The 57,671-nt window shown below is 73.3% G+C and carries 45 protein-coding genes and 1 pseudogene (1 of these 46 running past the window's edge); 39 read left to right on the forward strand and 7 right to left on the reverse strand.

Annotated elements, in window-relative coordinates; all coding sequences use genetic code 11:
- The 21 genes from ACFVQG_RS22275 to ACFVQG_RS22375 all read left to right on the forward strand — a co-directional run.
- Positions 1-2,674: SDR family NAD(P)-dependent oxidoreductase (locus tag ACFVQG_RS22275; protein ID WP_383386027.1), on the forward strand; the 2,674-nt coding region annotated here is incomplete at its 5' end.
- Between the two features lie 19 nt (positions 2,675-2,693).
- Entirely contained in the window at positions 2,694-9,875 is a 7,182-nt protein-coding gene (locus tag ACFVQG_RS22280; RefSeq protein WP_383386030.1) for a beta-ketoacyl synthase N-terminal-like domain-containing protein, read from the forward strand.
- A 38-nt stretch (positions 9,876-9,913) separates the two neighbouring features.
- Positions 9,914-11,536: a PfaD family polyunsaturated fatty acid/polyketide biosynthesis protein gene (locus ACFVQG_RS22285; RefSeq protein WP_383386033.1), complete on the forward strand. Its 1,623-nt coding sequence runs from the start codon at positions 9,914-9,916 to the stop codon at positions 11,534-11,536.
- A complete protein-coding gene (locus ACFVQG_RS22290; protein WP_383386036.1) occupies positions 11,533-13,347 on the forward strand; it encodes an acyl-CoA dehydrogenase family protein in 1,815 nt (604 codons plus the stop codon). Before ACFVQG_RS22285 ends, ACFVQG_RS22290 begins: the two co-directional genes overlap by 4 nt.
- Positions 13,344-15,104 (forward strand): acyl-CoA dehydrogenase family protein, encoded by a 1,761-nt coding sequence (locus tag ACFVQG_RS22295; protein WP_383386039.1) that lies wholly within the window; start codon positions 13,344-13,346, stop codon positions 15,102-15,104. Before ACFVQG_RS22290 ends, ACFVQG_RS22295 begins: the two co-directional genes overlap by 4 nt.
- Positions 15,105-15,110: 6 nt before the next feature.
- Entirely contained in the window at positions 15,111-15,911 is an 801-nt protein-coding gene (locus ACFVQG_RS22300) for a 4'-phosphopantetheinyl transferase family protein (RefSeq protein WP_383386041.1), read from the forward strand.
- A gap of 149 nt (positions 15,912-16,060) precedes the next feature.
- On the forward strand, positions 16,061-16,681 hold the full coding sequence (locus tag ACFVQG_RS22305; protein WP_383386044.1) for an RNA polymerase sigma factor: 621 nt from the start codon (positions 16,061-16,063) through the stop codon (positions 16,679-16,681).
- A complete protein-coding gene (locus ACFVQG_RS22310) occupies positions 16,678-18,093 on the forward strand; it encodes an aldehyde dehydrogenase family protein (RefSeq protein ID WP_383386047.1) in 1,416 nt (471 codons plus the stop codon). Before ACFVQG_RS22305 ends, ACFVQG_RS22310 begins: the two co-directional genes overlap by 4 nt.
- Positions 18,094-18,155: 62 nt before the next feature.
- Positions 18,156-18,638, forward strand: coding sequence for a DUF4188 domain-containing protein (locus ACFVQG_RS22315; RefSeq protein ID WP_383386050.1), 483 nt, complete (start codon positions 18,156-18,158; stop codon positions 18,636-18,638).
- Positions 18,635-20,347, forward strand: coding sequence for an acetyl-CoA carboxylase carboxyltransferase subunit alpha (locus tag ACFVQG_RS22320; RefSeq protein WP_383386053.1), 1,713 nt, complete (start codon positions 18,635-18,637; stop codon positions 20,345-20,347). Before ACFVQG_RS22315 ends, ACFVQG_RS22320 begins: the two co-directional genes overlap by 4 nt.
- Positions 20,337-20,819, forward strand: coding sequence for an acetyl-CoA carboxylase biotin carboxyl carrier protein (locus tag ACFVQG_RS22325; RefSeq protein WP_383386056.1), 483 nt, complete (start codon positions 20,337-20,339; stop codon positions 20,817-20,819). Before ACFVQG_RS22320 ends, ACFVQG_RS22325 begins: the two co-directional genes overlap by 11 nt.
- A gap of 10 nt (positions 20,820-20,829) precedes the next feature.
- Positions 20,830-22,185 carry an acetyl-CoA carboxylase biotin carboxylase subunit gene (gene accC / locus ACFVQG_RS22330; RefSeq protein ID WP_383386059.1) on the forward strand — a complete coding sequence of 452 codons (1,356 nt, stop codon included), beginning with the start codon at positions 20,830-20,832 and terminating at the stop codon, positions 22,183-22,185.
- A 136-nt stretch (positions 22,186-22,321) separates the two neighbouring features.
- Positions 22,322-22,819: a cobalamin B12-binding domain-containing protein gene (locus ACFVQG_RS22335; protein WP_383386062.1), complete on the forward strand. Its 498-nt coding sequence runs from the start codon at positions 22,322-22,324 to the stop codon at positions 22,817-22,819.
- Positions 22,819-24,096 carry a methylaspartate mutase gene (locus ACFVQG_RS22340; protein WP_383386069.1) on the forward strand — a complete coding sequence of 426 codons (1,278 nt, stop codon included), beginning with the start codon at positions 22,819-22,821 and terminating at the stop codon, positions 24,094-24,096. The genes ACFVQG_RS22335 and ACFVQG_RS22340 overlap by 1 nt, the downstream gene beginning before the upstream one ends.
- Positions 24,093-25,037 (forward strand): transporter substrate-binding domain-containing protein, encoded by a 945-nt coding sequence (locus tag ACFVQG_RS22345; protein WP_383386076.1) that lies wholly within the window; start codon positions 24,093-24,095, stop codon positions 25,035-25,037. The genes ACFVQG_RS22340 and ACFVQG_RS22345 overlap by 4 nt, the downstream gene beginning before the upstream one ends.
- A gap of 29 nt (positions 25,038-25,066) precedes the next feature.
- The gene (locus ACFVQG_RS22350; RefSeq protein ID WP_383386078.1) at positions 25,067-26,020 is read left to right on the forward strand and encodes a DMT family transporter; all 954 of its coding nucleotides are present in this window, start codon (positions 25,067-25,069) and stop codon (positions 26,018-26,020) included.
- Positions 26,017-27,060, forward strand: coding sequence for an aspartate-semialdehyde dehydrogenase (locus tag ACFVQG_RS22355; RefSeq protein WP_383386081.1), 1,044 nt, complete (start codon positions 26,017-26,019; stop codon positions 27,058-27,060). The genes ACFVQG_RS22350 and ACFVQG_RS22355 overlap by 4 nt, the downstream gene beginning before the upstream one ends.
- Entirely contained in the window at positions 27,057-28,199 is a 1,143-nt protein-coding gene (locus ACFVQG_RS22360; protein ID WP_383386084.1) for an aspartate kinase, read from the forward strand. The genes ACFVQG_RS22355 and ACFVQG_RS22360 overlap by 4 nt, the downstream gene beginning before the upstream one ends.
- 2 nt (positions 28,200-28,201) lie before the next feature.
- The gene (locus ACFVQG_RS22365) at positions 28,202-29,185 is read left to right on the forward strand and encodes a TauD/TfdA family dioxygenase (protein ID WP_383386087.1); all 984 of its coding nucleotides are present in this window, start codon (positions 28,202-28,204) and stop codon (positions 29,183-29,185) included.
- Between the two features lie 123 nt (positions 29,186-29,308).
- Positions 29,309-30,346 carry a LuxR C-terminal-related transcriptional regulator gene (locus tag ACFVQG_RS22370; RefSeq protein ID WP_383386090.1) on the forward strand — a complete coding sequence of 346 codons (1,038 nt, stop codon included), beginning with the start codon at positions 29,309-29,311 and terminating at the stop codon, positions 30,344-30,346.
- A 131-nt stretch (positions 30,347-30,477) separates the two neighbouring features.
- Positions 30,478-31,374, forward strand: a complete 897-nt coding sequence (locus ACFVQG_RS22375) for a LysR family transcriptional regulator (RefSeq protein ID WP_383386093.1) — start codon at positions 30,478-30,480, stop codon at positions 31,372-31,374.
- A gap of 161 nt (positions 31,375-31,535) precedes the next feature.
- On the opposite strand, the gene ACFVQG_RS22380 is transcribed toward ACFVQG_RS22375, so the two are convergent.
- Entirely contained in the window at positions 31,536-32,429 is an 894-nt protein-coding gene (locus ACFVQG_RS22380) for an LLM class F420-dependent oxidoreductase (RefSeq protein WP_383386096.1), read from the reverse strand.
- Between the two features lie 354 nt (positions 32,430-32,783).
- Here ACFVQG_RS22380 and ACFVQG_RS22385 point away from each other — a divergent pair, with 354 nt between their 5' ends.
- The 17 genes and pseudogenes from ACFVQG_RS22385 to ACFVQG_RS22465 all read left to right on the forward strand — a co-directional run bounded on the left by ACFVQG_RS22385 (position 32,784) and on the right by ACFVQG_RS22465 (position 48,713).
- Positions 32,784-33,563 (forward strand): SDR family NAD(P)-dependent oxidoreductase, encoded by a 780-nt coding sequence (locus tag ACFVQG_RS22385; protein ID WP_383386099.1) that lies wholly within the window; start codon positions 32,784-32,786, stop codon positions 33,561-33,563.
- Positions 33,564-33,708: 145 nt separating this feature from the next.
- A complete protein-coding gene (locus ACFVQG_RS22390; RefSeq protein ID WP_383386101.1) occupies positions 33,709-34,176 on the forward strand; it encodes a nuclear transport factor 2 family protein in 468 nt (155 codons plus the stop codon).
- On the forward strand, positions 34,173-34,616 hold the full coding sequence (locus tag ACFVQG_RS22395; RefSeq protein WP_383386104.1) for a nuclear transport factor 2 family protein: 444 nt from the start codon (positions 34,173-34,175) through the stop codon (positions 34,614-34,616). The genes ACFVQG_RS22390 and ACFVQG_RS22395 overlap by 4 nt, the downstream gene beginning before the upstream one ends.
- Positions 34,613-35,647 (forward strand): ankyrin repeat domain-containing protein, encoded by a 1,035-nt coding sequence (locus tag ACFVQG_RS22400; protein WP_383386107.1) that lies wholly within the window; start codon positions 34,613-34,615, stop codon positions 35,645-35,647. The genes ACFVQG_RS22395 and ACFVQG_RS22400 overlap by 4 nt, the downstream gene beginning before the upstream one ends.
- A 42-nt stretch (positions 35,648-35,689) precedes the next feature.
- Positions 35,690-35,998, forward strand: coding sequence for a muconolactone Delta-isomerase family protein (locus ACFVQG_RS22405; RefSeq protein ID WP_360218153.1), 309 nt, complete (start codon positions 35,690-35,692; stop codon positions 35,996-35,998).
- 26 nt (positions 35,999-36,024) lie between these two features.
- Positions 36,025-36,717 carry an EthD domain-containing protein gene (locus ACFVQG_RS22410; RefSeq protein WP_383386109.1) on the forward strand — a complete coding sequence of 231 codons (693 nt, stop codon included), beginning with the start codon at positions 36,025-36,027 and terminating at the stop codon, positions 36,715-36,717.
- Between the two features lie 9 nt (positions 36,718-36,726).
- Positions 36,727-37,986, forward strand: a complete 1,260-nt coding sequence (locus ACFVQG_RS22415; protein ID WP_383386112.1) for an MFS transporter — start codon at positions 36,727-36,729, stop codon at positions 37,984-37,986.
- A 20-nt stretch (positions 37,987-38,006) separates the two neighbouring features.
- Positions 38,007-38,414: a cupin domain-containing protein gene (locus tag ACFVQG_RS22420; RefSeq protein ID WP_383386115.1), complete on the forward strand. Its 408-nt coding sequence runs from the start codon at positions 38,007-38,009 to the stop codon at positions 38,412-38,414.
- Positions 38,415-38,432: 18 nt separating this feature from the next.
- Positions 38,433-39,059, forward strand: a complete 627-nt coding sequence (locus tag ACFVQG_RS22425) for an NADPH-dependent F420 reductase (RefSeq protein WP_383387044.1) — start codon at positions 38,433-38,435, stop codon at positions 39,057-39,059.
- A 37-nt stretch (positions 39,060-39,096) separates the two neighbouring features.
- The gene (locus ACFVQG_RS22430) at positions 39,097-39,393 is read left to right on the forward strand and encodes an antibiotic biosynthesis monooxygenase family protein (protein WP_383386118.1); all 297 of its coding nucleotides are present in this window, start codon (positions 39,097-39,099) and stop codon (positions 39,391-39,393) included.
- Between the two features lie 43 nt (positions 39,394-39,436).
- A complete protein-coding gene (locus tag ACFVQG_RS22435) occupies positions 39,437-40,822 on the forward strand; it encodes an FAD-binding protein (RefSeq protein ID WP_383386121.1) in 1,386 nt (461 codons plus the stop codon).
- Between the two features lie 5 nt (positions 40,823-40,827).
- Positions 40,828-42,477 carry a benzoylformate decarboxylase gene (gene mdlC / locus ACFVQG_RS22440; protein WP_383386123.1) on the forward strand — a complete coding sequence of 550 codons (1,650 nt, stop codon included), beginning with the start codon at positions 40,828-40,830 and terminating at the stop codon, positions 42,475-42,477.
- Positions 42,478-42,594: 117 nt separating this feature from the next.
- A pseudogene (locus ACFVQG_RS22445) lies at positions 42,595-43,776 on the forward strand (MFS transporter); the annotation flags it as partial.
- A 288-nt stretch (positions 43,777-44,064) separates the two neighbouring features.
- Positions 44,065-44,910, forward strand: coding sequence for a type 1 glutamine amidotransferase domain-containing protein (locus tag ACFVQG_RS22450; protein ID WP_383387047.1), 846 nt, complete (start codon positions 44,065-44,067; stop codon positions 44,908-44,910).
- Positions 44,911-44,941: 31 nt separating this feature from the next.
- Complete coding sequence (locus ACFVQG_RS22455) at positions 44,942-46,621, forward strand: thiamine pyrophosphate-binding protein (protein WP_383386125.1); 1,680 nt, start codon at positions 44,942-44,944, stop codon at positions 46,619-46,621.
- A 5-nt stretch (positions 46,622-46,626) separates the two neighbouring features.
- Entirely contained in the window at positions 46,627-47,223 is a 597-nt protein-coding gene (locus ACFVQG_RS22460) for a DJ-1/PfpI family protein (protein WP_383386127.1), read from the forward strand.
- The gene (locus ACFVQG_RS22465) at positions 47,220-48,713 is read left to right on the forward strand and encodes a hypothetical protein (protein ID WP_383386130.1); all 1,494 of its coding nucleotides are present in this window, start codon (positions 47,220-47,222) and stop codon (positions 48,711-48,713) included. Before ACFVQG_RS22460 ends, ACFVQG_RS22465 begins: the two co-directional genes overlap by 4 nt.
- Positions 48,714-48,754: 41 nt before the next feature.
- Here the strand turns inward: ACFVQG_RS22465 and ACFVQG_RS22470 are convergent, their stop codons facing one another.
- From ACFVQG_RS22470 to ACFVQG_RS22485, 4 genes are all read right to left on the reverse strand, one after another.
- Positions 48,755-50,110 carry a helix-turn-helix domain-containing protein gene (locus ACFVQG_RS22470; RefSeq protein ID WP_383386133.1) on the reverse strand — a complete coding sequence of 452 codons (1,356 nt, stop codon included), beginning with the start codon at positions 50,108-50,110 and terminating at the stop codon, positions 48,755-48,757.
- Positions 50,111-50,541: 431 nt separating this feature from the next.
- Entirely contained in the window at positions 50,542-52,398 is a 1,857-nt protein-coding gene (locus tag ACFVQG_RS22475) for a dipeptide ABC transporter ATP-binding protein (RefSeq protein ID WP_383386136.1), read from the reverse strand.
- Positions 52,395-53,258, reverse strand: a complete 864-nt coding sequence (locus tag ACFVQG_RS22480) for an ABC transporter permease (RefSeq protein WP_383386138.1) — start codon at positions 53,256-53,258, stop codon at positions 52,395-52,397. Before ACFVQG_RS22480 ends, ACFVQG_RS22475 begins: the two co-directional genes overlap by 4 nt.
- Complete coding sequence (locus ACFVQG_RS22485) at positions 53,255-54,238, reverse strand: ABC transporter permease (RefSeq protein ID WP_383387049.1); 984 nt, start codon at positions 54,236-54,238, stop codon at positions 53,255-53,257. Before ACFVQG_RS22485 ends, ACFVQG_RS22480 begins: the two co-directional genes overlap by 4 nt.
- 188 nt (positions 54,239-54,426) lie before the next feature.
- On the opposite strand from ACFVQG_RS22485, the gene ACFVQG_RS22490 reads away from it, so the two are divergent.
- The gene (locus ACFVQG_RS22490; RefSeq protein ID WP_383386141.1) at positions 54,427-56,097 is read left to right on the forward strand and encodes an ABC transporter family substrate-binding protein; all 1,671 of its coding nucleotides are present in this window, start codon (positions 54,427-54,429) and stop codon (positions 56,095-56,097) included.
- On the opposite strand, the gene ACFVQG_RS22495 is transcribed toward ACFVQG_RS22490, so the two are convergent.
- Both ACFVQG_RS22495 and ACFVQG_RS22500 read right to left on the reverse strand, forming a co-directional pair.
- The gene (locus ACFVQG_RS22495) at positions 56,072-57,319 is read right to left on the reverse strand and encodes an IS701 family transposase (protein ID WP_383386144.1); all 1,248 of its coding nucleotides are present in this window, start codon (positions 57,317-57,319) and stop codon (positions 56,072-56,074) included. The two genes, ACFVQG_RS22490 and ACFVQG_RS22495, sit on opposite strands and share 26 nt — an antisense overlap.
- Before the next feature lie 3 nt (positions 57,320-57,322).
- Positions 57,323-57,671: the final stretch of an AGE family epimerase/isomerase gene (locus ACFVQG_RS22500; protein WP_383387052.1), read on the reverse strand. It continues 1,799 nt past the right edge of the window; only the last 349 of its 2,148 coding nucleotides appear in the window; its start codon lies off the right edge, out of view — the gene reads right to left on this strand; its stop codon occupies positions 57,323-57,325.

The raw sequence follows: 57,671 nt of genomic DNA on the forward strand, positions 1-57,671 counted from the left end.
ACTGGAGGCGGACCTCGGGATCGACTCGATCAAGCGGGTGCAGATCCTTGGAGCCTTGCAGGAGTCGTATCCGGTGTCCGAGGACGTGGACCCGGAGCGGCTGGCGGAGTTGCGGACGTTGGAGGACATCGCGGGCTTCCTCGCCTCCACCGTGTCCACCAGCACCGGAACCGTCACACCTCCACCCCCACCCCCGACGACCCCCCTCACCATCACCTACCCCACCACCCCCGGCATCGGACGCACCCACGCCACCCTCACCGAACTCCCCGCCCCGCACACGCTCGTCGGTGCCTACGCGGAGCCGCGTACCGCGGTGGTCGTGGACGACGGGTCGGTGCTGACGCGGGCGCTGGCGGGGGCGTTGCGGGGGGACGGCTGGCGGGTGGAGGTCGTGGCGTTGCCCGGGAACGACGCGGTCGTGCCGGAGGCGGACGCCGTGCGGCGGCTGGGGAGCTGGGAGGAGGGGGAGCTGGCCGCGGCGCTGCCGGGCGGGCGGGTCGATCTGGTCGTGCAGATGGTGGCCGCCGCCGGGCCGGAGTGGCGGGAGGGCGTCCAGCGCCTTGCGCACGGTCTGCTGGTCGCCAAGCACACGCTGCCCGCGCTCAGGTCCGCCGCCGCTCAGGGCGACCGGGCCGCCTTCGTCGCCGTGACCCGGCTGGACGGGGCCCTGGGACACCGGGGCGCCGGGGACGCCGCGCCGCTGCTCGGCGGGGTCGCGGGGCTGGTGAAGACGCTGGCGATCGAGGCGCCCGAGGTGTTCGCCCGTACCGTCGACTTCGCCCCGGACATGGCGCCCACGACCGTAGGAGCGCGGTTCCTGGAGGAGATCGGCGATCTGGCGGCGACGCTCACCGAGGTGGCGCACGATGCCTCGGGACGTCGTACCGTCGGGTTGGCGGAGCAGCCCGCCGTGGCGCACGCGGCGGCCGTACCCGAGCTGGCCGCCGACGAGTTGTTCGTGGTGACCGGCGGGGCGCGCGGGATCACCGCCGACTGTCTGCACGCCCTGGTCTCCGCGCGGCCGGTGGGGCTGTTGCTGCTCGGCCGCAGTCGGCTGGTGCCCGAGCCCGAATGGGCCGTGGGGTACGAGGGGCCCGCGTTGCGCGGCCTGATCGCGCGGCGGTCCGCGCAGGGCGGGGGGAAGCCCAGCCCGCGTGCGGTGGAGGCGCGGTTCCGTGAGGTGACCGCCGCGCGGGAGATCGCCGCGAACCTCGAACGGCTCGCCGCGACCGGGGCGCGCGTGGAGTACCTGACCGTCGACATCACCGACCCCGCCGAGGTGCGCCGGGTGCTGACGCCGTACGCCGGTCGGGTCACCGGTGTGGTGCACGGCGCCGGGGTGCTCGCGGACCGGCTGATCGCGCAGAAGGCGCCGGAGGAGATCCGCCGGGTGCTGGGCACCAAGCTGCTCGGTCTCGGGAACGTGCTGGACGTGCTGCGCGGGGTCGCCGAGCTGCGGCATCTGGTGCTGTTCTCGTCCGTCGCCGGGTTCTTCGGCAACCGGGGCCAGTCCGACTACGCCATGGCCAACGAGGCGCTGAACCGGATCGCGGTCCGGCTGAAGCGGGAACTGCCCTCCGCGCGGGTCACCGCGATGAACTGGGGTGCCTGGGACGGCGGGATGGTCTCCGACGACCTGCGGGCGATGTTCGCCGAGCGCGGGGTGGCGCTGGTGCCGCTCGCCACCGGTGCCGGGCTGTTCGCCGAGCAGTTCACGGCGGCGCACGGCCATGACACGGTCGTCGTCACCGGACCGCTCACCCCGCTGTCCGCGCCCGCGGGCTCCCCGGCCCCCGGTGCCTTCGTCGTCGACCGCACCCTGGCCGACCTGGCGGCCGAGCCGCTGCTGACGGACCACACCATCGGCGACCGTCCGGTGCTGCCCGCCACCGCCGCGCTCGGCGCGCTGGTGAACGCGGTGGAGACGGCGACCGGCCGGGCGGTCACCGGCGCCAGCGGCTTCAAGGTCTTCAAGGGCGTCTCCTGGGACGGCGACGAGCCGGGCGGACAGCAGCCGCGGAAGCTACGGCTGTCCGCGGAGCCCGCCCCGGCCTCCCCCGCCGAGGCCGACGTCCTCGCCTCGTCGGTCGACGCCACCGGCCGCAGCCGCCCCGCCTACAGCGCGCGGATCTCCACCGCCGAGGGCACACCCGCCGCCGCCCGCACCGACCTCGTCGCCCTCGCCCGCTCCGCCACCACCGGCCGGGACGCCGCGCCGCTCTACCGCGACGGCACCCTCTTCCACGGCCCCGCGCTGCGCGGGCTGCGCTCGGTCCTGGTCAGCGACGACCAGCGGCTCCTCGTACGGGCCCGGCTGGCCGACGACCGGCCCGCGCACGGCGGTTACCACGGACGGCTGCACAGCCCCGTCCTCGCCGACCTGCTGCTCCAGGCGGTCCTGGTGTGGGTGCGGGAGCGGCGCGGCCGGGCCAGTCTGCCGATGGAGATCGGGCGGACGCGGCTGCTGGCGCCGCTGCCGTCGGACGCCGAGTTCCTGATCGCCGTGGAGGACATCAGGACCGGCCGGACCGGCGTCACCTGCACGGTGACCGCCGTCGACCCCCAGGGGCGGGTGCTGGCGGTGTTCGAGGACGTGGCGGCCGTGGAGGACGCGGAGCTGGAGGGCCGGTTCCGGCAGTCCGGCGGCCGGTTCGCCCCGGTGACGGTCTGACCCCCGGAGGCTGATCCCCATGGGCGCGTACGCGATCGTCGGCCTGTCCTGCCTCTTCCCGGGCGCCGCGACCCCCGACGGCTACTGGCGCAACCTGATCGACGCGGTGGACTCCCGCACCGAGGGCGGTGAGCGCATCTTCGGACACGATCCGCTGGCCGCGGAGCCCGGCCCCGAGGCGCACCGGGACCGGCACCGCATCTACTGCACCCGCGGCGGCTTCCTGGACCCGGAGACCGAGGCCACGGCCGCCGCCCTCGACGGCTACCTGCTGTCCGCCGACCGACTGGCGGGCCTGGACCGCTCGTTCCACTGGGCGCTCAAGGCCGCCGCGAACGCCCTGGCCGACGCGGGTGTATCCCCCGCTGCCGCGTCCGGCGGGGCCGTCGGCCGGAGGACCGGCGTGGTGTTCGGGAACTACCCGTTCCCCACCCCGGCCTCCGGCCGGACAGCGGGGAAACTGTGGGACGCCGCCGTGACCGAGGGGCTCACGGCGGCAGGTTTCCCCGTGGCTGGGCCGCCGTCCCGTGCGGAGGACGGCGGCCCGGCCAGCGAGACGGCGCGGGCCCACGACCTCTGGCCCGGTGGCCTGCCCGCCCACGTCGTCGCCGCCGCGCTCGGCCTCGGCGGACCCCGCCACACCCTGGACGCCGCCTGCTCCTCGGCGCTCTACGCCCTCCAGCTCGCCTGCGCCCACCTGGCCACGGGCCGCGTCGACCTGATGCTCGCGGGCGGGGTCTGCGCGCCCGACCCGACCGTCATCCACCTCTCCTTCTCCGACCTGCGCGCCTATCCGCCGGACGGCGTCAGCCAGCCCTTCGACGCCCGGTCCCGGGGCATCCTCACCGGCCAGGGCGCCGCCATGGTCGCCGTGAAGCGGCTCGCCGACGCCCGCCGTGACGGCGACCGCGTGTACGCCGTCATCGACGCGGTCGCCCTCGGCAACGACGGCCCCGGCAAGCACCTGCTGGTGCCGAACGTCGAGGGCCAGCTCGCGTCGTACGAACTCGCCTACCGGGAGGCGGGCGTCGACCCGCGCGAGGTGCGGTACGTCGAGTGCCACGCCACCGGCACCCCGCTCGGCGACCGCACCGAACTGGACGGCCTGGCCCGCTACTTCGGGCCCGGCGGCCCGCTGCTCGGCTCGGTCAAGGGCAACATCGGGCACCTGCTGACCGCGGCCGGGATCAGCAGCCTCGTCAAGGTCGTCCTCGCCCTGGCGCACGACACCATCCCGCCGACCACCGGAGTGACCGCGCCGCTGCCCGGCACGGTCGCCGACCGGGTGGTACGCGAGCCGGTGCCGTGGCCCGTACCGGCGGACGGCGTGCGCCGGGCCGCCGTCTCGGCGTTCGGCTTCGGCGGCACCAACGCGCACGTCGTCCTCTCCGGGCCGGAGGCCGCCACCGACGGCCCGGACGACCCGCCAGGACGCCAGATCCCGCCGCAGCTCGCCGTCATCGGCATGGGCGCCCACTTCGGCTCCTTCACCACCCTCGACGCGTTCGAACGCGCCGGGTACGACGGCACCAGCGCCGTACGGGACCTGCCGCCGAAGCGCTGGCGCGGCTTCGAGGCCGTCACCGGCGGACCGCTGGACCGCGCCGGGCTCGCCCACGACCGGGTGCCACGCGCCGCCTACGTCGAGGACTTCGACGTCGACGCCACCTCGTACCGCATCCCGCCGAACGACCTCGACCACTTCAACCAGCAGCACCTGCTGATGATGCGGGTCGCCGAGGAGGCCCTGAAGGACGCCGGGTACGAGCGCGCCGGACCCGGCGGGGGCGGACGCCGGGTCGCCGTCGTCCTAGGCATGGAGACGGAGCCCAGCGCCCACGGGCACGCCGCCCGGTACGCGCTCGGGCGCAAGCTCGCCGCCTGGTGCGCGCGGGCCGGACTCGACCCCACGGACGACCAGCTCGCGGCGCTGACCCGGGCCGCCCGCGACGGCATCCACGACTCCATCGAGGCCAACGAGGTCCTCAGCTACATCGGCAACATCATGGCCGCCCGGATCTCCTCCCTGTGGAACCTCACCGGCCCCTCCTTCACCGTCTCCTCGGACAGCGCCGTGGGCGTCGACGCGCTCGACACCGCGCGGCTGCTGCTGCTCGACCCGAGCGTGGAGGCGGTGCTCGTCGGCGCGGTCGACCTGGCCGCCGGGCCCGAGTCGGCGCTGGCCCGCGCACTCCTGCAGCCGGGCGGCGTACGGGTGCTGGGGGAGGGGGCGGGCGCGGTGGTCGTCACCCGGCCCGGCTCGGTCCCGCCTGACCGCACCGTGTACGCCACCGTGGACGCCCTCGCCGTGCGCCACGCGCCGACGCTCTCCCCGGAGCCGGACGCCGACCTGGTCGCCGCCGCGGCGGAGGAGGCGCTGACGGCGGCCGGACTCGTCCCGGCGGACGTCGAGCTGGTCGAGGCCGGGGCGGCGGACGGCGCCGTCCTGACCGGGCTCGGCCGGGTGTGGTCCGCCGAGCGGGCCGGGGGTGCCCTGCGCACCGCGCTGTCGGGCGTCGACTCGGCGGTGGGCGACACCGGCTGCGCCTCCGCCATGGCCCAGCTGATCCGGGCCGCGCTCTGCCTGCACCACGCCTACCAGCCGGTCGCGCCGGGCGGTGTGGCCGCCGACTCCCTCACCGGCTCCGCGTTCTTCCTCGCCACCGACTCGCGGCCCTGGCTGCGGCAGCGCCGGGACGGCCGCCGGGCCGCCTGTGTCGCCGTCACCGGCACCGCGGGCAGCCACGCCCACCTGGTGCTCGGCGGCGCGCAGACCCGCGGCGAGGTGGCCGCCACCGACTGGGTGCGCTCCGGCGGCAGCCTCGTCGTACCCGTCGGCGCCGACGACATCGGCAGCCTGCTGCGGCGGCTCGCGGAACTCCGTGACGCCGTCGAGGGCGGCGGCGACTGGGCGCGGCTGGTGGAGGACCGGCCCGCCGCGCTGAAGGCCGTACTCGTCGCCGACGACGCGGTCGGGCTCGTCCGCCAGCTCGACCGGGCCGTCAAGGACCTGCCGGAGGTCCATCGCGCGGGCGGCGAGTGGACCTCGCCCTCCGGCAGTTGCTTCGCCGCCCGCCCGGCGGGCGGATCGGGCGCGAAGACGGCGCTGGTCTACCCGGGCGCCTTCAACTCCTATCTGGGCCTGGGCAGGGCGATGTTCCGGGCCTTCCCCGGTCTGCTGCCCCGCTTCGAGACCCAGGCCGAGCGTCCCGCCGACATGCTGCGCTCCGCGCTGCTCTACCCGCGCGGGCACGCCCCGCTCGACCGGCGCGAGCTGATGCGCCGGGAGGCCGACCTCATCGAGGACATCCCGCTGATGCTGGCCGTCGGCACGAGCTACGCGCTGCTGTCCACCGACCTGGTCCGCGAGGTCCTCGGCGTGCCGGTGCACGGCGCGTTCGGCTACAGCCTCGGCGAGTCCAGCATGCTGTTCGCGACCGGCGGCTGGCTCAAGGAGGCCCGCGCCACCACCAAGATCGACACCTCGCCCCTCTTCGTCGACCGGCTGCGCGGCCCCAAGCGGACCGTGCGCGAGCTGTGGGGCCTCGGCGACGAGGTGCCCGACCAGGACGTCTGGGCCACCCACGTCCTGCTCGCCCCCTCGGACGAGGTACGGGCGGCCGTCGCGGGCTACGACCGGGTCTTCATCACCCACGTCAACACCCCCGCCGAGGTGGTCGTCGCGGGCGACCCCGCCCAGTGCCGGGCCCTGATCGACGCCCTCGGCTGCCGGAGCGCCCGTTCACCCGCCAACCACGTCATGCACAGCCCCGTCGTCGACGGCGTCCTGCCGGAACTCGCCGACCTCAACCGCTATCCCACCGGCGACACCGGCGACTTGGTCCTCTACAGCAGCCGCCACTACGCCCCCGTCGACGACCTCGACCAGGACACGGTGGCAGCCAACATCGCCGTCACGCTCCGCGAGACCGTCGACTTCCCGCGCCTGGTGCGGCGCGCCTACGAGGACGGCTTCCGGTGCTTCATCGAGGTCGGGCCGTCCAGCACCTGCTCCCGCTGGATCCACGAGACCCTCACCGAGGCCCCGCACCTGTCCGTCCCCGTCGACCGCCGGGGCGCCCGCGGCGCCACCGACATCGCCCGCCTGGTCGCCCGCCTCGCCACGCACGGCATCCCGGTCGACCTGACCCCCTTCCGCCCCCGCACCGCACCCGGCCCGCGTCCCGTGGGGCTGCGCACCTTCACGGTGGGCGGGGAGCCGGTGGCACCGCTGGTGGCGGAGGCGGCGGCACCGGTCGTACGGGCGGTGCGGACGCTACCGGTGAGGACCGAGACGCCGGTGCCGGTGCTCGTCGGGTCCGCCAGCCCCGTACCGGAACCGCCCGCCCCGCGACCTCCGGTACCGGAACCGCCCGCCCCGCAACCCCCCGCCACGGAAGGGGACCCCGCGATGCCGACCCGCCCCGCCGCCGGACCGCCCGTACCCGCGCTGACGCTGGAGCGGGAACCGGTCACGATGCTCCCCGCGACCGACGCGACCGACGCGACAGCCGTACCGGCACCGGAGCCCACCCCCGAGGTGCCCGACGTACCACCCCGCCCCGCCGTCTTCGGCGAACCCCTCCCCGTACCCCCCGAACCCGCCCCCGCCCCCGAGCCCGAACCCGCCCCCACCCCCGTCCGGCGCTCCGACGACAACGCCGCCACCCTGGCCCTCGTCCGCAGCCTGCGCGCCGAGATCCTGGAGGCGCACCGCGAGGTGCTGGACGCCCAGCAGGCGTTGCGGGAGGAGCTGACGGCCGTACTGTCGGCGGCCCCGAAGACGCCCCCGGCCCCCGTCCGCCCGCCCAAACCCGAAGGCGTCGTCTGGGACGAACACGACCTCCTCCAGTTCGCCATCGGCAAGGTCGGCGACGTCTTCGGCCCGCGCTTCGCCCGCATCGACGGCTACCCGCGCCGCGTCCGGCTCCCCGCCCCGCCGTATCTCTTCGCCACCCGCGTCACCCGGCTGGACGCGGAGCCCGGCGAGTTCAAGCCGTCGTTCATCCGCACCGAGTACGACGTCCCACGGGACGCCTGGTACGCCGTCGACGGTCAGGTCCCGCCCGCCGTCACCATCGAGGCCGGGCAGTGCGACCTGCTCCTGATCAGCTATCTCGGCGCCGACTTCACCAACCGGGGCCAGCGGGTCTACCGCCTGCTCGACAGCAGCCTCAGCTTCGTCGGCGACCTGCCCCGCACCGGGCAGACCCTGCGCTACGACATCTGGATCGACCAGTTCGTCCGCCAGGGCGACACCCTGCTGTTCTTCTTCCACTACGACTGCTACGCCGACGGCGAGCTGATCCTCAAGCTCAACAACGCCTGCGCGGGGTTCTTCACGGACGAGGAACTGGAGGCGTCCCCCGGGCTGGTGCAGGGAAGTCGCGCCGCCGTCGCCAAGTCCGCCCCCGACCCGGCGCGTTCGGCGTTCAAGCCGCTCGCCGCCACCCACCGCACCACCCTCACCGGCGCCGATCTCGACGCGCTCGCCGAGGGCCGTGTCACCGACGTCTTCGGCCCCGGGCACGGTCAGCCGCCCGGCTGCAACACCTCCCTCAGGCTGCCCGACGGGATGCTGCGGATGGCCGACGAGGTCACCCTCCTGGACCGCACCGGCGGCAGCCACGGCCTCGGCCGGATCGAGGCCGTCAAACGGCTCCAGCCCGACGCCTGGTACTTCACCAGCCACTTCCCCGACGACCCGGTGCTGGCCGGATCCCTCGTCGCGGAAGGCGCGGTCCAACTCCTCGAGGTGTACGCCCTCTCCCTCGGCCTCCACCTCACCCTCCCCGACGCCCGCTTCCAGCCGGTGCCCGACCTGCGCACCGAGGTCAAGGTGCGCGGCCAGATCACCCCGCGCAACGAGCGCGTCGAGTACCGCGTCGACATCACCGAACTGACCCTGCTGCCCCGCCCCGCCGTCGTCGCCGACGTGGTCGTGCTGCGCGACGGCACCCCGTCGATCGGCGTCACCGGCCTCGGCATCCGGCTGTGCGAGAAGCCCGGCACGCCCTACCGCCCGGAGACCGGCGGCACCGTGCCGCACTTCCTCGGCCGTCTCTCCCCGGCCACCGGCGAGCCCGCGCTGCTCAACGAGTTCCACATGGCGCACGCCGCGAAGGGCGACCTGGCGGTGGCCATGGGCCCCGAGTTCGACATCTACGCCAACAGCCGGGCCCCCTACATCCCCAACGGCGACTTCCTCTTCGTCGACCGGGTGATGCGCCTCGACGGCACCCGCGGCACGCTGAAGCGCGGCGCGGTCATGGTCACCGAGTACGACTCACCGCCCGACGCCTGGTACTACGCCGACAACGGCGACCCGCACATGCCGAACTGCGTCTTCATGGAGTCCAGCCTCCAGGCGGCGATCCTCCTCGGCTACTACCTGGGTGCCACGCTGCCCTTCCCGGAGGAGCGGTTCAGCATCCGCAACCTGGACGGCCGCGCCACCCTCCTCAAGGACGTCGACCTGCGCGGCAAGACCATCCAGCACCGCTCGACGCTGCTCTCCAGCGACCGAATGCCGGGCTCCATCCTGCAGAACTTCTCCTACGAACTCTCCGCCGACGGCGAGGTCTTCTACACCGGCGAGTCCCTCTTCGGCTACTTCAACGAGAAGGCGCTCGCCCGGCAGGTCGGCCTCGACAAGGGCGAGCACGTACTGCCCTGGCTGGACCAGCGGCCGTCGCGCCCCCCGGGCGTCCGCCGCGTCGACCTCGGCGCCTTCCGGGCCAACGGGGCGGGCCCGCGCCTCGCGGGCGGCCATCTCGACCTCGTCGAATGGGTGGACGTGCTGCCGGGCGGCGGCGAGCACGGGCAGGGCTATCTGCGCGGCCACCGCACCATCCGGCCCGACGAGTGGTACTTCTCCCGCCACTTCCACCGCGACCCCGTGATGCCCGGCTCCCTCGGCGTGGAGGCGCTGCTGCAGGGGATGCAGGTGTACGCCGTCGAGACCGGGCTCACCGAGGGGCTGCGCAATCCGCGGTTCGCGCTGCTCAGGGGCAGCGAGACGAGCTGGTCGTACCGCGGTCAGATCCTGCGCGACGACCCCGACATGGAGTTCGACGTGCACCTGAGGGAGGTCCGGCGCGAACCGGGGCGGATCGTCCTCACCGGCGACGGACACGTGTGGAAGTCGACCCTGCGGATCTACCGGCTCGACGGCATCGGCGTCGAGATCCACCACGACTAGCGCCCACCAGCCGTAACTCCACCGACAGGAGCAGCCAGATGACCACCGAGCAGCCGTGGCCGCGGTGGAGCGGGCCCGTGGCACCCGCGGTCGGCGAGACCGGGATCCAGCAGGCGCTGGCCCGGCTGGACGAACCCGTGTACATCGTGCGTGGCCCGCGCGGCCTGGGCGCCGCGACGGGCGGCGGGGTGCGGGCCGACGGGGAGTACGAGGTCGTCGCCGCCGTGCCGCCGCTGGGGCCCGAACGCCTCGGCAGTGCCGCCTTCCTGGCGGCGTACGGAGTGCGGCAGGCGTACATGAGCGGCGCCATGGCGGGCGGCATCGCCTCCCCGGACCTGGTGATCGCCATGGCGCGGGCCGGGTACCTCGCCTCGTACGGCGCGGCGGGCGTGCTGCCGGAGACGGTGGAGAAGGCGCTGGCGCGCTTCACCGCCGAGATCCCGGGCCTGCCGTACGCCTGCAACCTGATCCACGCTCCCAGCGAGGAGCGGCTGGAGCGGACCGCCGTCGAGCTGTACCTGAAGCACCGGGTGCCGTGTGTGGAGGCGTCCGCGTTCCTCGGGCTCACCCCGCACGTCGTGCGCTACCGGCTGGCCGGGCTGCGGGCGGGCGGACCGCACGGGGTGGTCGCGGAGAACAAGGTCGTCGCCAAGGTGTCCCGGACCGAGATCGCGGAGCTGTTCATCCGGCCCGCGCCGGAGGCGATGGTGCGGGCGCTGCGCGAGGAGGGCGCGATCAGCGCGGAGCAGGCGGAGCTGGCCGCGCGGATGCCGCTCGCCGACGACATCACCGTGGAGGCCGACTCCGGCGGCCACACCGACCGCCGCCCGCTGCCCGCGCAACTGCCGGTCGTCATGCGGCAGCGGGACGCGCTGATGCGGGAACTGGGCTATCCGGTACGGGTCCGGGTCGGCGCGGCGGGCGGCATCGGCACCCCCGAGGCCGCCTGGGCGGCGTTCGCGATGGGCGCCGACTACGTCGTCACCGGCTCGGTCAACCAGTCCTGTGTGGAGGCCGGGACGTCCGACCTGGTCAAGGAGATGCTGGCGCGCGCCGACCTCGCCGACTGCGAGATGGCGCCCGCGGCGGACATGTTCGAGATGGGCGTGGAGCTACAGGTCCTCAAGCGCGGCACACTCTTCCCGATGCGGGCCCGCCAGCTGTACGAGCTGTACCGCGACCACGACGGCATCGACGCCATCCCGGCCCCGGTCCGCGCCCGCCTCGAACAGCAGGTGTTCCGCCGCCCGCTGACCGACGTCTGGGACGAGACGGTCACCTACTTCCAGCGCCGCGACCCCGCCCAGCTCGCCCGCGCCGCCGACCACCCCAAGCGCCGGGCGGCGCTGATCTTCCGCTGGTACCTGGGCATGGCCTCCCGCTGGGCGACGACCGGTGAGCCGGACCGCGCGGTGGACTACCAGATCTGGTGCGGCCCCGCGATGGGCAGCTTCAACTCCTGGGTGCGCGGCACCTATCTGGCCGCCCCCCGCAACCGCCGGGTCGCCGACATCGCCCGCCACCTGATGTCCGGGGCCGCCTTCCACCAACGCCTCTCCCTGCTCCGCGCCGCGGGCCTCGCCCTGTCCCCGGCGATCGCCGCCTACCCGGTCCCGGAACAGAGCCCGGCGGACGCGGACGCGCCGGGGGTACGGCCATGACGGCGCCGTCAGCCCCCACGGCACCGCTGGTCGCGCCGCCGCCCACCGGCGCCGCGCCCTTCGCCGCCGCCGCGCGCCTGGACGCGCTGCTCGGGGACCCCTGGCGGCCGGACAACCCCTACGGGTTCACGGCCGGAGTGGTCCGGGACCGCGCGGGGGAGTACCCGGCCGCCTTCGCCGGGCGGCTCGCCTCCGTCGACTTCCCGCTGCTGGGTCTGCCCACGGCGCTCGGGGGCGCGCTGGACGCGCTCGACGACGTGCTGGTGCGGATCCGGGTGGCGGCGCGGCGTGACGCCTCCGTCATGCCCGCCACCCTGCTGTCCTGCTCGGCCGTCATGACCGTGCTCGCGGCGGGCACCGGCGAGCAGGCCGCGCAGGTCGCCCAGTGGGTGCGGGAGGGCCGTACGATCGCGTTCGCGCTGTCCGAGGAGGACTCCGGCAGCGACGTCCTCGCGGGACGGTGCCGCCTCGACGAGGCCGACGGCGGGTACGCGCTCAGCGGGCGCAAGTGGCTCGTGGGCCGGGGCGCCACCGCGGACGCCGTGGTCGTGGTGGCGCGCACCGCGCCGCGCGGTCCCGCCGCCTTCACCGCCGTACTGCTCGGCCCCGCCCACCTGCACGGCGTCTGGCGGCAGGACGCGCAGCCGGTCACCGGGCTGCGCGGCATCGACTTCGCCGACCTGGTCTTCGAGGGCACCGAGGTGCCGCGCGCCGCCGTCGTCGGCACCGTCGGCGGCGGGCTCGCCGCGGCGATGCGGGCCCAGCAGCTCGTACGGCTGCTCAGCACCGCCGCCTGCCTCGCCACCGCCGACACCGCCCTGCGGACCGCCCTGCGCTTCACCCGTGGCAGGCGCGTCGGCGGCGTCCGGGTCGCCGACACCCCGCACGGGGCCCGCGAACTCGCGCTCGCGGCGGCCGAGTTGATCGCCGCCGACGTCGTCACCCTGACCGCCGGGCGCTACGCCCACCTCTCCCCGCGCACCTTCGGGCTCTGCTCCAACGTCGTCAAGCGCACCGCCACCCGCCTCACCGCCTCCGCGATCGCCCGCTCCGGCGCCCTGCTCGGCGCCCGGGGCGTGCTGGCCCGGGGACCCGGCGCCGTCGTCGACAAGGCGCGGCGGGACAACGCGGTCGTGGAGTCCATCGACACCAGCCCCTTCGGAGTCCTGCGCGCCGTCGCACCCCAACTGCCGGGCTACGCCGCCCCCTTCACCCACCCCGGGACCTCGGACGTCGGCCTCCCCGCGCTGTGCGCGTTCGGCGCGCCGCTGCCCGCCCTCGACCCCGCCGCCCTCGACCTGTCCGCCCGCCCCCGGGACCTGGTGCTGCTCGGCTTCGCCGCCCACGCCGAGGACATCGCGGGTCGGCTCACCGAGCGCGGGGAGCGGCGGACCGCGGGCCTGGTGCGGGACGTACGCACCGCGCTGGCCGCCACCTTCGTCGCCGCGTCGGCCGCCCAGCGCGACCGGGGCCGGGGCGCCGCCTCGCCCGAGTCGCTGGACCTGGCCGACCGCGGCTGCCTGCTCTACACGGCCGCCGCGGCGGCCCTGGCCTGGTGGACGCACCCCGAGCACGGGCTCTACGGCGAGGAACCCGGCGGCTCCGGCTGGCTCACCGCCGTACTGGCCGTGCTGCTCGCCCGCGCCGAGGGCCGCGACCCGCGCCAAGCCGCGCCCGACCTCCCGCCCGCCCACCGCGCGCTGACCCGCCTGGACGCGGCACGGCTGCTGTTCACCGCGCACCCGGTCCCGCTGTCCGACGCGCCGCCGGGCCCCGCCGAAGAGGACGTGGACGAGGAGACGACGACATGACCGACCTGATCGCGCTCATGGCCGGTCTGGAGGACCACCTGGGCGACCCGTGGGACGCCTCTGCCCCCATGCCGTACGCCCGGATCCTCGCCCAGGACGAGGAGCAGCGGTATCCGCACGAGTTCGTGGACCTGCTCGCCGGATGGGGCCTGTACGACTGGATCGTGCCCGCGGCCAACGGCGGCCGGGCCGTCAACGTCGAGGACGGCTTCAACCTCTACCGCCTCGTCGGCCGCCGCGACCCGACCTCCGCCACCGCGATGGTGCTGACCAGCCTCAGCTACATGCCGGTGTGGATCGCGGGCAGCCCCGCGCAGCGCCAGCACTTCGCCGACGCCATCCGGGCGGGGCGGAAACTCGCCTGGGGCCTGTCGGAGCGGCGGCACGGCAGCGACGTCCTGGCCAACGAGACCCACGCCCGCCGCACCGACGGCGGCTGGCTGCTCAACGGCGAGAAGTGGACCATCGGCAACGCCACCGTCGCCTCCACGGTGATGGTCTTCGCCCGTACCTCCGACAAGGGCGGCCCCGGCGGCTACTCGGTCTTCGCCGTGGAGAAGGCCGGGATCCCGGACGGACAGCTCCGCCACCTCCCCGACCAGCCCCTGCACGGGCTGCGCGGCCTCGACATGAGCGGCGTACGGCTCACCGACTGCCGGGTGCCGGACGGCGCGCTGGTCGGCCGGGTCGGGCAGGGCCTGGAGATCGCCCTGAAAAGCAGCCAGCTGGCGCGCATCGCCATCGCGAGCATCGCCATGGCCTGTGTGGACACCGCCCTGCGCACCACCCTCGACTTCGCCCTCCACCGGGTCATCTTCGGCGCCACGGTCGCCGAGGTGCCGTACTCGCGGCGGCAGCTCGCCGAGAGCTTCGCGGATCTGCTGGTCGCCGACGCGCTGACCACGGGCGCCGTGCGCTCCCTCCAGGTCGCGCCCGCGCAGGCCAGTGTCTGGTCGTCGGTCGTGAAGTACTTCGTGCCGACGTTCCTGGAGGAGACGCTGGCCCGGCTGACGACCGTCCTGGGCGCCCGCTACTACTTGCGCGCCCACCCCCGGCACGGCGTCTTCCAGAAGGTGCTGCGGGACTTCGCCATCTCCAACTTCGCCGACGGCAACACGGTGGTGAACCTCAAGAACATCGCCCTGCAACTGCCGGGCCTGCTGGGGAACGCGGTCGGGCAGGACCCGGCGGCGGTGGCGCGAGCCGAGCAGACCGTCGCCCGACTCTTCGACCCCGCGGCACCCATGACACCGTACGAGCCCGCCGCACAGCAGCTGTTCAGCCGGGGCGGCGACGACTCGGTGCTGGCGCTGCGGTCGGCGGTCGCGGCACTGCGCCGGGCGGCGGACGCGGAGGAGGGGCGGGAGGCGGCCTGGCTGTCCGCGTGCGCGGACACCGCCGGACGACTGGCCGACGAGGTGCACCGCCTCGCCGACGAGCACGCCAAGCTGCACGCCGAGCAGGGCGGGCGGGCCGCGTCGCAGTCGGCGGAACTGTACGACCTGGCCAAGCAGTACACGGCGGTGGCGGCCGGAGCGGCCTGCGTCCACCTCTTCCTGCACGGCCGCGACAGCTTCGCACCCGCGCTGCGCTCACCGGCCGTGCTGCTGCTCTGCCTGGAGCGGCTGCTGCGCCGCTTCCACCCCACGCGGACGGTGACCGGCCCCGACGACATCGCCGAGGTCGCCCGGATCATGACCGACGCGCACGGTGAGGGACGGCTGTTCGCACACCGGCCGTTCCGGGTGAGGTGGTGAGGGCGGATGACCACGACGACCATGGCCCCGCCGGGCCCGACGACCGAGGACCCGCTCGCCGGGGGCGCGGACGTATGGCTTCTCGCGGAGGAGGACGTCCCCCGCTTCGCCGAGGCGACCGGTGGCCTTGACCTCCTCACCGAGGAGGAACGCGCCCGGCACGACCGGCTGCTGTTCCCCGCCGCCCGCACCCGCTTCCTCGGCGCGCGGCTGCTGTCGAGGCAGGTGCTGTCGCAGTACGCCGACGTGCCCCCGGCGGAGTGGCGCTTCGACAAGGGCCGCTTCGGCCGCCCCTCGATCCACTCGACCCACCAGTCCGACTGGGGCCTGGACTTCAACATCACCCACACCAACGGCCTGATCGCCGCGATCGTGGTACGCGGCCGAACCGCGGGGGTCGACGCGGAGAACACCCCCGCCCGCCCCGAGGCCCTGAAGTTCGCGCCCAAGGTCTTCACCCCGCTGGAGCAGGAGGTCCTGCGCCGCGACCGCGAACAGGGGCACGCCTTCGCCGACTCCTGGGTGGCCAAGGAGGCCTACACCAAGGCCACCGGCATGGGCATGGCCCGCGGCTTCGACGCCTTCTCCGTCCACCGTCTGCGCGGCGGCGGTCTCGCCGTCGTCGACGACGAGATCCCCGAACCCGAACGCCCCCTGTGGCAGATCCAGGTCCTCCAGGTCTGGGACCGCTTCGCCCTCGGCATCGCCATCCGCACGACGGAACACGACGAGGGCCCGGTCCCGGTCCGGCTGCGCTCGGCGATGGCGGAGCTGCTGCCCACCGCGCCCCGGGACCCGGCCCGATGACGCGCGCGTGCCCTCCCCGTCCCTCCGCTGTCCACTCCTGGTATGACCGCTACCTGACATCGCCGCAGGCCCCCGGCCCGTCCCCCCGGTGTGTTGCATGGACCGAGGAACGTGCCGGAGCGCCAGGGGTGTGGTCACGCGGAGGGGCGATGTCGCCGAAGGCGAAGGGGAACGCGGAACTGCTCGCGGGGTGTGCCCGTGGGGAGGCGGAGGCGTGGGACGAGACCGTCGACCGGTTCGGGAGGCTGGTGTGGTCGGTCGCCCGCAGCCATCGGGTCAGTCGCTGTGACGCGGAGGACGTGCGTCAGCTGACCTGGTTCCGGCTGATGCAGAACGTGCACCGGATACGGGATCCGGAGCGGCTCGGGGACTGGCTCGCCACCGTCGCCCGGCGCGAGGCCATCAGGGCCGCCTCCCGGGACCGCCGTCTGGTGATGGTCGGGGACAGCGAGGCCTTGGAGTCCCTCGTCGGTCACCGCGAGGACGGACACCACGAGAGCCCCGAGCAGATCACCCTGCGCGCCGACCGGCGGCGCGAGGTGGCCCGGGCCCTGGAGAGCCTCTCCGAGCAGTGCCGGGGCGTCCTGCTGCACGCCCTCCAGGACCCCCCGCCCTCCTACCAGGAGATCGCCGCCGCGCTGGCCATGCCGGTCGGCTCCGTCGGCCCCATCCGCACCCGCTGCCTACGGCGCCTGCGCCGCGCCCTGGACGCCCAGACCGACGACTGCGCACGCTGCCCCGCCCGCGACGGAACCGAGGTACGCCCGTGACCACCCAGACCCGGACCCCGACCCGGCTGACCAGCCGCGAGATCACCACCGGCGAGGAACTCGGCACCGTCGAGCTGGCCACCCCCGACCTCGTCGCCTCCGCCGCGCGGCGCGCCGCTGCCGCCGCCCCCGGCTGGTCCGCCACCCCCGCCGACCAGCGCGCCGCCCTCGTCGAACGCGCCGCCGACCTGCTGGTGGAACGCACGGGCGCGGCCCAGGACCTGCTGGTCCGCGAGGGCGGCGCGATCCCCGGCAAGGCGTTCTACGAAGTCCTTCTCGCCGCCGAGGAGTTACGGCACGGAGCCCGCCTCGCCCGCGAGTACGCCGACCCGTCCGTGACCGCGAGCGAACCCGACCGCACCGCCTCCGTCAGCCGTGTCCCGCTGGGCGTCGTAGGCGTGATCGTGCCGTGGAACTTCCCGCTGCTGCTCGCCGCCCGCTCGCTCGGCCCCGCGCTCGCCCTCGGCAACACCGTGGTCCTGAAACCCGACCCGCACACCCCGCTCAGCGGCGGCACCCTCTTCGCCGAGGCCTTCGACCGTGCCGGACTGCCGCCCGGGGTGCTGGAGATCGTGCACGGCGACGCCGAGACCGGTTCCGCCCTCGTGCAGGCGCCGGACGTCGCGATGGTGTCCTTCACCGGATCCACGGCCGTGGGACGGGAGATCGGCGCCCAGTGCGGACGCCTCCTCAAGCGGGCCGTCCTCGAACTCGGCGGGCAGAACGCCTTCGTCGTCCTCGACGACGTCGACGTGGAGCGGGCCGCCTCCGCCGGGGCGTGGGGGTCCTTCCTGCACCAGGGGCAGATCTGCATGTCCGCGCGCCGGCATCTCGTCCAGCGCGCCGTCGCCGACGACTACACCCGCGCCCTCGCCCGGCACGCCGCCGCACTGCGGATCGGTGACCCGCACCGCGAGGACGCCCAGATCGGGCCGATCATCGACCGCCGCCAGCTCACCACCATCGCGAACGCCGTCGAGCAGGCCGTCGCCCAGGGCGCCCGGCTGGTCACCGGCGGACGGCCCCTCGGCGCGTACTATCCGCCGACCGTCCTCGCCGACGTCACCGAGCAGATGGACATCTTCCACACCGAGGTCTTCGGCCCCGTCGCCACCGTCACCGCCGTCGCCGACGACACCGACGCCGTACGCCTCGCCAACACCTCCGACCACGGCCTCACCGCCGCCGTCTACACCGCCGACCCCGCCCGCGGCGCGGCCATCGCCCGTCAACTGCGCTGCGGCGTCGCCCACATCGGGGACCAGACCGTCGTCCAGGACGCCGTGCTGCCCTTCGGCGGCATCGGCGCCTCCGGCAACGGCCACGGCTTCGGCGGTCCCGCCGCCCTGGAGGCGTTCACCCGCTGGCGCACCCTCACCACCAGCTCACCCCCGCGCGGCTACCCCTTCTGACCCCCTGACGGCACGGCTCGACCCCCACCCGATCGCCCAGCCGACACCGAAAGAGGAACCCCATGGACCTCAAGGTCATCACCGAGCCGCGGATCGCGGCCCCGCCCGAGGGCACGGTGGTGCTGCTGATCGGCCTGCGCATCAACAAGTTCCGGATGGTGCACCGCTGGATGCCGGTGATCGGCTCGATGATCCCGATGCTCATCGAGCTGCGGAAGAACAAGGACCACGGCTTCCTGTACTCCCGGGCCTGGTTCAACCGCACCGTGATCATGGTCCAGTACTGGCGCAGCATGGACGACCTGATGCGCTACTCGCACCGCGTCGACGGCCGCCACCGCACCATGTGGGCGTGGTTCAACCGGGCCGTGCGCGACGACGGCGCCGTCGGCATCTTCCACGAGGCCTACATCATCTCGCCCGACCGGATGCACTCCGTCTACCGCAACATGCCCCGCTTCGGGATGGCGGCCGCCACCGACTCCGCACCCCAGCGGCAGACCCCTCCGGTGCCGGGCGAGCGACACGGGAAGCGAGCGGCATGACCACCACACCAGGACCCGTACGGGCCGCACAGCACGACGTCCAGTGGCGCCGGTGCGCCTCCTGCGGCAACTTCGTCTACGGCAAACGCCTCGACCGCAACCGCAAGGTGTGCCCGGAGTGCCAGTTCCACTTCCGGATCCCGCCGGACGTACGCGTCGCCCAGCTCGCCGACCCTGGCAGCTTCGAGGCGTTCGCCGACGACTACCCGCCCCGCGACCTGCTCGGCTTCACCGACAGCAAGCCCTACCCGGAGCGGCTGCGGGACGCCCAGGCGCGCACCGGACGCCAGGACGCCGTCCTCACGGGCCGGATGACCATCCGTGGCCGCCCGGTCGTCGTGGCCGTCCTCGACTTCACCTTCATGGGCGGCAGCATGGGCACCGTCGTCGGCGAGAGGGTCACGGCCGCCGCCCGCACCGCCCTCGACGAGCGGCTGCCGCTACTGCTGGTCGCCGCCTCCGGCGGGGCGCGGATGCAGGAGGGGGCGCTGTCGCTGATGCAGATGGCCAAGACCGCGCAGTGGATCGCCCGGCTCCGGGAGGCCCGGGTACCGGTGATCAACCTCAACACCGACCCGACCTTCGGCGGCGTCAGCGCCTCCTTCGCGATGCTCGGCGACGTCATCCTCGCCGAGCCGGGCGCCCTCATCGGCTTCGCCGGGCCCCAGGTCATCCGCAACACCATCCGGCAGGAGCTGCCGCCCGGCTTCCAGAGCGCCGAGTTCCTGCTGGAGCACGGCATGCTCGACGCCGTCGTCCCGCGCGAGAACCAGCGCGAGCACCTCGCCCGGCTGCTGACCCTGCTCGGGCCCTCGGTGCCCGAACTGCCCGCCGCGCCCGACCCGGCCGTGCTCCTGGACCGCCCGATCGTCGCCACCCGCTCCACCCGTGAACTCGTCGCCCTGGCCCGCATGATCGAGCGGCCCACCACCCTCGACTACCTCGGCCAGGTCTTCGACGACTTCGTGGAACTGCGCGGCGACCGCTGCCACGGCGACGACGCGGCGCTGGTCGGCGGGCTGGCCCGGCTCGGCGGGCAGAGCGTGCTGGTGCTCGGCCACCAGAAGGGCCACGACACCGCCGCGCTCGTCCACAGCAACTTCGGGATGCCCGGCCCCGAGGGCTACCGCAAGGCCCTCAGGCTGATGCGGTTCGCCGACCGGTTCGGGCTGCCGGTGATCGCGTTCATCGACACCCCGGGCGCGTTCCCCGGCATCGGCGCCGAGGAGCGCGGCCAGAGCGTCGCCATCGCCGACTGCATCCTCGAACTGTCCCGGCTGCGCGTCCCCGTGGTCTCCGTCGTCACCGGCGAGGGCGGCAGCGGCGGCGCCCTCGCCCTCGGCGTCGCCGACCGGGTGCTGATCCTGCAGCACGCCTACTACTCGGTCATCAGCCCCGAGGGCTGCTCCACCATCCTCTTCGGCACCGCCGAACACGCCGACCGCGCCGCCGAAGCACTCCGGCTCACCCCCTCCGACCTGCTCCGCCTCGGTGTCGTCGACGGCATCGTGCCCGAGCCCCCGGACGGGGCGCACACCGCGCCGCACACCACCGCGCTGACCGTGCGCGGCGCCCTGGTGCGGACCCTGGCCCCGCTGCTCGAACGGTCCGCGGAGCAGCTCGTCGCCGCCCGGCGGCGGCGGTTCGACCGCTTCGGGGATCCCCGACTTCAGCCCGTAGTGGACTGGGAGATGCACGATGAGCACTGAGACCGAGACACAGACGGATTCCGGCGCCGCCGCGATGACGGTGGCGGAGCTACGGACGCAGACGCGCCTGCTGGCCCGTGAACTCCCCGGCACCCTGCGCCGGATCACCCTGCGGGCGGGCGCCCTCAGCGTGGACGTGGAGTGGGAGACGACCCCGGCCGCCCCGGCCGCCGCCCCCGCGCCCGCTGAGCACACCCCGCAGCCCGCCGACCCCCCGCCCTCCACCGACCTCGTCCGCGTCACCGCGCCCCTCGTCGGCACCTACTACCAGGCCGCCTCCCCGGGCGCCGAGCCCTTCGTCAAGGTCGGCGACACCGTGGAGGCCGGGCAGCAACTGGCCGTCATCGAGGCGATGAAGCTGCTCAACTCCATCACCGCCGAGGTCAGGGGCACCGTCCAGGCCATCCATGTGAGCGACGGCGAGGTGGTCGAGTACGCGCAGCCCCTCATCGACCTCGTCCCGGCCGGTTGAGGCGGGTGCCATGTTCGACAAGGTGCTCATCGCCAACCGCGGCGAGATCGCGCTGCGCATCATCCGCACCTGCCGCGACCTCGGCATCCGTACCGTCGCCGTGTACTCCACGCCGGACGCCGACGCCCGCTTCGTGCGCGCCGCCGACGAGGCCGTGCACATCGGGCCGGGCGCGCCCACCCGCAGCTACCTCAACATCCCCAACATCATCGGCGCCGCCGTCAAGACCGGCGCCGAGGCCGTCCACCCCGGCTACGGCTTCCTCTCCGAGGACCCCTACTTCGCCGAGATCTGCGCCGACGACGGCATCACCTTCATCGGCCCGCCGCCGGAGGTGATGGAGAACGTCGGCGACAAGGCGGTGGCGCGCAGGCTGATGACCGCCGCCGGGCTGCCGCTGCTGCCCGGCACCACCGAACCCGTCGACTCGGTGGAGTCCGCGGAGGAGATCGCCCGCGAGATCGGCTACCCGGTCATCATCAAGGCCGCGGCGGGCGGCGGCGGACGGGGCATCACCGTCGTCGAGCGTCCGGAGGACCTCCGGGACGCCTACGCCACCACCCGGGCCGGTGCCCAGGCCGTGTTCAAGAACAGCGCGGTCTACCTGGAGCGCTACCTCCCGCGCACCCGGCACATCGAGATCCAGGTGCTCTGCGACGACTTCGACGGCGCCGTCCACCTCGGCGAACGCGACTGCTCCGTGCAGCGCCGCCACCAGAAGCTCGTGGAGGAGTCACCCGGCCCGGACCTCAGCCCCGCCCTGCGCGAGCGGCTCGGCGCGGCGGCCGTCGCCGGGGCCCGCGCGGTCGGCTACCGAAGCGCCGGGACGGTCGAGTTCCTCCTGGAAGCGGGTGATGAAGAGGCTTTCTGGTTCATGGAGATGAACGCCCGCATCCAGGTCGAGCACCCCGTCACCGAACTCGTCACCGGCGTCGACCTGGTCGCCGAGCAACTGCGGGTCGCCGCCGGGATGCCGCTCACCGTCAAGCAGGACGACATCGAGGTGCGCGGGCACGCCATCGAGTGCCGGATCAACGCCGAGGACCCCGAGCGCGGCTTCGCCCCCACCCCCGGACTGCTGGAGAACTACCGCACCCCGGGCGGCCCCTGGGTCCGCGTCGACACCGACTACGTCCCCGGCTCCCGGGTGAGCCCCTACTACGACTCGATGATCGGCAAACTGATCGTCTGGGGCCCGGACCGCGCCACCGCCCTGGACCGCACCCGGCGCGCCCTCGCCGAATTCGAGGTGTCAGGACCCGGTGTGCACACCACCATCGGGCTGCACCAGGAAATTATCGGCCATCCCGAATTCCGTCGGGGCGGTGTCACCACGGATTTCCTCACCCGGCACTTCTCCCTCTGATGCCCTCACCCAGCCCCACCTGGGCATATGCCCCTCCCCGTCCCTAGAGAACCCTATAGAAAAACTTGATCGCGGCTTTCGGAATTCCGTTCGGTGGGCGCTGTACATTCCCTCCGGCAATTCGAAGAGTGAGGGTATGTCTGCTTACCCGACCCGCACCAGGAAGCTGCGCATCGTGGTTTCCAGCGTCTCCTCCGATGCGCACATGTGGAATCTCGTGTACGTGCAGCTGCTGCTGGAGGAGGCCGGGCACGAGGTCACCAATGTCGGCGTCTGCCCGCCGGACGCCACCGTCATGGCCGCCTGCCGCGGCGCCGACCGCCCCGACCTGCTGGTGCTCAGCACCGTCAACGGCCACGGCCGCCTGGACGGGCTGCGGCTGATCCGCGCCCTGCGCGCCGACCCCGAACTCGCCGCCCTGCCCGTCGTCATCGGCGGCAAGCTCGGCGTGCGCGGCACCGGCGACGCGGCGTCCCTGCGGCAGTTGCTGGACGCCGGTTTCGACGCGGTCTTCGACGAGTCACCGCGCACCACGCCCGAGCGGATGGTCGCCGACTTCCGGGCGTTCCTGGACACGCTGGCCGCCCGACCGCGCCGCGCGGACCCGGAGCGCATACCGGCCGGAGCGAGCTGATGACCCGGTTCGCGGAGTTCGTCCGCGGTGCCGCCACGGCCGGACGGCTCGTCGTCCAGCCGCGGATGGGCTTCGGCGAGCTGGACCGGATGCGGGCCGGTCTGACCGCCGTACGCGACTGCGGGGCCACCACCGTCGGCACCGTCACCCTCGACAGCTACACCCGCGTGGGCGACTACCCCTCCGCCCGGCGCGCCCTCGCCGACGGCGCCGAACTCAACGGCTTCCCGCTGGAGGCGCACGGCACCCGGGCCGTCCGCGCGCTCCTCGCCGAGGTGGCCTGCGACGACTTCCCCGTCCAGGTGCGGCACGGCTCGCCGCTCCCGCTGGAGCTGTTCCGGATCATGGTCGACGCCGGGGTGGACGCCACCGAGGGCGGCCCGGTGTCGTACTGCCTGCCGTACGGGCGGGTCCCGCTGGCGGAGGCCGCCGACAACTGGGCGCGCTGCTGCGAACTCGCCGCGGGCGCCGAACGGCCCATGCACCTGGAGACCTTCGGCGGCTGCATGCTCGGCCAGCTCTGCCCGCCCTCGCTGCTGGTCGCGCTGAGCGTGCTGGAAGGCATGTTCTTCCGCGAGCACGGACTGCGCTCGCTCTCCCTCAGCTACGCCCAGCAGATCCACCTCGGCCAGGACCTCGAAGCCCTGGCCGCGCTGCGCACGCTCGCCGCCGAACACCTCACCGGCGTCGACTGGCACATCACCCTCTACACCTACATGGGCGTCTTCCCGCGCACCCCCATCGGCTCGTTCCGGCTGCTGGAGGACAGCGCGCGGCTCGCCGTGCACAGCGGCACCGAACGCCTGATCGTCAAGACCCCCGCCGAGGCCCGCCGCATCCCCGCCATCGAGGAGAACGTCGAGGCGCTGGAGTTCGCCGACTCCATCGCCGGGCAGGCCGCCGCCGACTGCGCCACCGCGCACTGCCCGCCCACCGCCGACACCGGCCTGCTCGCCGAGGCGCGGACCCTGCTGGGCGCCACCCTCGCACTCGGGCGCTCCACGGGCGCCGCCCTGGTCGCCGCCTTCGCCCGGGGCGTCCTCGACGTGCCGTACTGCCTGCACCGCGACAACGCGGGCGCCGCCCGCGCCGTCATCGACGAACGCGGCATGCTCGCCTGGTCCGCCGCGGGCGCCATGCCCGTCACCGTCCGCCACTCCGACCTGCTGTGCACGGCCCCCGTCACCGCCGCCCGGCTCACCGGCATGCTGGCCTTCAACGAACGCCGCTACGACCGTGAGCACACCGTCGGCGCCCTGCTGCGGAGCCCGGCGTGAACGCCCGGCTGCTCCTCGCCGACACGCTCACCGGGGTGCGGGAGCGCGGCGCCGTACGCGCCCTGGTCTCGCAGGGGCAGCCCGGTCTCTCCGTGCGCACCGAGGACGGCCGGTGGACCGGCCTGGACGCCGATGTCGCACGGGCCGTCGCCGCCGCCGTGCTCGCCGACCCGGAGGCCGTCGACTGGCGGCCCACCGGACCCACCGCCCGGCTCACCCAACTCGCCGCCCGCGAGGCCGACCTGACGGTGTGCAACGTCAGCTGGACCATGGGCCGGGAGGCCGCGCACGGCCTGCTGTTCGCCGGGGTCACCTGCTACGACGGCGAGGGCTTCCTCGTCCCCCAGGCGGCCGGGATCGACGACCCCGCCCAGCTCGCCGGGCAGCGGGTCGCCGTCCACGCGGGCTCCACCAGCCCGAACAACCTGGCCGCCTGGTACCGGCCCCGGGGACTGGCCGTCCAGCCGGTCGCCTTCGACGACCCGCGCGAGGCGCTGGCCGCGTACACCTCGGGGGAGTGCGCCGCCTACGTCCTCGACAAGGTCGCCCTCGCGGGCGCCCGGCGCAGCCTGCCCGACCCGGCCGCGCACCGCATCCTGCCCACCGAGATCTCCCGCGAGCCGATGGCCGCCGTGGTCCGCGACGACGACCCGCGCTGGTTCCGCATCTGCCGCTGGGTGCTCCAACTGCTGTTCGCCGCCGAGTACGAGAGCCACCGGCTCGGCGTCTGGGGCCGCGCCGCCGTCGCCCGGCAGGCCGGAGCGCACGGCCCCGCCGCCGGACTCGACCCGCACTGGGCCGCCCGCGTCCTGGACGCCGTCGGCACCTACGCGGAGCTGTACGAGCGCAACCTCGGCCGCGCCTCCGGCCTCGGGGTGCCCCGCGGCCCCAACGAGCTGTGGACCAGAGGCGGACTGCACTACGCCGTGCCCCTGCACTGACCCCCGAGCGCGAAGGCGAGGTACCCCCCTTGACCACCCCCACCCCGCGGCGGCAGACCAGAGGCGCCGTCGAACTCACCGCCGCCATGGTCCTGTCGGGCACCCTGGGCGTCTTCGTCGTCGAGTCCGGGCAGTCCAGCTTCAACGTGGTCTTCTTCCGCTGTGTCTTCGGCGCCCTCGCGCTCGCCGCGTACTGCCTGCTGCGCGGCTTCTTCACCCCGCACCGCTTCACCCGCCGCACCTTCGCGCTGGCCGCCCTCGGCGGGGTGTGCATCGTCTTCAACTGGGTGCTGCTGTTCAGCTCGTACACCAAGACGTCGATCTCGGTGGCCACGGTCGTCTACCACACCCAGCCGTTCTACGTCGTCCTGCTCGGCCTGCTGCTGTTCAAGGAACGCCTCACCCGCCACCAGGCCGGGTGGATCCTGCTGGCCTTCGCCGGGGTGGTGCTGGTCGCCGACCTGTCCTCCGCCGACGGCGCGGGCGGCGGCTCCTATCTGCTCGGCGTCGGCCAGGCCCTGCTCGCCGCGCTGCTGTACGCCTTCGCCACCGTCATCGCCAAGCACCTGACGTCGGTCCGGCCCGAACTGACCGCCCTCATCCAGGTCTGCGTCGGCATCCCGCTGCTGCTGCCGTTCACCGCGCTCGGCGCCACCGCCTCACTCGGCGCCGACTGGGGCTGGCTGGTCGGCCTCGGCGTGATCCACACCTGTCTGCTCTACATCCTGCTGTACGCCTCGTACCAGAAACTGCCCACCGCGAGGATCGCGGTGCTGTCCTTCGTCTACCCGGCCGTCGCCCTCCTCGTCGACCTGCTCGTCTACGGACACCGCATCACGCCGCTCCAGGCCCTCGGCATCCCGCTGATCGTGGTGGCCGGGCTCGGCGTGAACCTCGGCTGGCGGCTGCTGCCCGGCGCCCGGCGCCGCGCCTCCCGGGACGACGTGCCGCCCACGCTCACCCGGATCGGAGAGAACCGATGACCCACGTCAGCGACCCCAAGGCCCCACGCGTCGCCCTCGTCGGCGCGACCGGGGCGGTCGGCCACACCCTGATCGAGCTGATCGAGACCCGCGGACTGCGCCACCGGGACATCCGGCTGGCCGCATCCGCGCGCTCGGCGGGCCGCACCCTGAAGGTCGACGGCCTCACCCGCACCGTGGAGGACCTCACCGGGTTCGACTTCACGGACGTCGACCTCGCGTTCTTCTCCGCCGGGACCTCCGTCAGCCAGGAGTGGGCGCCGAAGGCCGCCGCGCAGGGCGCGCTGGTCATCGACAACACCAACGCCTTCCGGATGGACCCCGACACCCCGCTGATCGTGCCGCAGGTCAACGCGCACACGGTGACCGGACGGCCGGTCAGCGGCATCATCGCCAACCCCAACTGCTCCACCATCCCGCTGGTGCGCCTCCTCGGCACCGTCGAGGAACGCTGGGGCATCCGCCAGGTCGTCGTCAGCACCTACCAGGCCGCCTCCGGACAGGGCCAGCACGGCATCGAGGAACTCCAGGAGGGCAGCGAGGTCGCGCTGCACGACCCCGACGCCGAACTGCCCTCCGAGCGCTTCCGGCCCGCGCTCGCCTTCAACGTCGTACCGTTCATCGACCGGCTGCTGGAGTCCGGGTTCACCCTGGAGGAGCAGAAGATGCTCCAGGAGTCCCGCAAGATCCTCGGCCTGCCGCACCTGGACGTCACCACCACCTGTGTGCGGGTGCCGGTCGTCAACTGCCACTCCGAGGCGGTGTGGGTGGAGGCCGCCGCCCCCGTCGACCGCGCCGAACTCGTCGAGCGGCTCGCCGCCCTGCCCGAGGTCACGGTGCACGACCGGCACACCCCGGGCGCCTTCCCCACCCCGCTGACCGCGGGCGACCCCGACCACGTCCACGTCGGCCGGATCCGCGTCGCCCCGCACAACCCGCGCGGGTTCTGGCTCTGGCTGGTCGCCGACAACCTGCGCATCGGGGCCGCCCTGAACGCCGTCCAGATCGCCGAGAACATCCTCGAACGGGAGTTGCTGTGACCGACGCGGCCCTCACCGCCCGCCAGGGCGCGACCGACACCGCCGCCGTCCTGAAGTTCGGCGGCTCCACCTTCCGCTCGCACGCCGCCTACGAGCAGCTCGCGGCCGGACTGGAGGAACGGCTGGAGAAGGAGGGGCGGCGCCTCACCGTGGTGGTCAGCGCCATGCAGGGCGAGACCGAGACGATGCGCGGACGCCTGCACGAGGTCAACGCGCACCCCGAGGACGCCACCTCCGCGGGCATGCTCGCCACCGCCGACCTGATCAGCGCCCATCTGCTGGCCACCGCCCTGCACCGCAGGGGCCGCACCGCGACCGTGCTGGCCGGACACCAGATCGGCCTGATCACCAACTCGTCCTTCCTGTGGGCGCGGGTCATCGAGACCGACCCGGGACCGCTCAGCAAGACCCTCGGCGAGTACGAGGTCGTGGTCGTCCCCGGCGGACAGGCCGTGGACGCCCAGGGACGGCCGACCTGGCTCGGCAAGAACAGCTCCGACCTGTCCGCGATCGCCGTCGCCCGCGCGGTCGGCGCGGGCGCCTGCGAGATCCACTCCGACGTCGACGGCATCTACACCTCCGACCCGCACCTGGTGCGCGGCGCCCGGCTGCTGCCGGACGTCTCCTTCAACATGGCCGCCCTGATGTCCCTGTACGGCGCCAAGGTGCTGCACCGCAGGGCCGTCCAGCTCGCCCTGCGGCACGGCATCGAGATCGTCTGCCGCTACAACCGGGCCCCGTTCTCCCGGGGTACGACCATCAGCCGCGAGGGCGCCCAGGTGGCCGCGGTCGTTTTTAACCAGCGCTCGGTGGTCCTCGCCTACGACTCCGACGACAGCGCCGACTGCGCGCACGGCGTCTTCCACGCGGCGGGCATCGACACCGTGCGGCTCACCGAGAAGCCGTGGGTGGCCGTCGTGGGCGGCTTCGTCGACCTGGAGGCCGTCCAGCGCCGCCAGAACCTCAAGCCCGGCTCCTACGTCGGCGTGCCCGTGGCCGAGATCCGCGGCTCCAAGGTCACCACCCATATCGCCGAGAGCGGCGAAGACGCCCTGCACCTGGCCCAGAACCTGCACGACAAGCTCGATCAGCGGGACGCGGACCGCGCCCGCCGCCAGCCCGCCTACGCCGGAGCGTGACCGTGACGTTCGCCGACCTCACCCTGCCCGACGCCGTCCGCGACACCATCGGCGCCGCACTGCGCGGGCTGCCCGACCCGAGCGACGACATCGACCGGGCGCTGGCCCGCTACCACCAGGTCTTCGCCGCGCTGCCCACCGAACTCCTCCAGGACGTCCTGGACTTCGGACGGCACAACGACGCCCCCGGCCTGATGCGGGTGCGCAACCTGCCCCTCGACGACGACCTGCCGCCGACCCCCGCCGACGGCGGCCCGGCCACCGCCAAACCCGGCTTCGTCGCCGAAGGCGTACTGCTCGGGCTCACCGGACTGCTCGGCGAACCCATCGGGGTGCTCACCGAGAAGGACGGCCGCCTCGTCCACGACGTCGTCCCGGTCCAACGGGGCGCCCGCGCCCAGACCAACCAGGGCTCGGCCGTCTTCCTCAACTTCCACAGCGACATCACCTACGACACCATCGGCCGCTACGACCTCGCCAACCCCGACTTCCTGGTCCTCAACTGTCTGCGCGGCGCCCCCGACGACGACGCCGTCACCTACTACGCCGACGCCCGCGACATCTGCCGCCACCTGCCCGAGCCGGTCGTCGACACCCTGCGCAGCCCGCTGTTCCGGCTCAACGCGCCCGGCAGCTACACCCAGGCGCACGGCACCGAGGTGCTCAGCGAACCGGTTCCGGTCGTCAGCGGCGCGGCCCGCTTCCCGGAGATCGCCGTCTCCGCCAACGGGACCCGCCCCCTGACCCGCGGCGCCGAAGCCGCCCTCACCGCGCTCCAGGACGCCTGCCGGGACACCGCCGACGCGGTACGGCTGCGACCCGGCGAGGCCCTGCTGATCAACAACCGCAAGGGCGTGCACGCCCGGTCCACCTTCCGGGCCCGCTACGACGGCACCGACCGCTGGCTCCAGCGCACCTACATCCGCCGCACCCTGTGGCCGGTGCGCTACCGGGCCACTCCGGGGGACCGCCGGGTCCTCTACTGAACGAATTCAAGAGCACGTAAGCGCACGACGAGTTGGTTCCGGCACCGATGGCCTAAACTGGAGCGGCCGCAAAAGGACGGAACAGTTCGCAGCGAAGTGAATTGACGGGGTTGGGGTGAGGAATTGACACACGAGATTCCTCTGCTGGACGAGATCGCGGTGTCCGCGTATGAAATAGCCCTGCGCGACGGACATTTCACCGACGCCGACATCGCCGCCGCCCTCGGCGCCGACCTCGCCCGTGTCGAGGAGGCCCGCAAGGCCCTCCAGGAACTACGGCTGCTCAGCCCCGGCACGGCCGGACGGCCCGTGGTCCCCCTCGACCCGGAGGTGGCGGAGGCGGAGCTGGTCAGCCCGCTGGAAGTGGCGATCGCCCAGCGCCGCCGGGAGATCGCCCGCATCCACCAGGAACTGCGCTCCCTCGCCGCCGACTACCGGGCCCGGCACCGCGGCCCCGCCCTCGACGCGCCCATCACCGTCCTCGACGACGTCGACGAGGTGCGCCGCCAGATAGATCGCGCCCGCTACGACTGCACCGAGGAACGCCTCAGCCTCCAGTCCGGCGGCGGCCGACCGCCCGAACTGCTGGAGGCCGACCGGGAGCACACCCTGGAACTGCTGCGCCGCGGCGTCCGGGTGCGCACCCTCTACCAGCACACCGCCCGCACCAGCCTCGCCACCCGCACCTACGTCCAGGAGATCACCCGCCGCGGCGCCGAGGTCCGCACGGTCGACGAACTCTCCGAACGCCTGATCATCTACGACCGCACGGTGGCCTTCATCCCCAAGGAGCGCCCCGACAGCGGCCCGCCCGGCGCGGCGGTCGTCACCGAGCCCACGGTGGTGGGGTACCTGTGCCGCACCTTCGAGTCGGTCTGGCAGATCGGCCGCCCCTTCGAGACGGACCACCAGCCCGCCGAGTACCAGCACCTCGCGGAGGAGACCCGGCTGTCCGTCATCCGGCTGATGGCGCTCGGCCTCAAGGACGAGGTCATCGCCCGCCGCCTCGGCATGGCGACCCGCACCTGCCGCCGCCACATTTCCGCGATCATGGAGGAAATGGGCGCCGTCAGCCGTTTCCAGGCAGGCCTGATAATCGGCCGTCAAGGGCTGCTTTCCGACGCCGATATTCACCCGGATTCAGAGACGACTGGCCGCTAACTGACGCCTCCTGTCCGTAAGGGGACATCGCGAGAACATGGCGGACACACGGGCCCCGGTGCTTCCCTGAACGAACAAGCCTGAACGAACGAGAAGGCAAATCCAGTGCTCGCCGATACAGGGAGAAGTCCATGGACATCAGGCAGCTGGCGGCGTTCCACAAGGTGGCCACGCTGCTCAGCTTCTCGAAGGCGGCCACGGAGCTGAAGTACGCGCAGTCCAGCGTCACCAGCCAGATCAAGGGCCTGGAGATGTCGCTCGGCGTGGACCTGTTCGACCGCCTCGGCGGCCGTATCCAGCTCACCGAGGCGGGCCAGCGGCTGCTGCCCTACGCCGAGCAGATGCTGACCCTCGCGGGGGAGGCCCGCGGCGCCACCGTCGGCTCCGCGGAGCCCTCCGGCGTCCTCACCATCGGCTCGATGGAGTCGATCACGTCCTACCGCATGCCGCCGCTGCTGGAGTTCTTCCACCACCGCTACCCCGCCCTGCACATCGTGCTGCGGCCCAGCCTGTGCGCCGAGACCTGCCACGCGCTGCGCCAGGGCATGTTCGACATGGGGTTCCTGATGGAGGCGGAGACCCAGCACCCCGGCGTGCAGACGGAAGTCCTCGGCTCCGAGCCGCTGACCGTCGTCGCCGCCCCCGACCACCCCCTCACCCGGCTGCCGAAGGTGACCACCGAGGAACTGCGCCGCACCCAGGTCATCTCGGCCGAGGCGGGCTGCGCCTACCGCGAACTCTTCGAGGCCGAACTGAACGACGGCACCGGCGAGGCGCTGCCGTTCCTGGAGTTCGGCACCATCGAGTCCATCAAACGCGGCGTCGCCGCCGGACTCGGCATCTCGCTGCTGCCGACGGCCTGCATCCAGGACACCCTCGACGCCGGGATCCTCGTCAGGCTCGACTGGGAGATCCCCTTCGAGGTGTTCACCCAGCTCGCCTGGCGCCGCGGCAAGAACCTCACCCGCGAGATGCGGGTCTTCACCGACCAGGCGATGCGGTTCCTGGCCGAGGAGTACGGCCGCTGAACGCTCCGCGAGGTGCTCCGCGCAGAGTGCCGGGCCCTGCCGTCGGTCGTCCGCGACGCCGTCGTGGCCGGTCGCGCAGTTCCCCGCGCCCCTTGCGGGCGCGTGCCGAAGGCCCTCCTCGAAAGCGAGGGGGGCCGGGGTGGGGCGGGTCGGGCGGGAGGTCATTCGCGGGCCACGGACCTCAGTTCGCGCAGCGTGCTGCGGAGCATGCGGGCGTGTTCGTCGGCCGTGGCGAGGCCCATGCCCATGGTGCTCAGGCACAGGTGGGTGGCGCCCAGGTCGCGCCAACCGGCGACGAAGTCCGGCCACTTGGACTCGGGGACGTGGGCGAGGACGAGACGGGCCTCGAAGCCCAGGTCGGCGGGGTCGCGGCCGGACTGCAGGGCGTAGGAGCGCACCCGGGCGACCATCGCGCGGGCCGTCTCGTCGGGCGCCCGCTGCGGGAGCCAGCCGTCGCCGAGTTCACCGGCCCGGCGCAGCACCGGCTCGGCGTTGCCGCCGAACCAGACCGGGATACGGCCGCGGACCGGCCGGGGCAGGATGCCCGCGTCGTCCACCCGGTGCCAGCGTCCGTCGAAGGTCACCGTGGGCTTGGCCCACAACTCCCGGAGCAGTCGCACCTGTTCGGCGCTGCGGGCGCCCCGGTCATGGAAGTCGGTGCCCAGGGCGTCGTACTCGACCTTGTTCCAGCCGACGCCCACCCCCAGCCGCAACCGCCCCCCGCTGAGCACGTCCACCTCGGCCGCCTGCTTGGCGACCAGGGCGGTCTGCCGCTGCGGCAGCACCAGCACCCCGGTCGCCAGCTCCAGCGTGCGGGTGATCCCGGCCAGGTACCCGAACAGCACGAACACCTCGTGGAAGAGGTGCTCGCTCGTGTAGCCGTACCAGCCGGGGCGTGAGGCCGTACCGGCGCCCAGGACATGGTCGAAGGCGACCACATGGTCGAAGCCCGCCTCCTCCACGGCCTGCGCCCAGGCCCGCACGGCGCCGGGGTCCGCGCCGATCTCCAGGTGCGGGAAGACCGCACCGACCTTCAGACTGCTGCGCTGATCCATCGCTCGGCCGCTACTCGTCGCCGACCAGACCCCAGCCGTCGTCGTCCTCATCGGATGTCGTCGGGCCGCCGAAACCGCCGGTGACACTCACCATGGCTACCTCCTTGTGGGTCGCTCGCAGAAGTGGATCCCACCTTTCCCACCAGTCGCGCCGCCCCAGCCGGGACCCACGGACCGCCCCGGCACTCCGTCAGAGGGTGGATGACACTGCGTCAAGTGATCGGTCATGCACAGGCCCGTGGCGGCAGGTGACGCAGTACGGGCCGTGACCTCACGACCGCGCGGCGACCCCGCCCCCGGTCGTTACGGTCCCCCGGAATCGCGCCTTGGGCGCGCACGAGAGGGGAGCACCTCATGAAACTGGACCTCGCGGGCAAGACCGCGCTGATCACCGGCGCCAGCCGGGGCATAGGCCTGGAGATCGCCAGGACCCTCGTCGACGAGGGCGCACAGGTCGTCGGCGGCGCCCGCACCATCAGCGACGAACTGCGGACGACCACGGCGTACACGCTCTCCGTGGACCTCGCCACCGAGACCGGCCCGGCCGAACTGGTCGACTACGCGCTGGCCGAACTGGGCGGCATCGACATCCTGGTCAACAACCTCGGCTTCCCGTACACCCGTCCCGGCGGCTTCCTGTCCGTCGACGACAAGGGCTGGCTGGAGTCGCTGAACATGAACCTCCTCACCACGGTCCGCACCACCCGGGCCGCGCTGCCCAGCATCATCGAGCGGCAGGGCTCCATCGTGAACCTGGGCTCCACCAACGCCCACGCCCCCACCTCCGTGGTCGTCGACTACTCGGCGGCCAAGGCCGCCCTGCGCAACCTCGGCAAGGCGCTCGCGGAGGAGTTCGGCCCGCAGGGCGTCCGCGTCAACACGGTCGCCGCCGGACCGGTGATGACCGACGCCTGGACCGGCCCCGGCGGCATCGCCGACACCCTCGCCGCACAGTCCGGACTCGACAAGGACGCCGTCCTCGGACAGGTGCCGCAGATGCTCGGCAGCTCGACCGGACAGAACACCACCGCCCAGGAACTCGCCGCGCTCGTCGCGTTCCTCGTCGCCCGCAAGGCACCCAACGCCAACGGCGCCGAGTACGTCGTCGACGGCGGGTTCCTGAAGACGTGCTGAGCCTCCCGGGGCCCCTGAACTGACGTAGTACCCGGGCCGACCTCGCACAGTTGGGGGAGGGCGCCCCGCGGTGCCGGGGACCCCGCTGAGGTGCGTCGTTAGCGTCGTGGCGGACACGACCCCGCACCACTCGACGGAGTTGCCCATGAGTTCCGCGGAAGACCGACTCGACGTCATCGAGACCTGCACCAGGATGCTCTGGTACGTCGACCTGCGGCAGTGGGACGCCCTCCCCGCCGTCCTCGCCGAGAAGGTGACCCTGGACTACACCAGCCTCTTCGGCGGTACGCCGGTCACCCGCACGGCGGACCGCGTCATCGCCGACTGGGCCGCCGGACTGGGCCACCTCAAGGCCACCCAGCACCTGATCGGCAACCAGATCGCCGAGGTGAACGGGGACACCGCGGTGCTCACCGCCCACTTCCAGGCCACCCATCTGCTGCCCAGCCCGTACGGCTCCGAGACCTGGACGCTCGGTGGCCGCTACCGCTTCGACCTGGCCCGCACCGCCTCCGGCTGGCGTATCGCCGGGGTGCTGATGACGGCCCTGTGGGCGGACGGCAACCAGCAGATCATGACCGCCCCGGAAGGCCAGAAGGAGACCGAGCAATGAGTGAAGCCACCGAGCAGACCCGGGACGTTGCCAGGCGTTGGTTCGCCGCCCTGACCGGCGGCGACTTCGGCACCGCCCTCGGGCTCCTCGCCGACGACGTGGAATGGATCAACTACCGCCCGGTACCGGGCTACAACGACGACATGAAGTGGATCGGCACCATGCACACCAGCGAGGAGGTCGCCGAGAGCGTCCAGGTCTTCGCCGGGCAGTGCGAGGTGGTCTCCGAGGAACTGCTCGACCTCGTCGTGGAGGGCGAGCGGGCCGCCGGGATCATCCACGAGATCTCGCGGGTCAAGGAGACCGGCGTCGACTTCGAGATCATCTTCACCCACTGGCTGACCGTCCGCGACGGCCGGATCGTCCGCTGGGAGTCGCACACCGACCCCTCCGAGATCATCCGTGCCCTGCGCGGCGACGCCCCGAAGGCCACCGCATGAGCGCCGAACTGATCGCCGCCGTCCGTGCCCGCAAGACCGACGAGACCGAGCGGCTGCTCGCCGCCGGCGCCGACCCCAGCACCCGCGAGACCGCCTCCGGGCTCACCGTGCTGATGATCGCCGCCGGTCAGGCCGACCCCGCCACCGTCGCCGCGCTGATCGCCGCGGGCGCCGACGTGCACACCGCCGACAGCCGCGCCGGAGCGACCGCGCTGCACAAGGCCTGCCAGGGCGGCGACCTGGACGTCACCCGCCAGCTCGTGCGGGCCGGGGCGTTCGTGGACGCCGTGGCACCCACCACCGGGCACACCCCGCTGATGGACGCCCTCTGGTACAAGTACCCGGACCTGGTGGAGTACCTGCTCGCCCAGGGCGCCGGACTCAAGCTGCACACGCACTACGGCTTCTCCCTGGAGGAGCACTTCGCCTACGAGCTGAACGTCAACACCTTCGGCAAGGACAAGCTGCTGCGCGCCGAGCAGCTGCTGAAGGAGCGCCGCGAGAGCGACAGCGAGACCGTCGCCGCGCAGCCCCTGATGGCCGCCGTCTCCGCCGGGGACACCGACCAGGTGCGCCGCCTGCTGGCCGACGGTGCCGAGGTGGACGCCCGCTACCCGATGCTCAACGGCTTCAACGACGCCCACACCCCGCTGCTGGTCGCCGCCCGCGACGGCCACGGCGAGATCGTCCGGCTGCTGCTGGCCGCGGGCGCCGACATCAACGCCGTGGAGCCCTGCTTCGGCGCCGTGCCGCTGCACAAGGCGGTCTACAACGGCCACGCCGACATCACCGCCGACCTGGTCGCCCACGACGGCATCGACCTGGACTTCCAGGGCGCCACCAACGGCTACACACCGCTGCACGACGCGCTGTGGCACGGCTACGCCGACTGCGTGGTGGCCCTGCTCAACGCCGGTGCCGGGCTCGACCTGGTCGGCCACGACGGCAAGACGCCGCTGGACCTGGCCATCGAGGTGTTCGGCGCCGACGACCCGATCACCGAACGGATCGCGTCGCTGGCCGCGGTCTGATCCGAACCGCTCCGCGAGGAGCCCCTTAAGGAGTGAGTCCCGATGCTGTTCTACGTACAGATGCGCTGGAACCACGAGGGCCGGATCACCCTGGACGAGCTGTGGGAGCTGGAGCGCGAGGAAGCCGAACACGCGCAGGAGACCCTCGACTCCGGGTTCGCCGTCGGCCTGTGGAAGGTCGCCGCGCAGAAGCGGGTGATCGGAATCATCGAGTCCCCGAGCGCCGAGGAACTCGACCGCACCGCGCTCGGCCGACTGCCGATGCGCGAGTACCTGGAGTTCGAGGAGGTCTGGCCGCTGCGCGACTACCTCGGCTTCGCGGAAGACGTCAAGAAGGCCTACAAGGTCTGATCGCCTGTGCCCCTCGGGAGGCAGCCATGATCCATCAGTTGATCTTCGCCCACCCCAAGCCCGGAATGACCGAGAAGGAGTTCCAGGACTACTGGGTGGACGTCCACGCGGTCCAGTACGCCAGCAAGATCCCGCAGATCAGGAAGTACCTCATCGACACCCGCATCCCCTTCGGCCCGGAGCCCGACGACCCGCTGTGGAGCGGGATCGCGGAGATCTGGCTGGAGAACGACGAGGAGCAGCTCGCCTCCCTCCAGACCCCGGAGTTCCTCGAGGGCGCCCGGCTCGACGAGCCGAAGTGGGCCGCCTTCTGGCGGACCGTCGTCCTGGACACCGACGCCCAGGTGCTGCGCGCGGGCGACCACCCGGCCCCGCCCGACGGCGTCAAGCTGGTCCTGCTCGTCAAGCGCACCAACGGCACCACCGTCGAGGAGTTCCGCGCCCGCAGCCGCGGCGCGCACGCCGAGCTGATGCTCCAGGTGCCCGGACTGCGCCGCTACCTCCAGTGCTTCACCCGCGACGGCGCCTACGCCGTCGGCGAGGCCCTGCTCGACGCCGCCTACCTGCTGTCCTTCGACAGCCTCCAGGCGCTGGAGACGGCCGCGGCCTCACCGGAGTTCACCCAGGCCATCGATGACCTGACCCGATTCGTCGAGCCCCGCTACCTCCACCGGATGGCGGTTCGCGAGCACTGGGTCATCGGCGACGAGAACAACTAGGTGGTTCATGTGACATCCCCCCTGCGCTCCTCGGGACGGTCCGAGCGGAGCGGTCCCCGTACCGGGTTCGCCCTGGGAACGCTGGCCCTCGGCGCGTTCGTCATGGGCACGGCGGAACTGGTCATCGTCGGCATCCTGAACCTCATCGCCGACGACATGGACGTCTCCGTCGGCACCGCCGGACTGCTGGTGACCGCCTACGCCCTCGGCATCTGCTTCGGCGGCCCGCTGCTCACGGCGGCCACCATCCGCCTGGGCCGCCATCTGCTGCTGTGGTCGGCGCTGGCCGTGTTCCTCGCCGCGAACCTGCTCGCCGCCGTGACCGCCGAGTACGCGGTCCTGCTGGTGGCACGCGTCGTCTCCGGCGCCGTCCACGGCCTGTTCATCGGCGTGGCCTCGGTACTCGCCGCGCAACTGGTGTCACAGGGGCAGCAGGGCCGGGCCGTCGCCATGGTGTTCGGCGGCGTCGCCGTGTCCACCGTCATCGGGGTGCCCCTGGGCACCCTGGTGGGGCAGGGGCTCGGCTGGCAGGCCACCTTCTACGGCATCACCGCCATCACCGCCGTGGCGCTCCTCGCCACCCTCCTGCTCGTGCCACGGGTCGGCGTCACCGGTCCCACCCACCTCGGCTCCCAGGCCCGCTACGCCTTCGCCCCCCGGGTGCTCGGCCAGCTCGGCCTCGGACTGCTCCTGCTGGGCGGCCAGTTCGCGGCCTTCACCTATCTGGCGTCCTACCTGGAAGAGGTCACCGGCATCTCCGGCGGCGCCGTCAGCGCCTTCCTGCTCGTCTACGGCGTCGCCAGCGCCGTCGGCGTGTTCGGCGGCGGCCGGTTCGCCGACAGCGGTGCCGCGCGCACCCTCGTCGTCGCCAACGCCGTGCTCGCGCTGTGTCTGACCGCCCTGTACTTCGTCGGCGAGAACCCGGTGCTGACCGCCGTCGTGCTCGCCGTGTGGGGGCTCGTCGGCTTCGGTCTCGTGCCCTCCTTCCTGCTGCGGGTGATCACCCTGGCCGGACCCGGCGGCGACCTGGCCGCCACCCTCGGCGCGTCCGCCGTCAACGCGGGCATCGCCGGGGGAGCGGCCGTCGGCGCCTGGTCGGTGGAGAGCAACGGCGTCGACTCCGTCGTCGTACTCGCCCTGATCGTCATCCTCGTGGCGCTGCCCGCCACCTGGGCCGCCCAGCGGCTGCGGCCCCCGGCCGAGGCGGCCCCCGCCACCGCGGCCCCCGACCCGGCCGACTCCGTCAAGGCACCGTCGAGCCCCGCCTGACCGAGGCGGAAAGGACCGTCATGACCGCCCTCCAGATCATCGCCAAGAGCACCCTGCCCACCGTCCAGATCAACGGTGAGGCCGCCGCGCACATCCTCAACGCCAGCAAGTACGACGGCCTGAGCGTGTCCGCGTTCATCGTCGACGTCGCCCCCGACGCCGGACCGCCGCGCCACACCCACCCGTACGAGGAGGTCTTCGTCATCGTCGACGGGACCGTACGCCTCGAGGCGGGCGGCGAGAAGATCGACGCCACCGCCGAGGACATCTGCGTCGTCCCGGCCGGGATGCCGCACAAGTTCACCAACCTCGGCCCCGGCCGCGCCCGCATGGTCAACATCCACGCGGCCGTCGACGTCGTCACCGAGTTCGTCCCGGACGACGACGACCACAACGAGTCCTACGCCTACAACCGCCCCGGCAGCTGAGGGAGAGACGTGTCCGTGATGAGGATCGGCATCGTGGGGAGCGGCGAGATCGGCGGGACCATGGCCCGGCTGCTCACCACCGCCGGACACGAGGTCACCCTCGCGAACCGGCGCGGCCCCGCCGCGCTCACCGGGCTCGTCGCCGAACTCGGCGAGCGCGCCCGGGCCGGAACGGTGGCGGAGGCCTGCGCCTTCGCCGACCCGCTGGTGTTCCTGGCCACCCCGTTCGGTGCCCATCCCAGCCTGCCGCCCGACGCGCTGGCCGGGAAGATCATCGTCGACACCACCAACTACATGCCCGCCCGCGACGGCGTCGACCCCGGACTGGCGGCCGACCGCGTCACCTCCTCGGAGCTGATCGCCGCGCGTCTGCCGGACACCCGCGTGGTGAAGGCGGTCAACACGCTCAACTACAAGTACCTGCTCGACCTCAACCGCCCCGGCGCGCCCTGGGAGCAGCGCACCGCGCTGTTCGTCGCGGGCGACGACGCCGAGGCCAACGGGATCGTCGTCCGGCTCCTGGACGAACTCGGCTTCGCGCCCTTCGAGACCGGCCCGCTCGCCGCGGGCGGCCGACGCCAGCAGCCCGGCACCCCCGTGTTCAACCGGCCCCTGCGGGCCGACCAGGTGCGCCTGGACCCCTGACCCCTCCTCCCAACCCTTCTCAGGAGAGGCACACGAGATGACCGTCGTGGAGACCATCCGGTTCAAACTGCGCGCCGACGTCGACGACGCCGCCTTCCAGGACGTGAACCGCACGATGGAGAAGGAGTACATGCGGGTCCGCCCCGGCTTCCTGAGCCGCAGCACGGCCCGCAGCGCGGACGGCGAGTACCTGGTCACCGTGCAGTGGCGCAGCCCGGAGGCCGCCGAGGCCACCATCGGGGCGTTCTTCGCCGCGCCCGAGACGCAGGAGTTCCTCGCCGCCGTCGACCTGGAGACCGTCCAGCCGGGCCGCTACCAGCTGATCGCGCCATAAGGCCCGCCCGCCCCCGAGGCCCCAGACGGAAAGTGGTGGACCCATGGCACCCTCAACGACCTCCCCCGCGTCCGCCGCCGTGCGGGCGCTGCGGACCGCGCTGCGGGGCGGTGTGCTCGCACCGGACGACAGCGCCTACCGGTCCGCGCGGCTGATGTGGAACGGCGCGGTCGACACCCGCCCGGCCGTCATCGCCCGGCCCGCCGACGAGGCGGACGTCCGGCGCGCGGTGGACATCGCCCGCACCCATGAACTCCCGCTCGCCGTCCGCGGCGGCGGCCACGACTGGGCGGGCCGCTCCACCGCCGACGGCGGCCTGGTGATCGACCTGTCCGCGATGCGCGCCGTCACCGTCGACCGCGCCGCGGGCATCGCCGTCGCCCAGGGCGGCGCCCGCGCCGGTGACGTCCTGGAGGCGACCCGCGCGTACGGCCTCGCCCCCGTCACCGGCACCGTCAAGGCCGTCGGGCTGGCCGGAGTGACCCTGGCGGGCGGGTACGGGCTGCTGAACGGGCGGTGCGGGCTCGCCCTGGACAACCTGGCCGCCGCCCGCGTGGTGCTCGCCGACGGCCGCGCCGTCACCGCCAGCGCCGAGGAGAACCCCGACCTGTACTGGGCGCTGCGCGGCGGCGGCGGGAACTTCGGCGTCGTCACCGAGCTGCACTGCCGGCTGCACCCGGTCGGCACCGTGCTCGCCGGGATGATCCTCTTCCCGGCGGACCGGGCCCTCGAGGTGCTGTGCGGCTACCGGGACGTGATCGCGGACGCCCCCGACGAACTCACCGTGATGACCGGCTTCTTCGGCGGCCCCGACGGGCAGCCGCTGATCTTCGTACTGCCGGTGTGGTCCGGCGACATCGAGCGGGGCCGGGACGTCATCGACCGCTTCGACCGGCTGGGCACCCCGCTCGCCGGACGGGTCTGCCCGCAGGAGTACGCCAGCGTCCTCGGCATGTTCGACCAGGTCGTGGTCGACGGGCGGCACAACGAGGTGCGCACCCAGTGGCTGCCCGGACTGACCGACCGGGGCGTGGAGCTGATCGCCGAGGCGGCGTCCGGCGCGACCTCGCCGTACTCCGGCATGTTCGTGCACCACTTCCACGGCGCCGCCGCCCGCGTACCGGCGAGCGACACCGCCTTCGCGCTGCGCCGGGACCATCTGCTCGTCGAGATCGCCGCGGCCTGGGAGCCCGCCGAGGAGGCGGCGCCGCACCGGCGGTGGGCCCGCGAGGTGTCCACCGCGTTCGCGGCGCACGCCCTGCCCGGCGGCTATCCCAACCTGCTCGGCCCGGAGGAGTACCAGCGCGCCATCGCCGCGTTCGGCCCGAACACCGGACGGCTGCTGAAGGTCAAGGAACGCTACGACCCCGGTCACCTCTTCAGCGCGGTGGCGGCGCTCGAACCGACCGAAACGAACCCAGGAGCCTGATCACCATGACCGAAGAGGCGAGCACCCGCACCGTGCGGGACGCGACGCTCGACGTACTGCGTCGGCTGGGCATGACGACCGTCTTCAGCAACCCCAGCCACACCGAGATGAAGCTGTTCGAGTACTGGCCCGAGGACGAGTTCCGTTTCGTCATGGGCCTCCAGGAGGCCTCCGTCGTCGGCATGGCCGACGGCTACGCCCAGGGCACCGGCGAACCCGCCCTCGTCCTCATCAACGGCGGCCCCGGCCTCGGCAACGCCATGGGCAGCGTCTACACCGCCGCCGCCGCGAAGACGCCGATGGTCATCCTCGGCGGGCAGCAGGCCCGCAAGATGCTGCTCGGCGACCCGTTCCTGGTCGCCAAGGACGCCACCCAGCTGCCCAAGCCGTACATCAAGTGGGCCGGTGAGCCCGGGCGCCCGCAGGACGTGCCCGCGCTGATCGCGCAGGCCTACCAGATCGCCAAGCAGGCCCCGCAGGGACCGGTGTTCGTCGCCGTCCCCGAGGACGACTGGGTACGCCCCGCCGACCCCGAGCCCGTGCGCATCCCCGAGGTGACCAGCGCGGTCGTCCCCGACCCGCGGGTGCTCCAGGACATCGCCGCCGCCCTGAACGGGGCCGAGCGGCCCGGGATCGTCGCGGGCGGCCCGGTGGACGCGCAGGGCGCGCGCGGCGATCTGATCGCGCTGGCCGAGAAGCTCAACGCGCGGGTGTGGGGCGCCCCGGTGTGGGCGCGCGGCGCGTTCCCGGAGAACCACCCGCTGTTCGCCGGGGTGCTGCCGCCGATACCCGAGCTGATCAACGAGCGGCTCGGCGCCCAGCACGACGTGGTCGTGGTCCTCGGCGGCCCGGCGTTCACCCTGTTCACGGCGTGGGACCTGTTCTCCACCGCGCCCGCCGAACTGGACCGGACCCCGCGTCCGACGCTCACCGGCGACGTGCGCTTCCTGCACGTCACGGACAACCCGCAGGACGCCGCCGCGACGCTGGCGAACGCCAGCTTCGTCGCCCCGCCCGGCGCGGTCGTCCAGGGCCTGGTGCCGCTGGTGGACCAGCGGGAGCGCGTGGAGCTGGCCCCGGTGCGCGAGCCGGTCCCGGTCCCGGAACCCTCGACGCCCCTCAGCCAGGCGTACCTCTTCCAGATCCTGTCCCAGGAACTCCCGGACAACGCGGCCCTGTTCGAGGAACTGCCCATCGCCCGGGCCGACTTCCACGAGCAGATCCCGCTCGGCGCCGACCACGGCTACTTCGCCACCGCCAGCGGCGCCCTCGGCTTCCCGTTCGCGGGCGCGGTCGGCTACGCGCTGGCCCGCCCCGACCGGCGCGCGGTCGTGGTCGTCGGCGAGGGCTCGGCGCAGTACACGCTGCACGCGCTGTGGACGGCCGCGCAGCACCAGCTCCCGGTCACCTTCGTCATCCCCGACAACTCCGGCTACCTCTCCCTGAAGTACTACCTCCAGGACCAGAAGGCCTGGCAGAAGGGCTGGGACCTGAGCGGGGTCGACATGGCCCAGCTGGCCCGTGGCTTCGGGGTGCGCGGTGAACGCGTCGAGACCCCGGAGGGCCTGCGCGAGTCCCTGCGCTCCGCGCTGACCGCCGACGGCCCCGTCCTGCTGGACGTCGTCGTCGCCGACCCGGGCCTGTTCCGCCTCTGACCCGCGCACCACGCCCACCGGCCCCGGACGCCCCCCGCCCGAGCGCGGGGGGCGTCCGCACGCATCCTCCGTTCATCCGCACGCATCCTCCGTTCAAGGGAGCCCCGAGAGATCACCATGCCCCGCACCCCACCCCGCCCCGGCGACGACCGCTGTCCCGGGAGCCTGCGCTGGGCGGCGGCGGTGGCCAACGCGGACTGGCACATCACCGCGCCCCTGCTGGTGACCCTCGCCGCCGCCCTCGGCACCGACATCCACACGGTCACGGCGGCCCTCGGCGCCTACTCGCTGGGCCACGGCCTCGCCCTGCCCCTGTGGGGCCGCGCGGCCGACCGGTACGGCCCCGCACCCGTCCTGCGCACCGGCCTCGCCGTCGCCGCCGCGGGCTGCGCGGGCAGCGCCCTGTGCACCACGGGCGCCGACTGGGTGGCCCTGCGCGCCCTCACCGGCGCCGCGTTCGCCGCGGTGACCCCGGCCGTCGCCCTCTACTGCCACGAGACCGCCCCCACCCCCCACGCCCGCCAACGCCGCTTCGCCGACGTCCTGGCCGTCTCCGCCGCCAGCGCGGTCGTGGCCCCCCTCTACGCCGACACCGTCACCCGCCTCACCTCCTGGCGCCTGGTCCTCCTGACCCTGGCCGTCCTGGCGGCGGCCACGGCTCTCCAGTCGACGCGCCTGCCCGCCCCGCCCCCCGACCACCGGGGCTTCGGCCCCTGCGCCCCCCTGGCCGCCCGCCGAGCCCCGACCCCCGCGACCGCGTCCACCGTCCGCGAGGCGCCGGGCCCCGCCGCCCGGACGCTCGCCCGCCCCGCCGAGGCCCGCGGCTTCGGACCCGCCGCCCCCTCCCAGGCGCGGCGCGGCTTCCAGCCCACCGCCCCGGCCGCCGTCCGGCGGCGCCTGTGGCTCGTGCTCGGGCTCGGGGCCGCCGAAGGGGCCGTCCTGCTCGCGCTCCCGGCGCTGCTGGCGCCCGCGCTCGCCGCGCAGGGGAGCGCGGGCGGTGGTACGGCGGTGGCGGTGGCGTACGGGGCGAGTGTGCTGGTGGGGAGCGTGGGGCTACGGCGGCGGGGGACGCCGCGGGCTCCGGCCGTGCTGGTCGCCGTGGGCGGGGTGTGCGGGGTCGGCGCCGCGCTCCTGGGCGCCGTACGGACGACACCCGTCACGCTCACCGGCGCCGCCGTGCTGCTCGGTCTGGCGTGGACGTTCCTGCACACCACCCTGCAGACCTGGGTGCCCCGGCTGCTGCCCGCGGGCCGCCGGGCCACCGCCGCCTCGCTGTTCGCCACCTCGGGTGTGCTGGCCGGGGGGCTCGCCGTGGAACTGGCCGCACCGCAGCTCCAGGCGGGGCGTACCCCGGCCGTCTTCCTGACCGCCGCCATCCTGTGCGCCGTACTCACCGCCCCCGTCGCCCTCGCCGCCCGGCACTGGACAACCGGCCGGGTGGTACGGCGATTTGCCGTAGTGCCGTCTGCCACTTCGGGATGTGCGACGGCCGCCCCCGCCCCGTCTGGCAGTGGCCAAACCCTGAAAACTAGACATGAGTTCGGCAGTTCGCGTGTCCGAATTGAACGCCGACCGAGAGGAACCCCCATGAGCAGGCGCATCCTCATCATCCTGTCCGAGTACGGCTACTGGGGCGAGGAACTGATCGGCCCGCTGGAGACCTTCGACAAGGCGGGCTACCACAGCACCTTCGCCACGCCGACCGGCAAGCGCCCCCTCGCCCTCCCGCCCAGCTACGACCCCGACTACATCGACCCGCCGCTCGGCCGCTCCGTCACCACCCCGGAGATGGCCGAGAAGGTCAAGGCCATCGAGGCCTCCGACCGCCTGGACCACCCGCTGGACCTCTCGTCCTGGCTCCCCGACCGCCCCTACCGCTCCAAGCCGTACTTCCTGCGCGACTGGGAGGCGTACAACACCCGGCTGGAGAAGGTCCAGGAGCAGATCGCGGACCGGTACGACGCCCTCCTCATCGTCGGCGGCAGCGGCCCCATCGTCGACCTCGCCAACAACTGGCGCGTGCACGACCTGATCCTCGCCTTCTACGCCCTCGGCCTGCCGATCGCCGCCGAGTGCTACGGCGTGACCTGCCTGGCCTTCGCCCGCGACCAGGGCGACCGCGAGAGCATCATCCGCGGCAAGCACGTCACCGGCCACTGCATCGAGTACGACTACCTCGACGGCACCGGCTTCGTGGGCACCGACTTCAACATGGGCCCGCCCGCCTACCCGCTGGAGTACATCCTCCGCGACGCCACCGCGCCCGGCGGCGCCTACCACGGCAACTTCGGCAAGGTCACCTCGGTCATCGTCGACTACCCCTTCATCACCGGGCGTTCGACCCCCGACTCCTACCTGACCGGCCAGAAGACCGTCGAGGTCCTCGACCACGGCCTGCGCCAGTGGGGCTTCCACCCCACCGCCCAGAGCTGACCCGCACCGGACGACGGAAGGAGCCGAGGACATGGAGAGCAGGCCAGCGCGGGCGGCGTTCCTGGAGCAGCTGGTGGCCGACGGGGTGAGGTACATGTTCGGCAACCCCGGCACGGTCGAGCAGGGCTTCCTCGACGAACTGCGCCACTTCCCCGCCATCGACTACCAGCTGACCCTGCACGAGTCCGTCGCCGTCGGCATGGCGGACGGCTACGCGCGCGCCACCCGCCGCCCGGCCGTCGTCCAACTGCACTCCGGGGTGGGCCTCGGCAACGGCATCGGCATGCTCTACCAGGCCATGCGCGGCCACGCCCCCCTCGTCGTGGTGGTCGGCGAGTCAGGGCTGCGCTACGACGCGATGGCGGCCCAGATGCACGCCGACCTGGTCGCCATGGCCGAACCGGTGACCAAGTGGGCCACCCGTGTCGTCGACCCCGACTCCACCCTGCGGGTCCTGCGCCGCGCCTTCAAGGTCGCGGGCACCCCGCCCTACGGGCCGGTCCTCGTCGTCCTCCCCGCCGACGTGCTCGACCGGCCCACCGGCGAGGAGGCGGTGCCGGTGTCCTATCCCGACACCGCCTCCGCTCCGGACCCGGCCGCCCTGGACCGCGCCGCACGGCTGCTGTCCGACGCCCGCAAGCCCCTCGTCATCGTGGGCGACGGCATCCACTTCTCCGGCGCCCACAGCGAACTCGCCCGCCTCGCCGAGGTGTGGGGCGCCGAGGTGTGGGGCGCGGACTGGGCCGAGGTCAACCTGTCCGTCGAACACCCGGCGTACGCGGGCCAGCTCGGCCACATGTTCGGCGAGAGCAGCCGTCAGGTCACCGGCGCCGCCGACGCCGTACTGCTGTGCGGCACCTACGCGCTGCCGGAGGTCTTCCCGGCCCTGGACGGCGTCTTCGGCGAGGGCGTGCCGGTGGTCCACATCGACCTGGACACCGACGCCATCGCCAAGAACTTCCCCGTCGACATCGGCATGGCCGCCGACCCCAAGCGGTCGCTGGCGCTGCTCGCCGACGCGCTGGCGGCCCGGATGAGCGACGACCAGCGCGACGCCGCGAGCGAGCGGCTGCGCCGGGGGGCCGCCGAACGCGCGGCGGCCCGCGCGAGCGCCGCCCAGCGCGGCCGGGAGCGGGCCGAGGCCGACGACCTGCCGCACATCGCGTTCGCGGAGGAACTGGCCGCGCTGCTTCCCGAGGACGCCGTCCTGTTCGACGAGGCGCTCACCGCGGGCCCCGACCTGTTCGGCCCACTGCCCCCGACCCGGCCCGGCCACTGGCACCAGACCCGCGGCGGCTCCCTCGGCGTCGGCATCCCCGGCGCGCTGGGCGCCCAACTGGCCCACCCGGAGCGCACGGTGGTCGGCTTCACCGGCGACGGCGGCAGCATGTACACCTTCCAGGCGCTGTGGACGGCGGCCCGGCACGGGATCGGCGCCAAGTTCGTCATCTGCAACAACAGCAGCTACAAGCTCCTCGAGGACAACATCGAGCAGTACTGGCGGGAGCAGGGCATCCCCGCGCACGACCACCCGGAGATCTTCGACCTGACCCGGCCCGCGATCGACTTCGCGGCCCTGTCGAAGTCCCTGGGAGTGCCCGCGCTGCGCGTGGAGAAGGCGGGCCAGGCGGCCTCGGCGGTCGCCGAGATGCTGGCGCACTCCGGCCCGTTCCTGATCGATCTGGTGACCGCACGGGGGAAGGGACGGTAGCGGCCGTGCGACTGACGGGGCACAAGATCGCCGTACTGATGGAGAGCGACTTCTACGAACCCGAGATCCTCTACTACCGCCACCGCTTCCCCGAGGAGGGCGCGGAGGTCCACTTCCTGTCCCGGCTGTGGGGCGAGGACGCCATGACCTTCACGGGTCACGAGCACCGGATGCCCTTCACGGTCGACGAGTCCTTCGAGGACGTCGACGAGTTCACGCTGAAGGAGTTCAGCGCGGTCATCGTGCCCTCCGGCATGGTCGCCGACCGGCTCCGCTACACCGAGGACCCCGGGCAACTGCCGCCCGCCGCGCTCTTCTTGCGCCGGGCCTTCGCCGACGAGGCGATCATCAAGGGCGTCATCTGCCACGGCATGTGGCTGGCCGCCCCCATCCCGGGCATGATCCGGGGCCGCCGGGCGGTCGTCCACAACAACCTCCTCGGCGATCTGCGCAACATGGGCGGCGAGTACGTCGACCAGGACGTGGTCGTCGACGACGACCTGGTCACCGCCCGCACCGGCGAGCACTGCCACCTGTTCGCCCGGAAGATCATCGACCTGCTCGCCGTCCGGGCCCGGCCCGCCACGGTGACGCCGCGATGAGCGCCGCCACGACCGGATTCGGGACCGCGGTCGAAGCCCCGGTGAGCCCGCGCCCCCCGGCGGACCCCTCCGCCGGGACGGTGCTCGGCCCGCTGCTGCCCGTCATCGCCCCCTGGCTGGCGACCCGTCGCTGGTACCAGGGGACGAGCGTGAGCGGGCTGCGTCCGCGCGCGGTCACGGTGATCCACGGCGACGGCCTCCCCGACCTCGTCGTCGCGGTGGTCGACGTGACCGCGCGCGGCTCGGCCGCCCGCTACCAGCTGCTGCTCGGCCTCTGCCGCGAACTGCCGCCGCGCCTGGAGGAGGCCGCCATCGGCACCGTGCCCCACGGACGCTGGGCCGGACGCAGGGTGTACGACGCCGTGGCGGACCCGGCGCTGATGGGCCTGCTGCTGCGCGCCCTCGCCGCCCGCCGCGCGGGCACCCTCAGCCTGGCACCGGCCGGGCTGTACCCGCTGCCGGTCGGCCTGGTGCCACGGCCGCTCACCGGGGAGCAGAGCAACAGCGCGGTCGTGTACGGCGACCGGCTGCTGCTCAAGCTCTACCGGCGCCCGGAGCCCGGGCCCAGCCCGGAGGCCGACGTCCTGCGCGCCCTGACCGCCGAGGACTGTACGCGCACCCCACGGCTGTACGGCTCGCTGACCGTCGAGGCGGCGGGCGGCGAGCCGTTCACGCTGGGGCTGATCGAGGAGTTCGTACCCGGAGCCGAGGACGGCTGGCAGCGGGCGGTGCGCTTCGCCCGCGACCACCTCCAAGGCCCGGACGAGGACCCGGAGGCCGCCCAGGACCCGGCTTCGAGCGGCGGCTTCACCCCGCACGCCCACACCCTCGGCCAGGCCGTCGCCGAGGTGCACACGGCCCTCGGCCGGGCCTTCCCACGCCGCCGCCTGGAGGCGCGGGACATCGCCGAGGACGCGGCCCGCATGAAGCGGCGCCTCGCCGCCGCGGTGACGGAGGTCCCCCAACTGGCGCGCTACCGCCCGGCCCTGGCCGCCCTGTTCGACGAGTACGGCCGCCTGGCCGGACGCGGCTGTCCGGTCCTCGCCCAGCGCGTCCACGGCGACCTCCACCTCGGCCAGGCCCTGCACACCGAAAGCGGCTGGTACCTCGTCGACTTCGAGGGCGAGCCCGCCACCCCCGCCGAGGAACGCGCCCTGCCGCAGCCCGTCCTGCGGGACGTCGCGGGCATGCTGCGCTCCTTCGACTACGCCGCCCGCACCGCGGCGGCCGGACTCGACGCCGCCACGGGCCCGGCCCGGCAGCTCAGCCGTCGGCGCCGGGCGGCGGCCTGGGCGCTGCGCAACCGCCGTGCCTTCTGCGCCGGTTACGCCGCGGCGGGCGGCGAGGACCCGTCCTGCCGGGCGGCACAGCTCCACGCCTTCGAGGCCGACCGCGCGGTCTACGAGGCCGTCTACGAGGCCAGACACCGCCCGCACTGGCTGCCGGTACCGCTGGCGGCCGTGCACCGGCTCGCGGGCCGGACACGCTGATGAGGGGCAACGGGGGAGGCATGCCGGACCACGGCGGCGCGTCAGCGCTGGCGCTGACCCGCCAGGGCGTGCGCGGGATCGTACGTCGCGGGCATACCGGAGGCCTGAAGCGCCTGCTCGTACGCCTCCAGGGCCTCCTTGGAGCGGCCCTGCCGCTTCCACACGTCACCGATGTGACGCCATTCCTGCGCCGTCTCGTACGACGGCGGGAAGTGCCGCAGCTGACGGGTCGCCGTGTGCAGGGACTGCAGGCCGTCCTCGCGCTCACCGCGCAGCAGATGCAGCTCGGCGAGCCGGACGCGCGCCCCGACCGCCTCGACCCGCGGGCCGGAACTGAGCAGCCCGAGCGCACGCCGGGCGTGCGCGACGGCGTCGTCCCACTGGCTGAGCCGCATATGGGCGTCCACCAGACAGACCTCGCACCGCGCCTGCTCCACGGCGGTGCCCAGCTCCGCGAGCGTCTGCCCGGCGTCCTGGAGCAGCTCCCGGGCCCGCACCGGGTCCGCGTGGTCGGACTGCAGCTCCAGCCAGCCGACGGTCATCTTGAGCATCGCCACGTGCCGCAGATTGTCGTCGTCTGCCATCATCGCGAGCGCCCGCTCGGTCAGGGCGCGCGCCTCGGGCAACTGCCGCCGCGACAGGGCGACCAGCCCGGCGTTCCAGTACACGGCGCCCCGTCCCGCGCGCCCGCCGTGCTCCTCGGCCACCGGGAGCAGCCGCTGCGCGAGCAGGTGGGCGCGGGTGAGGTCACCGCGCATGAGGTACGAGCCGATGAGCGTGGAGCCGACCTGGATGTGGTCGACGGTGACGTCAAGGCCGAGGGCGTCCAGGGTGGACAGGGCCTGTTCGCCGATCTCGATGCTGAGCGTGGTGTCGCCCATGTTGCGGTAGCAGCGGCTGAGGGCGACCAGCACCCGGCACCATTCGTCGGAGCCCGCGGCCAGCGCCGGGTCCTTGCGCAGTTCCTCCAGGACCGGGATCGCGGCCTCGATGCGGTCCAGCTTCTCCAGCGCCGTGGCCTGCCCGATGCGGACGCGCAGCAGCATCGGGCCGTCCAGGAGTGCCGGTTTGGCGAACAGTTCCCCGAAGGACTGGAGCGCCGCTCCGTTGTCCCCGGTGCGCAGGGCCATTTCGGCGAAAGAGAGCTTCAGCCTGGCGTCTTCCAGCGCGTCGTCGTCACGGCCGGTGCGCAGATGGTCGGGCGAGCATCCGAGTTTCCCGGCGAGCACGGCCAGCACCGTGTCCGAGGGAGCCCTTTTTCCTGATTCGATGAGCGAGATGTAGCTCGCGGAGATGTCCGTGGAAGCCAGGTCCTGCTGCTTCAGACCGAGCTTGACCCGGAGGTTTCGGATACGCCTGCCCACCTGGGCCGGAGATACGGCTTCCACGTGATCCATTTGGCTTCCCGGGGTGCGCGCATGACTTGAGATGTCATAGATCACGGTACCAGCATGACTGGGGCGCGCCAACAGTTCGGTCATGATTTCAAGAATCACGGCCGAAAACGCGCTGCTCGCCGTCCCGGGATCGCGCTCGCGCGAGGACCAGGAAATTCCGATTCCACTTTCGAATTCACTGCCACATTTCACTTGACTTGATCTGTGATTGCCAATAACTATGGCAGTAAATTGAATGCCCGACCGGAAGCCAAGGAAATGGAGACGGGAAATGATGTCAAAATGGGTTCTCTTCCTGGTGGCCGCCCTCTTCGTCGGCGGTCTGATCAGCGGCGGTGTCTTCGTGGCCGCGGGTGATTCCGCGCGCTGGACCGGGGAGTCGAGCGAGGCGAATATAGAAAGCGGATCGCTGGCGGGCGGCTGTTGCAAGCCTAGGTGGTGAAAGTCCGGGCACGCGCCCGCTGCACCACCGGATCCGGCACCGGCACGGAATTCAGCAACGCCCTGGTGTACGGATGACGCGGACGCTCGAAGACCTCGCGCATCCCGCCGGTCTCCACGACGCGACCGGCACGCATGACCGCGACCCGGTCGGCGAGGTGCCGCACCGCCGCCAGATCGTGGGAGACCAGAAGACACGAGGGGCCGTGATCCTCCGTCAGCCGTCGGAGCAGATCGAGGATCCCGGCCCGCACCGACACGTCCAGCGCGGAGAGCGGCTCGTCCAGCAGCAACAGCTCCGGCTCCCCGGCCAGCGCCCGGGCGATGGCGATCCGCTGCCGTTCACCCCCGGAGAACCGGTGCGGATAGGCATCGGCGGCCTCCGGCCCCAGCCCCACCAGCCGCAGCACCTCGGCCACCCGCACGGCCACCCGCTCCCGCTCCACCCGCCGCACCCACAGCGGCTCGGCGACGATGTCCCCCACCGGCATCCGGGGATCGAGGCTCGCCATCGGATCCTGCGGCACGTACTGCACGGCCCCGCGCAACCGCCGTACCGCCTCGCGTGACAGCCCGCCGGTGTCCAGACCGAGCACCTCGATCCGCCCGCACCGGGGCGCCGCCAGGGCCATCACCTCCAGCAGCGTGGTCGACTTCCCGCACCCGGACTCACCGACCAGCGCCACGGTCTCCCCCCGCCGCACCTCCAGGTCCACCCCCGCCGCGGCCCACACCTCGCGCCCCCGGCCGCCCCGCGCGAACGCCTTGCCCAGCCCGCTGATCCGCAGCACGGGCGCGCCCTCGCCCCTCGCGCCGCCCCGCCGCCCCGGCGAGGGCGGAAACAGCTCCGCCGCCCCGCGCCGCTCGGCCACCCCGGCGTGATGACAGGCCGCCAGATGCCCCTCCGCACCCGCCAGTTCGGGCACCCGCGCCTCGCACACCCCGTCCGCCAGCGGACACCGCGGCGCGAAGGCGCACCCCGGCCCCGGGGCGCCGGGCGCGGGCGGGCCGCCCGGCATCGGGGTGGGCGGGGTGTCGCGATCGATCCGCGGCACGGAGCCGAGCAGCCCCTTGGTGTACGGCATCCGGGGCCGCGCGTACAGCGCCTGGGCGCTGCCGGTCTCCACGATCCGCCCGCCGTACATCACCGCGACCCGGTCCGCCGCCCCGGCCACCACCCCCAGGTCATGGCTGACCAGCAGCAGCGCCGCCCCCGTGGCGCGCCGCGCGGTCACCAGCGCCCGCAGCACCCGCTCCTGCACGGTGGGGTCGAGGGCACTGGTGGGCTCGTCGGCGACGATGACGTCCGGCCGGTTCGCCATCGCCATCGCGATCATCGCCCGCTGCCGGGTGCCGCCGGACAGCTGGTGCGGATAGGCGTCGGCGACCCGCCCCGCCTCGGCCACCCCGACGGCGTCCAGCAGCTCGGCCGCCGCCCGCCGCGCCGCCGCCCGCCCGGGACGCGGCTGCTGGTGGATGCGCAGCGCCTCGCCGATCTGGTCGCCGATCCGCAGCACCGGCGTGAACGCGGCCAGCGCGTCCTGGAAGACCAGGGCGATCCGCCGCCCCCGCAGCCGCGCCAGCTCCCGCCCCGGCATCCCGACGATCTCGTGGCCCAGCAGCCGTACCGACCCGGTCACCGTGAGCCCCGGCGGGCCGAGGCCGAGCAGCGCCAGCGCGGTCAGACTCTTCCCGGCGCCCGACTCGCCGACCAGGCCCAGCACCTCGCCCCGGCACAGCCGCAGGTCGACGCCGTGCACCAGGGGCAGCGCGGGGGAGCGCCGGGACGCGGGCCGCTGCACCCGCAGTCCCCGCACCTCCAGCAGCACCTCGCCGGGGCCCGTCACCGCCCGCCCCCCGCCGCCGTCCCGGCCGGGTCCAGGGCGTCCCGCAGCGCCTCGCCGATCAGATGGCACGCCAGGATCAGACAGACCAGCAGCCCGGCCGGGAAGAAGAACATCCACGGATACGTCACCGGCACCTCCGCGGCATCAGCGATCAGCGAGCCCAGCGAGACATCGGGCGGCCGTACCCCGAAGCCGAAGTAGGACAGCCCGGTCTCACTGAGCACGGCCCCGGCCACCGCCACCGTCGCGTCCGTGACCAGGAACCCCGCGAGGTGCGGCAGGATGTGCCGCCGCATCACTCCCACCGGCCCGACGCCCAGGTACCGCGCCACCCGCACGAACTCCCGCTCCCGCAGCGACCGGGTCTGCGCCCGCACCGCCCGCGCCGTGACCATCCACCCGAACACGGCCAGCAGCCCCGCGTACGCGAGCCAGCCCAGCGCGCTCAGCCGGGGCGCGAGGACCACCAGGACGAGAAAGGCGGGCACCACCAGCTGCAGATCGACGCAGAACATCAGCGCCCGGTCGGTCCAGCCGCCGAAGTACCCCGCGCACACCCCGACGGCCGCGCCCAGCACGGTCGCGAAGAACGCCACCAGCACCCCGATGAACAGCGACTTCTGCAGCCCGCGCACACACTGCGCGAACACGTCCTGGCCGATCCGGTTGGTGCCGAACCAGTGGTCGGCGCCGGGCGGGCGGCGCAGCGCCGAGTAGTCGACGTCGGCATGGCCCCACCTCGTCAGGGCCGGACCGGCGAAGGCGAGCAGGAACAGCCCGAGCAGCAGCGCCGTACCCGCGAGGGCCGTGGGGGAGCGCACCAGCCGCCGCGCCACCGCGCGCGACCGCGCCGACCTCACGGGTGCCGGACCCGGGGGTCGAGGGCGGCGTGCAGCAGATCCCCGGCCAGCCCGGCCAGCAGGACCAGCGCGGCCCCGAACACCTCGATGGCGACGACGGCGTTGACGTCGCCCTTCTGCACCGAGTCCACGAACCAGCCGCCCATGCCGTGCCAGCCGAAGATCTTCTCGGTGAACACCGCCCCGGTGAACAGGGTCAGGAAGCCGAAGGAGAAGAACGCCGTCAGCGGGATCAGCGAGACCCGCAGTCCGTGCCGCAGCAGCGCCCGGGTGGGGGTGAGCCCCTTGGCCTGGGCGGCGCGCAGATGCTCGGAGGCCAGCACGTCCAGGGTGGCCGCCCGCTGGTAGCGGCTGTACGCGGCGATCGCCCCCAGGGCGACGGAGAGCGTGGGCAGCACCAGGTGCACGGCCATGTCCCTGAGCTGGGTCAGCGGTCCGCCCGTCAGGCCGGGTGTCCGCGCGCCGGTGTAGCGGATCACCGTACGTCCCGTGGCGTCGTTGACGGTGATCGCCCCGGCCTGCAGCAACAGCCCCAGGACGAACGGCGGCACGGCCAGCACGGCGAAGGAGAACAGGGTGAGCACCCGGTCGGACAGCCGCCCGCGCCGCACCGCCGCCCACACCCCGGCCAGCACCCCCAGCGCCGCCCCCACCACGGTGCCCACCACCAGCAGCCGCGCCGTCACCCCGACCCGGCGGCCGAACTCCGTGGTGACCGGGGTGCCGTCGAGCGTCCGGCCGAGATCGCCGTGCAGGGCCGCCCACGACCAGCGGGCGAACCGCTCGGTGACCGGATCGCCGTCGCTCAGCCCGAGTTCGGCGAGCCGCTGGTCCACCACGGCACGTGGCGGTGGTGGTGTGCGTTGTTCGTAGTAAGCGCGGGGGTCGAGGGCGGTGGCGGAAATCAGATAGGAGAGAAACGTTGAAGCAAGAAGTAAGGCGAGACAGTTTGTCAGGCGTATCGCCGACAATACGAGCATCAAGTGTTCCCCCGGTAGGAACGTCACGATCGTGACATGGCTCAATGTTAGGCTCATCTACCGCGTCCGGAAGGCGAGTTCCGCATTCATCCCCGCCGGCGGTAGTGCAGCGCGAAGAGATTCTCACGAGGGGGAGAGGGCACGCCATGGCGAGATTTTCCGGCTCCGGGAGACGGTTACGGTACCTATTGGCCTGGACCACTCTTGGTGGCCTACTGATCGGATGCACCCATTCCGCCGCGGGTGACACGCCAGAGGAACGGAATTCACGAGCCGCGGTCCCGGCCTACGGACGCACCGACGTCAACCCCCGCCCCCGTGACGCACTGCGCCAGGGCGGCACCCTGACCCTGCCGATCGCCCAGTGGCCCGCCCAGTTCAACCACCACCACGTGGACGGCGCCCTGGACGACGTGTGGACGATCGCCGGACTGCTGGAACCCCGCCTCTTCGCCCGGGACGCCCAGGGCAGGCCCCAGCCCGTGCCCGACTACCTGCGCTCCGCCGCCGTCACCTCCACCTCCCCCCAGACCGTCACCTACCGGCTCAACCCCAAGGCCCGCTGGTCCGACGGACAGCCCCTCGGCTGGCGTGACTTCGACGCGCAGTGGCGGGCCCTCGGCCGCGGCGACGCCCGCTACCAGATCGCCGACCCCAGCGGCTACGAGGACATCGCCGAGGTCCGCCCCGGCCCCGGCGCCCATGAGGTCGAGGTCGTCTTCGAGGAGCCGTTCGCCGACTGGCAGCGGCTGTTCACCCCCCTGTACCCGGCCGCCGCCTTCAGCACCCCCGAGCAGTTCAACGACGCCTGGCGCAGCGAGGTGCCCGTCACCGGCGGCCCGTTCCGGGTCGGCACCCTGGACGCCACCGCCCGCACCCTCACCCTGGTGCCCGACCCCGACTGGTGGGGACGCCGCCCCCTCCTGGACCGCGTCGTCCTGCGCGCCCTCGACCCCGCCACCGCCGTACAGGCCTTCCTCAGCGGCGAGATCGACGCCGTCAACGCCGCCTCCGCCGATGTCTACGACCGACTGAAGGACGCCCGCGAGACCGATCTGCGCACCGGCTCCGCCTGGGACGCCGTCCAGATCGCCCTCAACGGCGCCACGGGCCCGCTGGCCGACGCCGAGGTGCGCCGGGCCGTGCTGCACGCCATCGACCGCGAGGCCCTCGCGGAGGTCGCGGGCGAGGGACTGCCCGTCGGGGTGCCGCTGCTCGGCAACCACTTCTTCATGACCAACCAGCCCGGATACACCGACAACTCCGGCGCCTACGCCACCCGGGACCTCCCGGCGGCCGAACGCATCCTGGGCAGCCGCGGCTGGCACCGCACCGACGACGGCCGCACCCGCGCCAAGGACGGACGCCCGCTGCGGCTGCGCCTGGTGCTGAGCCAGTCCACCACCCGCCTCGGCCTCGACCTGGCCCAGCTCGTCCAGCAGATGCTCGGCGAGGCCGGGATCGCGGTGGAACTCCAGAAGGTCCCCGCCGACGACTACCTCCCGCAGTACCTCAACCAGGGCAACTTCGACCTGGCGATCTTCCGCTTCGTCGGCCTGACCTACCCCAGCTCGCTCTACCCCGTGTACCGGCAGACCGACGGCGAGCAGACCTACGCCAACTACGGCCGGGTCTCCAGCCCGGACGTCGACACCCTGCTCGCCGAGGCGGCCCACACCCTGGACGAAGGGCGCCGCACCCGGCTCTACAACCAGGCCGACGCCCTGATCTGGGAACTGGGCCACGACATCCTTCTCTATCAGCGTCCTCAGGTCGTCGCGGTCCGCGAACACCTCGCCAACTACGGCGTACCGGGCCTCGGCGACATCGACTTCACCGCCGTCGGCTGGGAGAAGTAGCACCGCCCAGCAGCGCGTCGTAGCCGAGCGCCACCGAGGCGAGCGTGACGTGGTGGTGCCAGCCGCGGAAGGAGCGCCCCTCGAAGTCGGCCAGCCCGAAGTCCCGTTGCAGCCGGGCCAGGCTCTGCCCCGACAGGGCCCGCAACTGCGCCAGCGGCATGATGTCGGGCAGCCTGCGGCCGGGCAGGTTGGTCAGCCAGTAGGCGCGCGGCGCGGGACGGCCGTAGGGCCAGTCGGTGACCAGGTGCCGGGGCCGCTGCGCGGGCTGCGTCTCCGCCGACCGCGCCCCCGCACCCCCGCCGTGCGGCGCCTCGGTCAGCAGCAGCGCGGGCATCGACAGCACCTGCGACTGTCGCATCCGCGAGGTGGCCCGGTCCTGCCAGGCGATCGGCAGCCGCTTGCGGTGCTGCGCGGCGTGCACCGCCAGCTCCACCAGCGTGCCGCTGCCGTACGGCGATCCGGCGCAGGGCCGGGGCAGGGTGACGCCGACGGTGGGCGCGACCTCGACGAGATAGGCCAGACCGCGCGCCTCCAGACCGCGCAGCAGCGGCGCCACGTCGCCCTCGCCGCGCCAGTCGACCAGCACCGGCAGCGGTTCGAGGAGCCACTCCTCCAGCATCTCGTCGACGGCCTCCAGGATGTACCGCCAGCGCGGCCGGGTGCGCTCCCCGTCCGGCAGATGCGCCTGACGGCGCAGCTCCTCGTCGCGGTCCCAGCGCTGCGGCAGCAGCAGCCGCCAGCTGACCGGCACTCCGCCGTGTCTGCCGACCAGTGAAGTGGCGAGCGCGAGCTGGCAGTTGACGGTGCGCTCCAGGGAGGGCGCGTACTGCCGGGCGACGCCCACGGACCGGTCGCCGTTCTTGGTGAACACGACCTCGTCGACGCACCAGGCCTCGGTGCCCAGCCGCCGGTCCAGCTGCCCGGCGAGCCGCCGCCGCACCGGCCCGCAGGGCCAGGGGCTCTGGTTGACGAACTGCTGGATCTGCTGGACGGCCCGGCGCCCCAGCACCTGCTCGGAGATCCGGGCCGGGGTCTTGCGCCCGGGCACGTCCAGCAGCCCGCGCACATACACCTCGCCCCAGCGCCGCTGGTCCGACCGGGCCAGCGTGCCGAACAGGTCCTGGCAGTACGCGGAGAAGTCCACCGGCGCGACGGGCACCTCGGCCACCGGCGCGGTGGCCGCCTCGGGGGCGAGGTACGCGGGGGGCAGGGTGGTGGTCACGGGTCAGTCCTCCTCGGCCTCGAGCAGGAAGGCGTCGGTGGCCAGCAGGGCTTCGCGGACCTCCGGCAGCACCGAGCCGACGACGACGAAGTCCACGTCGAGGCCCGCCTTGGTGCGCTGCACGAGCAGTTCGTTCACGGCGGGCCGGCACATCTCGGTGACCTCGCCCAGATGGAACTCCACCCGCTGCGGCCCCGCGGCCATCACCTCGCCCAGCACCCGGCGGAACTTCTCCAGCTCACCGGAGTCCACCGCGCCGCCGCAGCGCACGTGCGCGGTGCCGCCGTCGAACTCACAGCGGATCCGCAGCCGCATCTGGACGGGCTCCAGCTCGACCCGCACCCGCACCGGC

Source organism: Streptomyces sp. NPDC057877 (genome assembly GCF_042796855.1).
GTDB lineage: Bacteria > Actinomycetota > Actinomycetes > Streptomycetales > Streptomycetaceae > Streptomyces.

Bases quoted from the DNA above. Each gene is read 5' to 3' on its own strand.
- ACFVQG_RS22400 (WP_383386107.1), top strand. From the start codon at position 34,613: ATGAGCGCCGAACTGATCGCCGCCGTCCGTGCCCGCAAGACCGACGAG.
- ACFVQG_RS22325 (WP_383386056.1), top strand. From the start codon at position 20,337: ATGAGCACTGAGACCGAGACACAGACGGATTCCGGCGCCGCCGCGATG.
- ACFVQG_RS22390 (WP_383386101.1), top strand. From the start codon at position 33,709: ATGAGTTCCGCGGAAGACCGACTCGACGTCATCGAGACCTGCACCAGG.
- ACFVQG_RS22395 (WP_383386104.1), top strand. From the start codon at position 34,173: ATGAGTGAAGCCACCGAGCAGACCCGGGACGTTGCCAGGCGTTGGTTC.
- ACFVQG_RS22295 (WP_383386039.1), top strand. From the start codon at position 13,344: ATGACCGACCTGATCGCGCTCATGGCCGGTCTGGAGGACCACCTGGGC.
- ACFVQG_RS22315 (WP_383386050.1), top strand. From the start codon at position 18,156: ATGGACCTCAAGGTCATCACCGAGCCGCGGATCGCGGCCCCGCCCGAG.
- ACFVQG_RS22450 (WP_383387047.1), top strand. From the start codon at position 44,065: ATGAGCAGGCGCATCCTCATCATCCTGTCCGAGTACGGCTACTGGGGC.
- ACFVQG_RS22305 (WP_383386044.1), top strand. From the start codon at position 16,061: ATGTCGCCGAAGGCGAAGGGGAACGCGGAACTGCTCGCGGGGTGTGCC.
- ACFVQG_RS22485 (WP_383387049.1), bottom strand. From the start codon at position 54,238: ATGCTCGTATTGTCGGCGATACGCCTGACAAACTGTCTCGCCTTACTT.
- ACFVQG_RS22285 (WP_383386033.1), top strand. From the start codon at position 9,914: ATGACCACCGAGCAGCCGTGGCCGCGGTGGAGCGGGCCCGTGGCACCC.
- ACFVQG_RS22375 (WP_383386093.1), top strand. From the start codon at position 30,478: ATGGACATCAGGCAGCTGGCGGCGTTCCACAAGGTGGCCACGCTGCTC.
- ACFVQG_RS22430 (WP_383386118.1), top strand. From the start codon at position 39,097: ATGACCGTCGTGGAGACCATCCGGTTCAAACTGCGCGCCGACGTCGAC.
- ACFVQG_RS22410 (WP_383386109.1), top strand. From the start codon at position 36,025: ATGATCCATCAGTTGATCTTCGCCCACCCCAAGCCCGGAATGACCGAG.
- ACFVQG_RS22335 (WP_383386062.1), top strand. From the start codon at position 22,322: ATGTCTGCTTACCCGACCCGCACCAGGAAGCTGCGCATCGTGGTTTCC.
- ACFVQG_RS22455 (WP_383386125.1), top strand. From the start codon at position 44,942: ATGGAGAGCAGGCCAGCGCGGGCGGCGTTCCTGGAGCAGCTGGTGGCC.
- ACFVQG_RS22290 (WP_383386036.1), top strand. From the start codon at position 11,533: ATGACGGCGCCGTCAGCCCCCACGGCACCGCTGGTCGCGCCGCCGCCC.
- ACFVQG_RS22425 (WP_383387044.1), top strand. From the start codon at position 38,433: ATGAGGATCGGCATCGTGGGGAGCGGCGAGATCGGCGGGACCATGGCC.
- ACFVQG_RS22435 (WP_383386121.1), top strand. From the start codon at position 39,437: ATGGCACCCTCAACGACCTCCCCCGCGTCCGCCGCCGTGCGGGCGCTG.
- accC (WP_383386059.1), top strand. From the start codon at position 20,830: ATGTTCGACAAGGTGCTCATCGCCAACCGCGGCGAGATCGCGCTGCGC.
- ACFVQG_RS22300 (WP_383386041.1), top strand. From the start codon at position 15,111: ATGACCACGACGACCATGGCCCCGCCGGGCCCGACGACCGAGGACCCG.
- ACFVQG_RS22470 (WP_383386133.1), bottom strand. From the start codon at position 50,110: ATGGATCACGTGGAAGCCGTATCTCCGGCCCAGGTGGGCAGGCGTATC.
- ACFVQG_RS22280 (WP_383386030.1), top strand. From the start codon at position 2,694: ATGGGCGCGTACGCGATCGTCGGCCTGTCCTGCCTCTTCCCGGGCGCC.
- ACFVQG_RS22380 (WP_383386096.1), bottom strand. From the start codon at position 32,429: ATGGATCAGCGCAGCAGTCTGAAGGTCGGTGCGGTCTTCCCGCACCTG.
- mdlC (WP_383386123.1), top strand. From the start codon at position 40,828: ATGACCGAAGAGGCGAGCACCCGCACCGTGCGGGACGCGACGCTCGAC.
- ACFVQG_RS22385 (WP_383386099.1), top strand. From the start codon at position 32,784: ATGAAACTGGACCTCGCGGGCAAGACCGCGCTGATCACCGGCGCCAGC.
- ACFVQG_RS22340 (WP_383386069.1), top strand. From the start codon at position 22,819: ATGACCCGGTTCGCGGAGTTCGTCCGCGGTGCCGCCACGGCCGGACGG.
- ACFVQG_RS22420 (WP_383386115.1), top strand. From the start codon at position 38,007: ATGACCGCCCTCCAGATCATCGCCAAGAGCACCCTGCCCACCGTCCAG.
- ACFVQG_RS22465 (WP_383386130.1), top strand. From the start codon at position 47,220: ATGAGCGCCGCCACGACCGGATTCGGGACCGCGGTCGAAGCCCCGGTG.
- ACFVQG_RS22355 (WP_383386081.1), top strand. From the start codon at position 26,017: ATGACCCACGTCAGCGACCCCAAGGCCCCACGCGTCGCCCTCGTCGGC.
- ACFVQG_RS22320 (WP_383386053.1), top strand. From the start codon at position 18,635: ATGACCACCACACCAGGACCCGTACGGGCCGCACAGCACGACGTCCAG.
- ACFVQG_RS22405 (WP_360218153.1), top strand. From the start codon at position 35,690: ATGCTGTTCTACGTACAGATGCGCTGGAACCACGAGGGCCGGATCACC.